The sequence below is a fragment of the Halogranum roseipondis genome (assembly GCF_059695585.1).
In genome coordinates this window covers 2,479,388-2,534,006 of record NZ_CM185235.1, presented here as the reverse complement: position 1 = coordinate 2,534,006, position 54,619 = coordinate 2,479,388, and the positions used below count along the sequence as shown (strand labels likewise).

The 54,619-nt window shown below is 66.2% G+C and carries 56 protein-coding genes, 1 tRNA gene and 1 pseudogene (2 of these 58 cut by a window edge); 31 read left to right on the top strand and 27 right to left on the bottom strand.

Features of this window, described 5'->3' with window-relative positions:
- From EOHIBHHM_RS13250 to EOHIBHHM_RS13235, 4 genes and pseudogenes are all read right to left on the bottom strand, one after another.
- On the bottom strand, positions 1-711 hold the 5' portion of the coding sequence (locus EOHIBHHM_RS13250; RefSeq protein ID WP_497251320.1) for a DUF7096 domain-containing protein. Its footprint begins 642 nt before the window's first position; the window shows 711 of its 1,353 coding nt (coding positions 1-711); the start codon lies at positions 709-711; the stop codon falls past the left edge of the window.
- Between the two features lie 82 nt (positions 712-793).
- The gene (locus EOHIBHHM_RS13245) at positions 794-1,441 is read right to left on the bottom strand and encodes a DUF1405 domain-containing protein (RefSeq protein WP_497251318.1); all 648 of its coding nucleotides are present in this window, start codon (positions 1,439-1,441) and stop codon (positions 794-796) included.
- 75 nt (positions 1,442-1,516) lie between these two features.
- Positions 1,517-4,066 carry a hypothetical protein gene (locus EOHIBHHM_RS13240; protein ID WP_497251316.1) on the bottom strand — a complete coding sequence of 850 codons (2,550 nt, stop codon included), beginning with the start codon at positions 4,064-4,066 and terminating at the stop codon, positions 1,517-1,519.
- A gap of 80 nt (positions 4,067-4,146) precedes the next feature.
- Positions 4,147-5,278, bottom strand: a pseudogene (locus tag EOHIBHHM_RS13235) (IS630 family transposase).
- Positions 5,279-5,394: 116 nt separating this feature from the next.
- On the opposite strand from EOHIBHHM_RS13235, the gene gpmI reads away from it, so the two are divergent.
- Positions 5,395-6,951 carry a 2,3-bisphosphoglycerate-independent phosphoglycerate mutase gene (gene gpmI, locus EOHIBHHM_RS13230; protein WP_497251314.1) on the top strand — a complete coding sequence of 519 codons (1,557 nt, stop codon included), beginning with the start codon at positions 5,395-5,397 and terminating at the stop codon, positions 6,949-6,951.
- Here gpmI and EOHIBHHM_RS13225 read toward each other — a convergent pair whose 3' ends face one another.
- Positions 6,952-7,419, bottom strand: coding sequence for a pyridoxamine 5'-phosphate oxidase family protein (locus EOHIBHHM_RS13225; RefSeq protein ID WP_497251312.1), 468 nt, complete (start codon positions 7,417-7,419; stop codon positions 6,952-6,954). It abuts the gene before it with no gap.
- A gap of 150 nt (positions 7,420-7,569) precedes the next feature.
- Here EOHIBHHM_RS13225 and EOHIBHHM_RS13220 point away from each other — a divergent pair, with 150 nt between their 5' ends.
- From EOHIBHHM_RS13220 to EOHIBHHM_RS13210, 3 genes are all read left to right on the top strand, one after another.
- Positions 7,570-9,054: a replication factor C large subunit gene (locus EOHIBHHM_RS13220; protein ID WP_497251310.1), complete on the top strand. Its 1,485-nt coding sequence runs from the start codon at positions 7,570-7,572 to the stop codon at positions 9,052-9,054.
- 278 nt (positions 9,055-9,332) lie between these two features.
- Positions 9,333-10,289 carry a TIGR03557 family F420-dependent LLM class oxidoreductase gene (locus EOHIBHHM_RS13215; protein WP_497256999.1) on the top strand — a complete coding sequence of 319 codons (957 nt, stop codon included), beginning with the start codon at positions 9,333-9,335 and terminating at the stop codon, positions 10,287-10,289.
- Between the two features lie 59 nt (positions 10,290-10,348).
- Positions 10,349-11,416 (top strand): zinc-dependent alcohol dehydrogenase family protein, encoded by a 1,068-nt coding sequence (locus EOHIBHHM_RS13210; RefSeq protein WP_497251308.1) that lies wholly within the window; start codon positions 10,349-10,351, stop codon positions 11,414-11,416.
- A gap of 174 nt (positions 11,417-11,590) precedes the next feature.
- On the opposite strand, the gene EOHIBHHM_RS13205 is transcribed toward EOHIBHHM_RS13210, so the two are convergent.
- From EOHIBHHM_RS13205 to EOHIBHHM_RS13190, 4 genes are all read right to left on the bottom strand, one after another.
- Positions 11,591-12,319 carry an amino acid ABC transporter ATP-binding protein gene (locus tag EOHIBHHM_RS13205; RefSeq protein ID WP_497251306.1) on the bottom strand — a complete coding sequence of 243 codons (729 nt, stop codon included), beginning with the start codon at positions 12,317-12,319 and terminating at the stop codon, positions 11,591-11,593.
- A complete protein-coding gene (locus tag EOHIBHHM_RS13200; RefSeq protein ID WP_497251304.1) occupies positions 12,316-13,140 on the bottom strand; it encodes an amino acid ABC transporter permease in 825 nt (274 codons plus the stop codon). Before EOHIBHHM_RS13200 ends, EOHIBHHM_RS13205 begins: the two co-directional genes overlap by 4 nt.
- Before the next feature lie 43 nt (positions 13,141-13,183).
- Positions 13,184-14,089, bottom strand: a complete 906-nt coding sequence (locus EOHIBHHM_RS13195; RefSeq protein ID WP_497251302.1) for a basic amino acid ABC transporter substrate-binding protein — start codon at positions 14,087-14,089, stop codon at positions 13,184-13,186.
- A 137-nt stretch (positions 14,090-14,226) separates the two neighbouring features.
- Entirely contained in the window at positions 14,227-15,108 is an 882-nt protein-coding gene (locus EOHIBHHM_RS13190) for a COX15/CtaA family protein (protein WP_497251300.1), read from the bottom strand.
- 145 nt (positions 15,109-15,253) lie between these two features.
- Here EOHIBHHM_RS13190 and EOHIBHHM_RS13185 point away from each other — a divergent pair, with 145 nt between their 5' ends.
- A complete protein-coding gene (locus EOHIBHHM_RS13185; protein ID WP_497251298.1) occupies positions 15,254-16,348 on the top strand; it encodes a M24 family metallopeptidase in 1,095 nt (364 codons plus the stop codon).
- A gap of 41 nt (positions 16,349-16,389) precedes the next feature.
- Here the strand turns inward: EOHIBHHM_RS13185 and EOHIBHHM_RS13180 are convergent, their stop codons facing one another.
- Positions 16,390-17,778: an FAD-binding oxidoreductase gene (locus EOHIBHHM_RS13180; protein WP_497251296.1), complete on the bottom strand. Its 1,389-nt coding sequence runs from the start codon at positions 17,776-17,778 to the stop codon at positions 16,390-16,392.
- Between the two features lie 233 nt (positions 17,779-18,011).
- Here EOHIBHHM_RS13180 and EOHIBHHM_RS13175 point away from each other — a divergent pair, with 233 nt between their 5' ends.
- On the top strand, positions 18,012-19,265 hold the full coding sequence (locus EOHIBHHM_RS13175) for a DUF7544 domain-containing protein (RefSeq protein ID WP_497251294.1): 1,254 nt from the start codon (positions 18,012-18,014) through the stop codon (positions 19,263-19,265).
- 112 nt (positions 19,266-19,377) lie between these two features.
- Positions 19,378-21,642 carry an NADP-dependent malic enzyme gene (locus EOHIBHHM_RS13170; protein ID WP_497251292.1) on the top strand — a complete coding sequence of 755 codons (2,265 nt, stop codon included), beginning with the start codon at positions 19,378-19,380 and terminating at the stop codon, positions 21,640-21,642.
- Between the two features lie 144 nt (positions 21,643-21,786).
- Here EOHIBHHM_RS13170 and EOHIBHHM_RS13165 read toward each other — a convergent pair whose 3' ends face one another.
- From EOHIBHHM_RS13165 to EOHIBHHM_RS13155, 3 genes are all read right to left on the bottom strand, one after another.
- On the bottom strand, positions 21,787-22,257 hold the full coding sequence (locus EOHIBHHM_RS13165) for a hypothetical protein (protein WP_497251290.1): 471 nt from the start codon (positions 22,255-22,257) through the stop codon (positions 21,787-21,789).
- Positions 22,258-22,304: 47 nt separating this feature from the next.
- A complete protein-coding gene (cysE, locus tag EOHIBHHM_RS13160; RefSeq protein ID WP_497251288.1) occupies positions 22,305-22,889 on the bottom strand; it encodes a serine O-acetyltransferase in 585 nt (194 codons plus the stop codon).
- An 87-nt stretch (positions 22,890-22,976) separates the two neighbouring features.
- Positions 22,977-23,606, bottom strand: coding sequence for a ribonuclease H family protein (locus tag EOHIBHHM_RS13155; protein ID WP_497251286.1), 630 nt, complete (start codon positions 23,604-23,606; stop codon positions 22,977-22,979).
- Positions 23,607-23,759: 153 nt separating this feature from the next.
- On the opposite strand from EOHIBHHM_RS13155, the gene EOHIBHHM_RS13150 reads away from it, so the two are divergent.
- The 7 genes from EOHIBHHM_RS13150 to EOHIBHHM_RS13120 all read left to right on the top strand — a co-directional run bounded on the left by EOHIBHHM_RS13150 (position 23,760) and on the right by EOHIBHHM_RS13120 (position 31,723).
- Complete coding sequence (locus EOHIBHHM_RS13150) at positions 23,760-25,379, top strand: ABC transporter substrate-binding protein (RefSeq protein WP_497251284.1); 1,620 nt, start codon at positions 23,760-23,762, stop codon at positions 25,377-25,379.
- 4 nt (positions 25,380-25,383) lie between these two features.
- Positions 25,384-26,382, top strand: a complete 999-nt coding sequence (locus EOHIBHHM_RS13145) for an ABC transporter permease (RefSeq protein ID WP_497251282.1) — start codon at positions 25,384-25,386, stop codon at positions 26,380-26,382.
- A 1-nt stretch (position 26,383) separates the two neighbouring features.
- Complete coding sequence (locus tag EOHIBHHM_RS13140; protein ID WP_497251280.1) at positions 26,384-27,451, top strand: ABC transporter permease; 1,068 nt, start codon at positions 26,384-26,386, stop codon at positions 27,449-27,451.
- Positions 27,451-28,641, top strand: a complete 1,191-nt coding sequence (locus EOHIBHHM_RS13135) for an ABC transporter ATP-binding protein (protein ID WP_497251278.1) — start codon at positions 27,451-27,453, stop codon at positions 28,639-28,641. Before EOHIBHHM_RS13140 ends, EOHIBHHM_RS13135 begins: the two co-directional genes overlap by 1 nt.
- Entirely contained in the window at positions 28,634-29,962 is a 1,329-nt protein-coding gene (locus tag EOHIBHHM_RS13130) for an ABC transporter ATP-binding protein (RefSeq protein WP_497251276.1), read from the top strand. Before EOHIBHHM_RS13135 ends, EOHIBHHM_RS13130 begins: the two co-directional genes overlap by 8 nt.
- Positions 29,963-30,039: 77 nt before the next feature.
- Complete coding sequence (locus EOHIBHHM_RS13125) at positions 30,040-30,534, top strand: CBS domain-containing protein (RefSeq protein ID WP_497251274.1); 495 nt, start codon at positions 30,040-30,042, stop codon at positions 30,532-30,534.
- Positions 30,535-30,793: 259 nt separating this feature from the next.
- The gene (locus tag EOHIBHHM_RS13120) at positions 30,794-31,723 is read left to right on the top strand and encodes a DMT family transporter (RefSeq protein WP_497251272.1); all 930 of its coding nucleotides are present in this window, start codon (positions 30,794-30,796) and stop codon (positions 31,721-31,723) included.
- Between the two features lie 3 nt (positions 31,724-31,726).
- Here the strand turns inward: EOHIBHHM_RS13120 and EOHIBHHM_RS13115 are convergent, their stop codons facing one another.
- Positions 31,727-32,017, bottom strand: a complete 291-nt coding sequence (locus tag EOHIBHHM_RS13115) for a DUF8072 family protein (protein WP_497251270.1) — start codon at positions 32,015-32,017, stop codon at positions 31,727-31,729.
- A gap of 623 nt (positions 32,018-32,640) precedes the next feature.
- On the opposite strand from EOHIBHHM_RS13115, the gene EOHIBHHM_RS13110 reads away from it, so the two are divergent.
- The 5 genes from EOHIBHHM_RS13110 to EOHIBHHM_RS13090 all read left to right on the top strand — a co-directional run bounded on the left by EOHIBHHM_RS13110 (position 32,641) and on the right by EOHIBHHM_RS13090 (position 35,356).
- Positions 32,641-32,889 carry a DUF8028 family protein gene (locus EOHIBHHM_RS13110; RefSeq protein ID WP_497251268.1) on the top strand — a complete coding sequence of 83 codons (249 nt, stop codon included), beginning with the start codon at positions 32,641-32,643 and terminating at the stop codon, positions 32,887-32,889.
- Positions 32,890-32,988: 99 nt separating this feature from the next.
- Complete coding sequence (locus EOHIBHHM_RS13105; protein ID WP_497251266.1) at positions 32,989-33,960, top strand: aldo/keto reductase; 972 nt, start codon at positions 32,989-32,991, stop codon at positions 33,958-33,960.
- Between the two features lie 42 nt (positions 33,961-34,002).
- Positions 34,003-34,572, top strand: coding sequence for a DUF1684 domain-containing protein (locus EOHIBHHM_RS13100; RefSeq protein ID WP_497251264.1), 570 nt, complete (start codon positions 34,003-34,005; stop codon positions 34,570-34,572).
- Positions 34,573-34,701: 129 nt separating this feature from the next.
- Positions 34,702-34,884, top strand: a complete 183-nt coding sequence (locus tag EOHIBHHM_RS13095) for a DUF8178 family membrane protein (protein ID WP_089823144.1) — start codon at positions 34,702-34,704, stop codon at positions 34,882-34,884.
- Between the two features lie 220 nt (positions 34,885-35,104).
- Positions 35,105-35,356 carry a DUF7999 family protein gene (locus EOHIBHHM_RS13090; RefSeq protein ID WP_497251262.1) on the top strand — a complete coding sequence of 84 codons (252 nt, stop codon included), beginning with the start codon at positions 35,105-35,107 and terminating at the stop codon, positions 35,354-35,356.
- A 98-nt stretch (positions 35,357-35,454) separates the two neighbouring features.
- Here the strand turns inward: EOHIBHHM_RS13090 and EOHIBHHM_RS13085 are convergent, their stop codons facing one another.
- Entirely contained in the window at positions 35,455-35,841 is a 387-nt protein-coding gene (locus tag EOHIBHHM_RS13085) for a hypothetical protein (RefSeq protein ID WP_497251260.1), read from the bottom strand.
- Positions 35,842-35,950: 109 nt separating this feature from the next.
- Here EOHIBHHM_RS13085 and EOHIBHHM_RS13080 point away from each other — a divergent pair, with 109 nt between their 5' ends.
- A complete protein-coding gene (locus tag EOHIBHHM_RS13080; protein WP_497251258.1) occupies positions 35,951-37,120 on the top strand; it encodes an AI-2E family transporter in 1,170 nt (389 codons plus the stop codon).
- A 366-nt stretch (positions 37,121-37,486) separates the two neighbouring features.
- Here EOHIBHHM_RS13080 and EOHIBHHM_RS13075 read toward each other — a convergent pair.
- A tRNA-Met gene (locus EOHIBHHM_RS13075) sits at positions 37,487-37,665 on the bottom strand.
- 174 nt (positions 37,666-37,839) lie between these two features.
- On the opposite strand from EOHIBHHM_RS13075, the gene EOHIBHHM_RS13070 reads away from it, so the two are divergent.
- The gene (locus EOHIBHHM_RS13070; protein ID WP_497251256.1) at positions 37,840-38,913 is read left to right on the top strand and encodes a DUF7115 domain-containing protein; all 1,074 of its coding nucleotides are present in this window, start codon (positions 37,840-37,842) and stop codon (positions 38,911-38,913) included.
- 17 nt (positions 38,914-38,930) lie between these two features.
- On the opposite strand, the gene EOHIBHHM_RS13065 is transcribed toward EOHIBHHM_RS13070, so the two are convergent.
- A complete protein-coding gene (locus EOHIBHHM_RS13065; protein WP_497251254.1) occupies positions 38,931-39,311 on the bottom strand; it encodes a DUF5830 family protein in 381 nt (126 codons plus the stop codon).
- Between the two features lie 100 nt (positions 39,312-39,411).
- Between EOHIBHHM_RS13065 and EOHIBHHM_RS13060 the strand changes: the two genes are divergently transcribed.
- The 4 genes from EOHIBHHM_RS13060 (at position 39,412) to EOHIBHHM_RS13045 (ending at position 42,023) form a co-directional block, all read left to right on the top strand.
- Positions 39,412-40,077: a TVP38/TMEM64 family protein gene (locus tag EOHIBHHM_RS13060; RefSeq protein WP_497251252.1), complete on the top strand. Its 666-nt coding sequence runs from the start codon at positions 39,412-39,414 to the stop codon at positions 40,075-40,077.
- 61 nt (positions 40,078-40,138) lie between these two features.
- Entirely contained in the window at positions 40,139-40,768 is a 630-nt protein-coding gene (locus EOHIBHHM_RS13055; protein WP_497251250.1) for a GNAT family N-acetyltransferase, read from the top strand.
- Positions 40,765-41,394 (top strand): GNAT family N-acetyltransferase, encoded by a 630-nt coding sequence (locus EOHIBHHM_RS13050; protein ID WP_497251248.1) that lies wholly within the window; start codon positions 40,765-40,767, stop codon positions 41,392-41,394. Before EOHIBHHM_RS13055 ends, EOHIBHHM_RS13050 begins: the two co-directional genes overlap by 4 nt.
- A complete protein-coding gene (locus EOHIBHHM_RS13045) occupies positions 41,391-42,023 on the top strand; it encodes a GNAT family N-acetyltransferase (protein WP_497251246.1) in 633 nt (210 codons plus the stop codon). Before EOHIBHHM_RS13050 ends, EOHIBHHM_RS13045 begins: the two co-directional genes overlap by 4 nt.
- Before the next feature lie 7 nt (positions 42,024-42,030).
- Here EOHIBHHM_RS13045 and EOHIBHHM_RS13040 read toward each other — a convergent pair whose 3' ends face one another.
- Both EOHIBHHM_RS13040 and EOHIBHHM_RS13035 read right to left on the bottom strand, forming a co-directional pair.
- Positions 42,031-43,218: a metal-dependent hydrolase family protein gene (locus EOHIBHHM_RS13040; protein ID WP_497251244.1), complete on the bottom strand. Its 1,188-nt coding sequence runs from the start codon at positions 43,216-43,218 to the stop codon at positions 42,031-42,033.
- A 49-nt stretch (positions 43,219-43,267) separates the two neighbouring features.
- Entirely contained in the window at positions 43,268-43,756 is a 489-nt protein-coding gene (locus EOHIBHHM_RS13035; protein ID WP_497251242.1) for a GNAT family N-acetyltransferase, read from the bottom strand.
- A gap of 84 nt (positions 43,757-43,840) precedes the next feature.
- On the opposite strand from EOHIBHHM_RS13035, the gene EOHIBHHM_RS13030 reads away from it, so the two are divergent.
- Positions 43,841-44,266: a hypothetical protein gene (locus EOHIBHHM_RS13030; RefSeq protein ID WP_497251240.1), complete on the top strand. Its 426-nt coding sequence runs from the start codon at positions 43,841-43,843 to the stop codon at positions 44,264-44,266.
- Here the strand turns inward: EOHIBHHM_RS13030 and EOHIBHHM_RS13025 are convergent.
- Entirely contained in the window at positions 44,254-44,883 is a 630-nt protein-coding gene (locus EOHIBHHM_RS13025) for a metal-dependent hydrolase (protein ID WP_497251238.1), read from the bottom strand. The genes EOHIBHHM_RS13030 and EOHIBHHM_RS13025 overlap by 13 nt on opposite strands.
- 24 nt (positions 44,884-44,907) lie before the next feature.
- Here EOHIBHHM_RS13025 and EOHIBHHM_RS13020 point away from each other — a divergent pair, with 24 nt between their 5' ends.
- Both EOHIBHHM_RS13020 and EOHIBHHM_RS13015 read left to right on the top strand, forming a co-directional pair.
- Positions 44,908-45,126, top strand: a complete 219-nt coding sequence (locus tag EOHIBHHM_RS13020; protein WP_497251236.1) for a hypothetical protein — start codon at positions 44,908-44,910, stop codon at positions 45,124-45,126.
- The gene (locus EOHIBHHM_RS13015) at positions 45,123-45,830 is read left to right on the top strand and encodes a helix-turn-helix domain-containing protein (protein ID WP_497251234.1); all 708 of its coding nucleotides are present in this window, start codon (positions 45,123-45,125) and stop codon (positions 45,828-45,830) included. Before EOHIBHHM_RS13020 ends, EOHIBHHM_RS13015 begins: the two co-directional genes overlap by 4 nt.
- A gap of 156 nt (positions 45,831-45,986) precedes the next feature.
- On the opposite strand, the gene EOHIBHHM_RS13010 is transcribed toward EOHIBHHM_RS13015, so the two are convergent.
- Complete coding sequence (locus EOHIBHHM_RS13010) at positions 45,987-46,166, bottom strand: hypothetical protein (protein ID WP_497251232.1); 180 nt, start codon at positions 46,164-46,166, stop codon at positions 45,987-45,989.
- Between the two features lie 129 nt (positions 46,167-46,295).
- On the opposite strand from EOHIBHHM_RS13010, the gene EOHIBHHM_RS13005 reads away from it, so the two are divergent.
- Complete coding sequence (locus tag EOHIBHHM_RS13005) at positions 46,296-46,664, top strand: winged helix-turn-helix domain-containing protein (RefSeq protein WP_497251230.1); 369 nt, start codon at positions 46,296-46,298, stop codon at positions 46,662-46,664.
- A gap of 47 nt (positions 46,665-46,711) precedes the next feature.
- Here EOHIBHHM_RS13005 and hmgB read toward each other — a convergent pair whose 3' ends face one another.
- The 4 genes from hmgB to EOHIBHHM_RS12985 form a co-directional block, all read right to left on the bottom strand.
- Positions 46,712-48,049: a hydroxymethylglutaryl-CoA synthase gene (gene hmgB / locus EOHIBHHM_RS13000; RefSeq protein WP_497251228.1), complete on the bottom strand. Its 1,338-nt coding sequence runs from the start codon at positions 48,047-48,049 to the stop codon at positions 46,712-46,714.
- Positions 48,050-48,261: 212 nt separating this feature from the next.
- Entirely contained in the window at positions 48,262-49,947 is a 1,686-nt protein-coding gene (locus tag EOHIBHHM_RS12995) for an Ig-like domain-containing protein (RefSeq protein WP_497251226.1), read from the bottom strand.
- A gap of 66 nt (positions 49,948-50,013) precedes the next feature.
- Positions 50,014-50,595 (bottom strand): DUF2150 family protein, encoded by a 582-nt coding sequence (locus EOHIBHHM_RS12990; protein WP_497251224.1) that lies wholly within the window; start codon positions 50,593-50,595, stop codon positions 50,014-50,016.
- Between the two features lie 59 nt (positions 50,596-50,654).
- A complete protein-coding gene (locus tag EOHIBHHM_RS12985; protein WP_497251222.1) occupies positions 50,655-51,500 on the bottom strand; it encodes a TatD family hydrolase in 846 nt (281 codons plus the stop codon).
- A 217-nt stretch (positions 51,501-51,717) separates the two neighbouring features.
- Between EOHIBHHM_RS12985 and EOHIBHHM_RS12980 the strand changes: the two genes are divergently transcribed.
- Positions 51,718-52,941, top strand: coding sequence for an AI-2E family transporter (locus tag EOHIBHHM_RS12980; RefSeq protein ID WP_497251220.1), 1,224 nt, complete (start codon positions 51,718-51,720; stop codon positions 52,939-52,941).
- A gap of 13 nt (positions 52,942-52,954) precedes the next feature.
- Here EOHIBHHM_RS12980 and EOHIBHHM_RS12975 read toward each other — a convergent pair whose 3' ends face one another.
- Entirely contained in the window at positions 52,955-53,653 is a 699-nt protein-coding gene (locus tag EOHIBHHM_RS12975; RefSeq protein WP_497251218.1) for an SDR family NAD(P)-dependent oxidoreductase, read from the bottom strand.
- 110 nt (positions 53,654-53,763) lie between these two features.
- Here EOHIBHHM_RS12975 and EOHIBHHM_RS12970 point away from each other — a divergent pair, with 110 nt between their 5' ends.
- Entirely contained in the window at positions 53,764-54,414 is a 651-nt protein-coding gene (locus EOHIBHHM_RS12970) for an HAD family hydrolase (RefSeq protein WP_497251216.1), read from the top strand.
- A gap of 11 nt (positions 54,415-54,425) precedes the next feature.
- Here the strand turns inward: EOHIBHHM_RS12970 and EOHIBHHM_RS12965 are convergent, their stop codons facing one another.
- Positions 54,426-54,619 carry the final stretch of a desampylase gene (locus EOHIBHHM_RS12965; RefSeq protein ID WP_497251214.1) on the bottom strand. Its footprint extends 253 nt past the window's final position, so 194 of the gene's 447 nt are visible here — the last part of the coding sequence; its start codon lies off the right edge, out of view; its stop codon occupies positions 54,426-54,428.

Below are 54,619 nucleotides of genomic sequence, written 5' to 3'. Positions count from 1 at the left end.
TCCAGGGTTCTGGTCGTCAGTCTGCGGTCCGTTTCCCTGACCGGGGCTTTGGTCGTCAGTCTGCGGTCCGTTTCCCTGTCCAGGGTTCTGCTGATCGGTCTTGGGGTCGTTTCCCTGACCGGGATTCGCAGTGGGTCGACTCGTCTCCGGCATCGTCTCCCTGGACCGTTCGATCTCCGTCTTGACCTTCGAGAGGCCGGGCGCGTCGGCGTCGAGTCGGGTCGCGGCGCGTTCCGTCGAGCCCGCCGCGGTCGACAGCGCGTCGAGTTGCCCGTTCAGATGTGCGAGCCGCGACTGGTACTGCAACGTCGATACGCTCCCGTTCTCGTGGGCCTCGACGAGTTCCTGCCGTCGCTCGCGGAGGGTCGACACGCGCCGGTCGAGACTGTCGACCCGCCGAGTGACCGACGCCGACTCGCCGGTCCGGTTGACGTTCGCCTCCCACATCTCGTTCTCTACGACGCCGGACGTCTCGGCGCTGGTCGACTGGACGAACGACGACACCTGCAACCCCATCGACGACTCGGAGTCGTTCGACTCGTTGGCCGACTGAACCGCGCTGGTGGTGGCGTCGACGTCGCGCTCCTGGTCAGCAGGCCCCGACGTCGGCGCCGCCAACTGTCCGGAGTGCTCGACCGGCTCGGCCAGCACCGCCGCCGGCGCGAACACGCTGCAGACGAGGAGGACGCAGACGGCCGCTACAACTCGCATATCCGGACCTCTTCATTTGAGCATATAAATCGGGAGCTTCGTTCGTTCGGTTCATCCCCGCAGAACGCACTGCATAAACTGTTTATTCAGTTTTACGCGCGAGTGGGACAAACACCGATCCGGCGCACCCGACTGCCAGAAGCGTGAGACCCACGGTGACTGCCGGGAGGACGACCCCGGGCGTGTACCGCAGCGGCGGATGGTATCCGAACCAGTAGTCGAAGACGTCGTTGACGAGGAGCGCGATCAGTGCGAAGCCGAGCGCCCCGCGGGTCGTCCGGCCGACTCGGGCGATGGCGACCGCCTCGACGACGAAGAGGAGGTGTGTCCCGATAATGAACCAGTAATCGTAGAGCGCCCGCTGGTCGAACCCGAAGTAGAGTTCGGGGTGGAGGTTCAACGCGACGAACGTCCAGAGACCGTACTTCACCAGCCAGACGAACGAGAGCGTGTGGAGGTAGGCTAGCGGCCGATTAATCGGCGAGTCGAGGACCCGTCCACCCAACGCTGGAAGCAGTGTCGCGAGCGACAGCGTCGCGAACGCGAGCGCCGTCGGCGAGTCCCCGTACAGCGGCCAGAGAAACGTCGGCACCGACGGCATCGTCTCGACGTAGAACCGGATACCGACGAGGAAGGCGGTCGCGTTGACGACGAGCAGCCAGACGAGCGTCGGTGCCGACCCGAGATACTCCTCGACGACGCGGTCCGAGAGGAGACGCGACAGATCCATTCGTTCCCGCAGTCGACCGAGACGAGGTAAAACCTGTCGAGGGCGGCCTCCCGTCTTCGGCGACTCGGCCCCCGTTCAGACAGGCGTTTCCAAAGCGCGGTTCGTGCGTTCGCGTGCGACCTGTAACCGTCGCTCGACGAGTCCACGGGTTCGCCCGGTAATGCGGTCGCCCCCGTTCAGGGCATCCTCGACCGCGTCGAGACGGGTCTGAAGGGTTCGAAGCGACTCGTTTGCGGATGCTGCGTCGCCACCCTCGGCCGCGTCACGAGCCGCCTCGGCCGTCGCGACGGCCCGGTCGAGTGCCTCGAGGAGCGATCCGACTGCCCCGCCGACCTGCGCTGTGGACTCCGAGACTGTCTCGTTCGTCTCCGCTCCGGTTCCGTTGGCCACGTCGGTACCGCCGGCGTCGGTGTCGTTCCGACTCTGGTCAGTCGCTGTCTCGACGGTCTCTGTCGTCTCGACGGCCTCTGTCGTCTCACCGGGCGTCGTGTTCGTGGTGGCGTTTCCGTCGACCGGGACAGACGTGTCGTCGCCGGTCGCGTTCGTCGTGTTCGTCGCACTCGACACGTTGGTCGTCTCCGTGGTGGTGGTGGTGTCCGTCGTCCCTGTTGCAGTCGTCGTGTTCGCCGTGTTCGTCGCGTCCATCGTATTCGCGACGCTCGTCGCGTCCGTCGTATTCGTCGCGTTCGTCGCGTTCGTCGTGTCTGTCACGCTCGTCCCGGTCGTCGTATTGGTCCCGTTGGCCGCACTCGCCGACGCGTTGGCGTCCGTACTGCTGTCGGGTCGGTTCTGCTCGGCGTTCCCGGGCGTCGTCTCGCCGGAGACGTCTGCTCGAACGGACGCTCGCGTCTCCTCGAGGAGGTCGACGAGGAACCCGGCGAGCGACGCCTTCCCGGTTCGAACGGTGCCCAGACCGACCGACGTGTCGCCGTCTTTCGGGTTGACACGGTAGGCACCCTTCTGGCCGTCCGAGTCGGTCACCTCGGCAGTGTACGACCCGCCGCGGTGAACGTTGACGGCGAAACTGTCCTCGCCCGGCGGCGTCCCGTCGTACACGCGCCCACCGACGTCGTCGGTGACTCGGACGTTCGTGAGTTCGCCGTCGGCATCGGCGTGTACCCGGACAGCGTCCTCGTTGGCGACGACCGTCACCGCGCCGTCGACGCCGAGCGAGTTCAGTTCGCCGTCTCCTTCGACGGTCAGTTCCTCCGCGTAGGGGGCGAGTCCCGCGCCGTTGACCGTCAATCGGTGGGTCCCTTCGGGGACGTTCCGAAACGCGACGACGCCGTTCCACGTGGGTACGGCGACCGGGTCGCTCTCCAGCAGACAGACGGCTTCGGTCTGTGACTGCTCGGTCGTGATCCCCGCGCCGTCCGGTGCGTCTTCGGCGGGAACGGCCTGCCGAACCGCGCCGACGAGTCGGTCGCCCGTGTCGGGGTGGTCGATCCCGTAGCGGTTCCGCAACGCGTCGCGGTGACTCGGGTCGGTGACGTCGAGCGAGGGGTCGGTGAAACGCGGTTGCTCCCACGGGAGGTCGGGCGCGGTGAGGTGACTGGAGACGGCGTCCTCGACGACCGTCGGGACGGCGAACTCGAAGCTCAACTGCGGCCCGGTGAGCGACTCGATCGCTCGAACCGCGTCGATGGGAACGAGATCGTACTCGTGGTCGGCGTCGGCGGTAGGTCCGTCCGTAAGTTCGATTCCCGCAGGAACGAAGACGTGTCCGGTCTCGCGAAGCGGTAGGTCGGAGGGTGGCCGCGTCAGGTCTGCGAACGACCGCACCGTCACGTCGTCGGGGAGCAGGTCGTCGAGGGTGACGTTGGGGAGTCGCTCGTGTTCAGTCACGGGCTTGCCGTCGAGTTCCGGGACGACGAACGGGAGTCGGAACCCCTCGTCGCGCGGGAGCCCGTAGGCGACTGGGAGCTCGCCGAGGTCGGCCAGGTTCAGCGGTCCGTTGGTGATGTCGGCGACCAGACCGTCGAGTCCGACGCGCTGAAAGCTCTCGCGTCGCTCGTTGACCCCGAGCGCACTGGAGTGCGAGCCGACTTCCGAGATGACGCTCGGACGGGTCGTCTCGGGGTCGAGAAACTCGTTGTTCGGGACCGTCGGTGCGTGTGCGCTGGCGACGTAGAGCATCGGTTCGTCGCGGTCGGTGTCGACGAAGACGTGCAGTACCTCCCAGTCGTGCCAGTGGAAGTTCGTCGTGAACTGGTCGAACACGGAGTAGAACCAGTACTGGACGACCGCGAGCGACGTGTCGGGGTACTCGACGACGCGGTAACACGCCGCCGGTGCCGGTGGTTCGCCGCTCTGTTTGTACCGTTCGGTGTAGGCGTCGAGCGCGTCGAACCCGTCGAGAACCCGTGTTCCGTCGTGGTCGCTCGTGAACTCCCGGGGGTCCGTCGGGAACCACTTCTCGCGCGTCCCGAAGTAGAGCGTCGGTGCGTGTCGTTCGGCGAGTCGTCGGGCCGTCTCGTCGTCTGCGACCGTGGTCTCGATCGGTTCCGGTCCCCCGTCGAGCGGCGACTGCGTGGCGACGACACCACCACCGACGGCGCCTGCCGTGCCGAGCGCTGCCAATAGCTGTCGCCGAGAGATGTCGTCGAAGAGATCTGTAGATGCCATCCGTGCTGTGTCGGGTCGAGGTTGCGTACTGGGGGGTGATAATTACACTCTGACTAAGTGTAGCTTCAACCGTGGTCTCGCTAGTTCTCTTCCAACTCGACTGGGTAGAGTCGGCGTAGCTTGATCCGGGCGTCGTCGGTCGTGAATTGCCAGTCGATGAGTCGGTCAGCTGCGTTGCGATGCTGCTGCCACGCAGCGACCTCCGACCGGAGGGTCGCTGCGTGATAGATGCGACGGTTGAGGCACTGGCGTTTGAGGACGTTTAACTCGATCTCGGCCATGTTCAACCAACTGCCTTTCTTGGGGACGTAGTGGAACTCGAACCGATCAAGGTACGCTTGGGCTTGGTCTGGCGGGAAGAACTGATAGAAGCCGGCAGGGTTGTGCGTGTTGAGCTGATCGACCACAACCCGGATGCAGTCCGCATCCGGGTAGTGGTCGTCTGCGAGTTCGACCATCCGGTCGATCCATTCAACGGTGCGTCTCCGCTCGGTAATCGCGACGGTGACCCAGCCGGTCAACGGTTCTGTGGCGAGGTGAATCCGCTGTTTCCCGTTGCGTTCGTAGCGGTGATCAACACGTGCGACCGCTCCCGGTCGGGCCGGGAGCGGATCGCTCTCATGGCCACGGAGTGCTTTGCTGGACTCGTCGAAGCAGATGACCGGTCGGTTCTCGTTGTACGGTTCGTGATAGAGGTCGAGTACGTCCTCCATGTAATAGACGAAGTCAGCGTCCTGTTCAGGTGGAATCGCCCAGTAGTCGGAGAGATGCGGTTTGAGGGTGTTTTTTTAGGCGCTGTCGAACGGTTTCGTGAGAGATCGACTCAAAGTCGATCTCGTCAAGAGTAACGAGTTCGTCGGCGAGCAAGTGAAGTGTCCAGCGAGAGAGCCCTTCCGGCGGCTCACTACAGGCGAGTTTGATGAGGTGTGCTTCAGCTTTCCCGTCCATCTTGAGGTCGTACTCGCGGTCGGGCTTGCGGCGATGAATCGCCGCGAGCCCTCGTTCACAGTAGTTTTTACGTGCGTTGTAGGGAGTGCCGATTGAACAGCCGAGGTGCTCACAGATCTGGACATCTGTGAGCCCCTCGTCAGCTTTCAGGAGGATGCGCGCTCGGGTGATATCTTCGGCGTTGCGTTCACCAGTCGAAATGAACCACTTGAGCGTTCTGCGTTCTCCGTCAGAGAGTTCGACAACGTGCTTCTTTCTGCTCATTCCGGTAGAGAGGCGCTCAGAAAGCATGAACTAGCGAGTACAAACTTGAAGCTACACTAAGGCGAGCAACTGCCCGAAGCGAAGGGTAGTTACACACGGCCCGGGTTTGTCCGGATATGAGAGCAGCCCTCGTCATCCTCGACGGCTGGGGACTCGGAGACCACGACCGCCGAGACGCAGTGAAAGCCGCCGACACACCCAACTTCGACCGTTTGGTCGAATCGGGTGCGTACGACCAGTTGGACGTCTCGGGACGTCGTGTCGGCCTCCCGAACGGACAGATGGGCAACAGCGAGGTCGGTCACATCAACATCGGCGCCGGCCGCGTCGTCATGCAGGCGTACACTCGGGTCAACGACGCCATCGAGCGCTCTCGCGGCACCATGGGTGCCGACGAGGGAGACGCCTCGGACGGCGCGTTCTTCGAGAACGAGGCGATCAACTCGGCGTTCGACTACGCCGACGGCAACGACGGCCGCGTCCACTTCATGGGACTCGTCTCCGACGGCGGCGTCCACTCCGACCAAGAGCATCTCTACGCGCTCATCGAACACGCCGCAAGCCGCGGCGTCGACGCCGTCACCCACGCGTTCACCGACGGTCGGGACACCGACCCCCACGGCGGCGAGAACTACCTCGCGGAACTGGAAGACGTCGTCGCCGACTACGGGACGGGCGATGTCGCCACGGTCTCGGGACGCTACTACGCGATGGACCGCGACCAGAACTGGGAGCGGACGAAACGTGCCTACGACGCCATCGTCGAGCGCGAGGCCGACTACGAGGCAGCCTCGGCAGTCGAAGCGGTCCGCGAGTCCTACGAACGCGGCGACACCGACGAGTTCGTCGAACCGACCCTCGTCGAGGATGGTCCGGCGCTCGAGGACGGCGACGCAGTCGTCTTCTTCAACTTCCGATCGGACCGCGCTCGTCAGCTCTGTCGACTGCTGACGAACACGCGCCCCGAGTGGGAGTTCGACCTCACGCCGCCGGAGATCCGACTGGTGACGATGACTCAGTACGACAAGACGTTCGACTTCTCCGTCGCCTTCCCACCGACCCAGCCCGAGGACACGCTGGGCGAAGTCGTCGCGGAGAACGGGCTGACACAACTCCGACTCGCCGAGTCCGAGAAGTACGCCCACGTCACCTACTTCCTCAACGGCGGCCGAGAGGTCGAGTTCGACGGCGAGATCAGACGCATCGTCCAGTCGCCCGACGTCCCGACGTACGACGAGACGCCGGCGATGAGTGTGGTCGAACTGACCGACACCGCCATCGACGTCGTCGAGAGCGACGACCCGGACCTCCTCGTACTCAACTACGCGAACCCGGATATGGTGGGTCACACTGGCGACTTCGACGCCGCAGTCGCCGCCGTCGAGGCGGTCGACGAACAACTCGGGCGACTCGCCGAGGCGATTCAGGCTGCTGGCGGACACGTCCTCATCACGGCCGATCACGGGAACGCCGACGACATGGGGACGCCCGAACAGCCCCACACGGCACACACCTACAACCCGGTGCCGCTGATCTATCTGACGCCCGAGGGCGACGCCGATGGACGGAGCCTCCGCTCGGGCGGATCGCTGTGTGATCTCGCGCCGACGCTACTGGAACTAATGGACCTCGAGAAGCCCGCGGCGATGACGGGCGAGTCGCTGCTCGACTGACTACTGCCCGCCGTCTGCTTCGGTTCGCGCCTCTTTCTTGCCGTGCAGTTCGTCGGGAGTCAAGCGGAAGAACCGGAACTCGATCTCCCGCGGGTTGCGGTCGAACACGTCGACGAGCGGGATGTGGACTCGACGCATTGCAGTGACGACCGTCGAGTCGATGGCCGCCTCGGTGACCTCTTGAAGTTGCCCGCTGGCGACGACGCTCCGCCACCCGGTGTCCGTCTCGTCGTAGGTGACGAACGACATCGGTTTTCGATCGCCGACGACGCCCTCCTTCTCGGTCTCCGGGCCGAACGAGAGCCGGAAGTAGAAGTCTCCCTTCTCGCTATCGTAGCCGTACGAGACGGGCACCGTGTACGGTGACTCGCCCTCCTCGCGGGGAAACGAAGCGACGCCCGTCCCGCCGCTTCCGAGGAACTCGTCGCGCTCTTCGTCGTTCATCTCGACTGACCGAACGTCTTCCATAGACGGTGGTACGTCCCCTGTATGCAAAAAGGTGTAGCGCAGACCACACGTGTCGAGGTCGGCGCAGTCACACACGTTATGGTGGTTTATCGAACCGGACGTCCCGTCGCTCCGCAACCACTAAACGCGCTACTGGCCAAGCACACGGTAATGGATTGGACGGAGAAGTACCGGCCGACGACGTTGTCGGAGGTTCGGGGCAACGACAAGGCCCGCGACGAGTTCGCCGAGTGGGGTCAGTCGTGGGACGACCACCGGAAAGCCGTCATCCTCCACGGCAGCCCCGGTATCGGCAAGACCTCTGCTGCCCACGCGTTGGCGAACGACATGGGGTGGGAAACGGTCGAGTTGAACGCCTCCGACAAGCGGACGGGCGACGTCATCGAACGCTTCGCCGGTCGCGCCGCGATGAACGCCACGCTCGCTGGCTCGTCGGCGAAGACCGGCGACGAGTCGGCCGACCGCCGGCGGAACCGCCAACTCGTCATTCTCGACGAGGCCGACAACATCCACGGTAACTACGACCGCGGCGGAGCCTCGGCTATCACGAGACTCGTGAAAGAGTCTGAACAGCCCATCGTGCTCATCGCCAACGAGTTCTACGAGATGAGCCGCGGGCTTCGAAACGCCTGTGAAGACATCGAGTTCCGCGACGTCTCCGCACGCTCGATCGTTCCCGTCCTCCGGGACATCTGCCGACGCGAGGAGCTCGAGTACGACTCGGACGCCCTCCAGCGGATCGCCGAGGCGAACGGCGGCGACCTCCGCGGCGCGGTCAACGACCTGCAGGCCGCCGCCGAGGGGAACGAGAGGGTGACAGTCGAAGACGTCGTCACCGGGTCGCGCGACAAGAGTATGGGTATCTTCGCGTTTCTCGACGCCGTCCTCAAAGAGCAGTCGCCGCAGGAGGCGCTGCAGTCGTCGTACGCCGTCGACGAGACGCCGGACGACCTGACGAAGTGGATCGAGGGCAACGTGACGAAGGTGTACGAGGGCGAGGAGCTGGCCCGAGCCTACGAGTTCCTCGCGAACGCCGATCGGTGGCTGGGCCGCGTCCGCGCGTCGCAGAACTACAGCTACTGGCGCTACGCGGGCGACAACCTCGCGGCCGGCGTCGCCGCCTCGCGCGACGGCACGAAGGGTGGGTGGACGCGCTTCGGCCGTCCACAGTTCTGGCCGAGTTCGGACAAGACGGCCGACTACGTCGCGCGGAAGATCGCCGAACGGAGCGGCGTCAGTATGGACACCGCTCGCCGCGACGTGATCCCCTTCCTGGCGGCGATGACCCACCACTGCAAGCCCCGAGAGCTGACGGTCGCGATGGCCGCCGCCTACGACCTCGAGGAGTCGCACGTCTCGTTCGTCACCGGGAGCGGCGAGACGACCAACAAGGTGGAGTCCATCGTCGAGGACGCCCAGACGCTCCGAGAGGAGCAGATGGAGGAACACTCGGGGAGCGCGTTCGAGGGTGCGGTCCGGTCGGACGAGGCGGACGACGACGGGGAGTCGCCGGCGTCGACGGTGGAAGACGCTGCCGTAGCCGCCAACGGGGGAGAGACCGCCGACGCCGACGACGATGTCGCCGACGACGCCGACGAGGACGACGGACAGTCCGGGCTGGACGACTTCTTCTGACTCCGTCTCGAGACGACGCTGCTTTCTCTCGAATCGGTGCGGCACGTCCAACGGAAACACCGCCGGCTGGATCGACGATCCCACGCTCGCCGAATTCGAGAGGGGTGGAGAGGGCTGTATTTACCAGGTAATTATACGCGTCCGCGTTCGATCGGTTCGGTGGTCACAGGGCCGCAGCTCGACGGTGATGAGCGTTCTGGCTCGGATTTATGGAGTCGACGGGAGAACGGAGCGAACGCCATGCCACCATCGACGACGATCCGACGGAGGGGTCTCGCGTGACGGAGTTCGGCTACACGCTGTCGAGCGAGGAGTTCGGTCCGACCGAGCTGGTCGACAACGCCGTCGAGGCCGAAGAGCGAGGGTACGACTTCGTCTCCGTCTCGGATCACTTCCACCCGTGGCTCGAGTCGCAGGGCGAGTCGCCGTTCGTCTGGAACACGCTCGGCGGCGTCGCACAGGCGACCGACAGCGTCGACGTCGGCGTCGGCGTCAACTGCCCGATCATGCGCATCCACCCCGTCAACGTCGCGCAGGCCGCGGCGACGACGGCGGCGATGCTGGACGACCGGGAGTTCTTCTTCGGCGTCGGGACGGGCGAGCAGTTGAACGAGCACGTCGTCGGCGAACACTGGCCCGAGCACGACGTCCGACTGGAGATGCTCGCGGAGGCGATCGACGTGATGCGGTCGCTGTGGACCGGCGAGCAGGTGAGCCACCACGGCGAGCACTACACTGTGGAGAACGCCCGCCTGTTCACGCTGCCCGAGAGCCCCCCGCCCGTCGTCGTCTCGGCGTTCGGGGAGCAGACCGCGCGGGCCGCCGGCGACCTCGGCGACGGTCTCTGGTCGGTTGGCCCGCAAGACGACGTCGCCGAGGCCTACGATTCCAACGGCGGCGACGGGCCGAAGCTCACCCAGATCACCGTCTGCTGTGCAGAGACGGAGGACGAGGCCGTCTCGACGGCCCACGAGTACTGGCGGCAGTCGGCGCTCTCCGGCGAGTTGAACCAGCTGCTGCCGACGCCGGTCCACTTCGAGCAGGCGACGGAGATGGTCTCCGAGGAGGACGTCCGCGAAGGAAACACCGTCACCGACCAGGATCCTCAGACCCACATCGACCTCGTCGAGCAGTGTCGGGACGCCGGCTACGACCACATCTACTTCCACCAGATCGGTCCGGACCAGGAACGGTTCTTCGATTTCTACGAGGAAGAAGTGCTGCCGTCGTTCTGACTCCGGCTGTCTCCCGTCGCACGCGCGATTTTTTGACACTCGCTCTCGAACAGCGGGCCATGCGCGCCGCAGTCTTACGGGAGTACGGCGAACCGCTCGCACTCGAGGAGGTCGACCGGCCGGAACCGGAACCGCACGGCGTCGTCGTCGACGTGGAAGCCTGCGGTATCTGCCGCAGCGACTGGCACGCCTGGATGGGCCACGGCGAGTGGGCGAACGACCAGGCTCCGCTGGGACAGATTCTGGGTCACGAACCCGCGGGTCGGGTCGTCGCCGTCGGCGAGGACGTCCGAGAAGTCGCCGAAGGCGACCGAATCGCCCTCCCGTTCAACCTCGGCGACGGCACCTGTCCGCACTGCCGCAACGGCCACGGCAACGTCTGTCCGAACGGACGGGCGCTCGGCTTCCAGTCGGCGGCCCCGGGGGCGTTCGCCGAGGAGGTCCACCTGCCGTGGGCCGACTACAACGCGATGCCGCTGCCCGACGGCGTCGGCGCTCGCGACGTCGCCGCCCTCGGCTGTCGGTTCATGACGGCCTTCCACGCGCTGGCACACCGCGCCGACCTCGGCGGCGGCGACTGGCTGGCGGTCCACGGCTGTGGCGGCGTCGGTCTCTCGGCCGTCCACATCGGCAACGCCCTCGGCGCGCGCGTCGTCGCCGTCGACGTCGACGAGTCGAAACTGTCGCGGGCGACGGAGTTGGGTGCGGACGCCGTCGTCGACGCCAGCGAGGTCGACCGCGTCCCGAAGGAGATCAAGGTCGTCACCGACGGCGGCGCACACGTCTCGGTGGACGCGCTCGGCGTCGCCGAGACCTGCCGCAACTCGGTGCTCTGTCTGCGACGACGCGGTGAACACGTCCAGTTGGGCCTGACGACCGACGAGGAGAAGGGCGAGGTGTCGCTGCCGACCGACCGGATGGCACACATGGAACTGTCGTTCCACGGCTCCCGTGGGATGCCGCCGACGCGCTACGGCGAACTGTTCGGACTCATGCAGACCGGCGACGTCGACCCGGGGAAACTGGTGAGCAAAGAGGTGGCGCTCTCGGACGTCTCGGAGCGACTGGCGGCGATGACGAACTACGAGACGGAGGGTGTCGAGGTGGTGACGGACTTCGAGAACTGAACTGTCGCTCGGAGAATGTCCACTCTCCGTGGCACGTGGCTTCGTCGCCTACGTGCAACGAACCACGTACGAGAGATTCTCGTGAGTGGAGCGATGAGTCGAGGTGAAAGCTTCCGCCTACGTCACTTACGGAAGTGCAAAGAGAAAGCCCCGTGCTTTAGCGTGGGGAGGATGTCAAAGCATCTTCGACAGGAACGTCTTCGCGCGCTCGCTGTCGGGGTCGCTGAAGAACTTCTTCGGCGGCGAGTCCTCGACGACGTGGCCGTCGGCCATGAGGATGATGCGGTCGCCCACCTCGCGGGCGAAGTCCATCTCGTGGGTGACGACCATCATCGTCATCCCGCCCTCCGCGAGGTCGCGCATGACGCCGAGCACCTCGCCGACCAGTTCGGGGTCGAGCGCGCTCGTCACTTCGTCGAACAGCATCACCTTCGGGTCCATCGCCAGCGCGCGGGCGATAGCGACGCGCTGCTGTTGGCCGCCCGAGAGCTGGTTCGGGTAGGAGTCGGCCTGCGCTTCGAGGCCGACGTCGGCCAATAGGTCGCGGGCGCGTTGGTTCCCCTCGTCTTTGGGGACTCCGCGGACCTTCCGCGGCGCGAGCGTGATGTTCTCCAGCGCCGTCTTGTGCGGAAAGAGGTTGAAGCTCTGGAACACCATCCCGACCTGCTGGCGCAGGTAGTTGATGTCGGCGTTCGGGGCCGACAGCGACTGCCCGTCGAGGCGTATCTCGCCGCTCTGGATCTCCTCGAGGCGGTTCGCACAGCGGAGCAGCGTCGACTTGCCGGATCCCGAGGGCCCGATGACGACGCAGACCTCCTGCTCTTCGACGTTCAGGTCGATGTCCTTCAGGACGTGCGTCTCGCCGTAGTACTTGTTGACGCCGTCGAACTCGAGGAGGCTCATCGGTCGACACCACCCCAGTCGGCGCGTGCTTCGAGGCGGTTGACGAGATGTCCGAGCGGCAGTGTGACCGCGAGATACGCCACTGCCGTCAGGATGATCGGCGTCCACGGGTCGAACGTCGCACTGTTGACGCTCCGGAAGACGCTCATGATCTCCTCGATCGCGATGACCGTCAGTAGAGAGGTGTCCTTCACGAGGATGACTTGGTCGTTGCCGATAGCGGCGAGCGCGTTGCGCCACGCCTGCGGTAGGACGACTTCGCGCATCCCTTGCGTGTACGACATCCCGAGCGAACGGGCCGCTTCCATCTGTCCGTCCGCTACCGCACCGATGCCGCCGCGAACCGCCTCACCAACGTATGCAGCGTGGTTCAACGTCAACGCGATGATGGCGGTCGGGAACCCCCAGTTCTGGATCGGGAACGTCCCGGGCCACAGCGCCGGAATCCCGAAGTAGACGACGAACAGCTGGAAGAGCAACGGTGTTCCGCGGAAGAACTGGACGTATCCGCTCGCGACAGCGTTCGTCGGGAACGTTTCCGAGACGCGCCCGAACCCGACGAATATCCCGGCGGTGACCGAGAGGACGCTCGACGTGACGACGATCTGCAACACGAGGATGTAGGCGTCGATGAACCGCGGGAAGATGGTCTGCAACAGCTCGAAGTTCACCTTCGTGGCGATGATGTACCCCACGAGTCCGAGAACACCCAGTGTAAAGAGACTGGAGAAGGCGACACCGAGCCACTTCAGCGTTCGGTCGTTGAGGAACGACTCGTCGACGCGCTCGGACGTCGATTCGCCAGAGTATGATTGTGCCATTGGTAATCTATGTCAGGGTATGTGTGTGAAAAGATCGACGAGTCTACCCGCTGAAGTAGTTGCTGTAGATCTCGTCGTACGTTCCGCTCTCGCGGACGGCGGCGAGCGCCTCGTTGACCTGCTCGCGGAACTCGTCGTCGTCCTTCCGGAAGGCGATGCCGTAGTTCTCGACGGTGAGCGTGAGGTAGGGCGGTGCGTTCTCACCCTCCTCTGCGGCCGCGCCCTCGCCTTCGACGAACCGGAACCCGTCTTGGTTGTTGACGAACTCGGCGTTGACCGTGTTGTCGTTGATGACCGCCTGGACCTGTCCGTTCGAGAGTGCGTCGAACGCGCCCGTGATCTGGTCGTACGCCTTCAGTTCGAGGTCGCCGCCGAACTCCTCTTTGAGTCCCTCTGCCGCGTTGAGTCCGGTCGTCCCCTTTTGGACGCCGACAGTCGTCCCCTTGAGCGCCTCTTTCGAGTTGATGTCGCTGTCCTGTCGGACGACGATAGTCTGGTAGGCCGTGAAGTAGGGCTCTGAGAAGTCGACCTGCTGGGCGCGCTTGTCGTTGATCGTCATCGCGCTCATGATGACGCGGAAATTCCCCTGGTTGAGCGACGCGATGATGGTGTCGAAGGAGGTCTTCTTGAACTCCGATTCGATGCCGAGTTGCTCGTCGAACACCGCCCGCGCGATCTCGACGTCGAACCCCTTCAGCTCGCCGGCGGCCGTCTCGTACTCGAACGGCCGGTACGGGATGTCCGACCCGATGACGACCTTGTCGGGCAGCGACGACCCACCGTCGCCGCCGCTCCCGGTACCGTTGCCGGTCGCGCCGTCGGAACCAGTCGTCCCGTTACTTCCACCGTCACCGCCCTCGCTGCCGCCGTCGCCGCCGCTCGTACAGCCTGCGAGTGCCAGTGCGGCCATCGCGGCCGACGTCGACTTCAGATAGCTACGTCTGTCCATGACACTCGTTTGGTAGACCGCACCACATATAACACTTCTTCGATTGCGTAAACGGCTGTCAATCGAGATGGAGTTCTCTCGAGCCACGAGAGGCCGTCGTTTTCGATCCGGAAAAATGTCCTAAAATTAACTGTTCGTCAGTCGCTGCTCGGGACGCCCTGCGTCGTCGTCGACGGCCCCTCCTCGCGTCGGTAGGCGGCCCAGACGACGGCGGCGAGGCCGAGGAACGCGGCCACGAGGACGGCGACGTTCAGCAGGCGGACCGACCCGACGTAGATGAGCAGGTCTCGACCCAAGAGCAGGTGAACGAACACGAGCCCCCCTATCGGGAGTGTCGCGAGTTGCTCCCGCGTCAGTCCGGCGAGGCCGGCCCAGTACACCGCGGCGACGAGCGCGGCGAACACGGGTAGCGAGACGAGGACGAACGTCGCCTGCATCGCCGGCGTGTACGAGAGCAGGCCGGGTGCGCGGCTGACGAGCGCGCTCACGGGGAGGAGCGCGAGCGCCGCCAGCAGTGCGTGCCGGGTCCGGACCAGCGCCGACCGCCGGAGGTATCCCTCGTACGCGAACAGCGTCGTCGCGACGAGCGAGCCGAAGATGGTCAGCGCGACCAGCAGGTGCGCCGACTGCGTCGGCGGCGAGTAACCGTTCGGGAGCCAGCCGTTGAGCGTGACGGTGACGGCGCCGATGCTCACCTGCAGCGGGAGGAGCACGACCGAGAGCGTCGCGGCGAGCTTCGTCCGCCGGGCGGTGTCGGCACGCCACGCCCAGCCGACGGTGCCGAGGATGAAGAAGCCGGTCACCATCGCGACGAGACGGTGGAACCACTCGATGAAACTCGGGATGGTCTGCGGGAGGAGTCCGTTGTCACAGAGCGGCCACTGGGCCGAACAGGCGAGCCCCGACCCGGTCGCCGCGGTGTAGACGCCGAGGGCGATGAGCGTCGCGGTGAGCGCCGTGGTGAACGCAGCGAACCGCCGGAACGTCAGCCAGTCCGGTCGGTAGCGTGTGGAGTCCATGCTAGCTGAGCCTCGGGAGTCAGCGCACTTATGTTTGTCCGAACGGGGCTGACGCCGGCGAATCCGGGTTCGACTCTCGAATCGCCGTCGCGAAACTGGCCGGAATCCGTCCGGTTTCAAGAGTCCCGAGGCGAAGGCACACCCGATGACCGAGTACCTCGACTCGCGCGTCGACCGACTCGACGCCTACCTCGACGAGCACGACCTCGAAGCCGTCTGGTTCGCCCGCCCCAACTCCTTCGCGTGGCTCACCGGCGGCGACAACGTCGTCGACTACGCTGGCGACGTCGGCGTGGCCGCCGCCGGCTACGACGGCGACCTCCGTCTCGTCACTGACAACATCGAAGCCCCGCGCCTCGTCGACGAGGAGGTGCCCGACGAGTTCGCCGTCGAACAGGCCCAGTGGTACGAGTCCTCGCTCGCCGAGGCCGTCGCGACCGCGTCGCCGACGCCCGCGGCCGCGGACTTCGACGTCCCCGGCTTCGAGGCCGTCGACGCCTCGTCGGTCCGTCAGCCGCTGACCGACCACGACGTCGAGGTCTACCGCGAACTCGGCCGCGACGCCGCCGACGCCGTCGAGTCCGTGGCCCGCGAACTCGAACCCGGCGACACCGAACACGAGGTCGCCGCCGCGCTGCGCGTCGCGCTGTCGGCCCGCGACATCAACGCGCCGGTCGTCCTCGTCGGCAGCGAGGAGCGCGCGCCGCAGTACCGCCACTACACCCCGCAAGTCGTCGAACTCGGCGGCTACGCGCTGCTGTCGGTAACCGCCGAACGGAGCGGTCTCTGTGCCAGTCTCACCCGGACGGTCGCCTTCGACCCGCCCGAGTGGCTCGACGAGCGCCACGAGGCGGCGACGACGGTCGACGTCAGCGCGCTCGCGGCGACTCGCGAGGTCGCCCGGCAGGGCGGCACCGCCGGCGACGTCTTCGCGGCGGTGCAGAACGCCTACGACGCCGTCGGCTTCGACGGCGAGTGGGAGCACCACCACCAGGGCGGGGCCGCGGGCTACGCCGGTCGCGAGTGGATCGCCACGCCGACCAGCGACGAGCCAGTCTACGCGCCGATGGCCTACGCGTGGAACCCGACGGTGCAGGGCGCGAAGAGCGAGGACACGGTACTCGTCACCGACGACGGGTTCGAGGTGCTGACGTCGACCGGCGACTGGGAGACGCAGCGGGTCGAGAGCGCCGACGGCGACGTCGCGCTCGACCGTCACGCGATCCTCCGGTTCGACTGACGCTCGGCCGACCCTACCCTCACCGCGACGGTCCGAACTCGCTACGCCGCCGGGTCGACGTTCTGGTTCACGTGGAAGACGTTGTCGGGGTCGTACTCGGCTTTGACTCGCTGGAGTCGCTCGTAGTTGTCGCCGTACGTCGCCCGGATCCGGTCGTCCCCTTCGTCCATCATGAAGTTGACGTACGACCCACCCGCCGAGTGTGGGTGGAGCGCCGCCCAGTAGTCCCGTGCCCACTCCGTGATCGCCTCGGCGTTCGCCGGGTCCGGATCGACGCCCGCGATGACCATCGACCAGTCGACGTCGCGGTAGTTCCACGCCGTCGCGTCGGCGTCGACGTCGTGGACTGCACCGTCGATGGGGTACAGATGCATCGTCGACTTCGGCGTCGGTACGGCGGCGAACTGCCGGTGGACGGCGATGGCCTCGTCGGTCAACTCGCGGACGAAGTCGCCCTTCCAGTACCACTGGTCGCCCGGTGGGTAGAGGTCGTCGAACATGCTCTGCAGCCCCGGATAGGCCATCTCTCCGACGTGCTCGAACAGTGGGTCGGCGACGTCGCGGGCCTGCCGAAGGAACGTCTCGGTCTCCTCTTCCGATCCCAGCGAACACCACATCAGCCCGCAGACCTGCTCGCCGTGGAGTTCCGCCGGGAACGGATCACCCGGCACTTCGGCGACGAGGTAGAACGCGTAGACGTCTCTCGGTGCTCGCGGGAGCCACTCGCGGTACCACCGCATCGTCTCCTCGAGTCGGTCGAGCGGCCAGAACATCGGTCCGGCGACGACCGTCTCGACCGGGTGGAGTCGGAACTCGAAGGAGGTGACGACCCCGAAGTTGCCGCCGCCCCCGCGCAACGCCCAGAAGAGGTCCGGGTTCTCCTCGGCGCTCGCGTGGACCAGTCGACCGTCGGCCAGCACGACGTCCGCACTCAGGAGGTTGTCGATAGTCAGCCCGTACTTCCGGGTCAGATAGCCGTGGCCCCCACCGAGCGTCAGTCCGCCGACGCCGGTGTTCGAGTGGATGCCGCTGACGGTCGCGAGGCCGAACGCGTGCGTTGCGTGGTCGACGTCGCCCCAGCGACAACCTGGCTCGACCCGTACGGTCTTCGCGTCGGGGTCGACGCGGACGCCGTGCATCTCCGAGAGGTCGATGACTAAGCCGTCGTCGACCAATGCGAGGCCGGGACCGCTGTGGCCACCGCCCCGAACCGCGACGTCCAACCCCTGTTCGCGGCCGAAGTTCACCGCCGCCATCACGTCGCCGACGTCGGTACACGTGACGATGGCCCGTGGTCGCTTGTCGATCATCCCGTTGTAGACCGTGCGCACCTCGTCGTACTCCGGGTCGTCCGGCCGAATCACTCGTCCTCGAACCGCCGTCTGTAGTCGGTCTATCGCCGCCCTGTCGTCGCCTGTTCTGGTTGCCATCGTTCTCTCCCTCGTCCCGTCCGTCGACCGCGCTACGCTCCGCTCTGCGTCGACGTCGAGGCTCGGTATAGATACGACGAGAGACGTGATAGCTGTTGTCTCGGATCACGGTACAGTCTCGCGCGATAGGCTGTCTCCCTTCGCGACAGATCGATCGGAGGTGGTCACTCCGTCAGCACCCCGGTCACTTCACCAGACGGAATCTATTTGACACGCGCACGACAGTCTCGACCATGCCCTGGTACGCGTTCGACGCGGTCGACGACGCGCTCGATGCAACCCGCAACTTCCTCCTCCCGTTCAGTTGGGGGCGATGGCTCCGGTTGGCGGTCATCGTCTTCTTCCTCGGAAGCGGCGGAACCGGACTGAACAGCGTCACGAACGTCCCCTCCTCGTTCCCGAGCGACGGGGGGCCGACGCCCGGCCCCGGTCCCGGTCCTGCTCCCGACCCCGCGCCGGGGCCGTCGCCGGACGTCTGGACGTCGCTCTCGGAACTGACCGGGTTATCCCCGGACGCGCTCGTCGCGGTCGGTGCCGCCCTCCTCGTCGGCGTCGTCCTCTACGTCGTCGTCGCCGTCGTCGCCTCGTCGGTGATGCCGTTCGTCCTCGTCGACGCGCTCCGGACGAACGAGGTCCGCGTCCGCGGTCCGTTCAAACGCCGGTTCGGAAAGGGAATGCGGTTCCTGCTCTTTCAGATCGGCGTCGGCCTCCTCTTCGTCGCCCCGTTCGTTCTCGGCGTTCTGCTCTTCGCCCTCGCCGCCCCGAACGTGGCGGCGTTCGACAGCCTCCTCGCCGGGTTCGGTCTCGCCGGGTTCCTCGGCCTGCTCGCCGTCGCCCTCGTCGCCTTCGTCGTCTTCGGTCTCCTGCTCGGGTTCACCGAGCAGTTCGTCGTTCCAGTTATGATCGCCACGGACTCGGGCGTGCTCTCGGGGTGGCGGCAGTTCTGGCCGACGCTCCGAGGCGAGTGGAAACAGTTCCTCGTCTACCTCGTCGTTCGGTTCGTTCTCCAACTCGGCGTCGGCATCGCGACGTTCGTCGTCGGCGGGATTCTCGCCGCCATCGTCGTCGTCGGTGCACTCCTCGTCGGACTCGTCGTCGCCGGCGCGTTCGGCGGACTGAACGCGGCGCTCGGCAGCGTCGCCGGCGTCGTCGCGCTGGTCGTCCTCGGCGTCCTGACGCTGCTGGCACTCTTGGCGGTCTCGCTTCCCATCAAGATCGTCGTCCAGTCGTACTTCACGGCGTACGAACTGTCGGTGCTCGGGGCCGCAGACGAGCGGTTCGCACTGCTCCCGCCGCGTCCCGGGAAGGGTGACGACGAGAGCACCGAACCGACCGGGTGGGACGACGGTGACGACGGCGGTGACGACGAGGACGACCGCCCGTCGACGAGCGGCGGCGACGGCCCCGTCTTCACTGGCGGTGCAGGTGGTGCCGACGGTGCCCACGACGGCGGGTTCGTCTGGGACGACGACTCGACCACGTTCTGACGGTCGGCCGCCGAAGGACTGAGTCGCTTCCGAGTTAATCTTCGACGTCCGTCGAACCGCAAATTCGACGTGCACGGATAGTTTTTTGCCATCCCATGGTGTCGCCCAATTCATGGGACTGGACGACGACGCGCGGGAGTACCACCGGCAAGACCCGCCGGGGAAGGTAGAGATCTCGACGACCAAGCCGACGAACACCCAGCGTGACCTGTCGCTGGCGTACTCGCCGGGCGTGGCCGCGCCGTGTCGCGACATCGCCGACGACCCCGAACAGGCCTACGAGTACACGGCGAAGGGGAACCTCGTCGGCGTCGTCTCCAACGGGTCGGCCGTCCTGGGCCTCGGCGACATCGGCGCACAGGCGTCGAAACCCGTCATGGAGGGGAAAGGAGTCCTCTTCAAACGCTTCGCCGACATCGACGTGTTCGACATCGAACTCGACGAGGCCGACCCCGAGGAGATCATCCAGTCGGTCCGCATGATGGAACCGACGTTCGGGGGGATCAACCTCGAGGACATCAAGGCCCCCGAGTGTTTCGAGATCGAGTCGCGCCTCCGCGAGGAGATGGACATCCCCGTCTTCCACGACGACCAACACGGGACGGCGATCATCTCCGGGGCCGCGCTCGTCAACGCCGCCGACGTCAGCGGCAAGGAACTCGACGAACTGAACATCGTCTTCTCCGGTGCGGGTGCCTCGGCGCTCGCGACCGCTCGATTCTACGTCTCGCTCGGTGCCGAGCGGGAGAACATCACGATGTGTGACTCCACGGGCATCATCACGAAGAAACGGGCCGACGAGGTCAACGAGTTCAAGCGGCAGTTCGCCCGCGACGTCCCCGAGGGAGATCTCGCCGACGCGATGGAGGACGCCGACGTGTTCGTCGGCCTCTCGGTCGGCGGCATCGTCAGCCAGGAGATGGTGCGCTCGATGGCCGACGACCCCATCATCTTCGCGATGGCGAACCCCGACCCCGAGATCGCCTACGAGGACGCCAAGGAGGCACGCGACGACACGGTGATCATGGCGACCGGACGCTCCGACTACCCCAATCAGGTGAACAACGTGCTGGGGTTCCCGTTCATCTTCCGCGGTGCGCTCGACGCGCGCGCCACCGAGATCAACGAGGAGATGAAAGTCGCCGCGGCACAGGCACTCGCCGACCTCGCCCGCCAGGACGTCCCCGACGCCGTCGTCAAGGCCTACGGCGACGACCCCCTGCAGTACGGCTCGGAGTACATCATCCCGAAGCCGCTCGACCCGCGTGTCCTCTTCGAGGTCGCTCCGGCCGTCGCGCAGGCGGCGATGGACAGCGGTGCCGCACGGAAGGAACTCGACATCCCGACGTACACCGAGCGGCTGGAGGCGCGCCTCGGGAAGTCCCGCGAGATGATGCGAGTCGTGCTCAACAAGGCGAAGTCGAACCCGAAACGCGTCGCGCTCGCCGAGGGCTCCGACGAGAAGATGATCCGCGCGGCGTACCAGCTCGAAGAGCAGGGTATCGCCGAGCCCATCCTCATCGGCAACCCCAACCGCATCCTGCGGACGGCCGAGGAGTTGGGGCTGGACTTCGACCCGACGATCGCCAACCCGCGGGACGGCGAGTGGGACCACTACGCCGACCGACTGCACGAACTCCGTCAGCGGAAGGGACTCACTCGGAGTGAGGCAGACGAGCTCATCCGTCGCGACACCAACTACTTCGCCAGCGTGATGGTGGAGATGGACGACGCCGACGCGATGCTCACCGGCCTGACGCACCACTACCCCTCGGCGCTCCGCCCGCCGCTGCAGGTCGTCGGGACGGCCGAGGACGCGAACTACGCCGCCGGCGTCTACATGCTGACGTTCAAGAACCGCGTCGTCTTCTGTGCGGACACCACAGTCAACCTCGACCCCGACGAGGAGGTGCTCGCGGAGATCACGAAACACACGGCCAACCTCGCCCGCAGTTTCAACGTCGAACCGAGCGCGGCGATGCTGTCGTACTCGAACTTCGGCAGCGTCGACAACGAGGGCACCCGCAAGCCGCGGGGCGCGGTGAAGCGGCTGCACGACGACCCCGAGGTCGACTTCCCGGTCGACGGGGAGATGCAGGCCGACACCGCCGTCGTCGAGGACATCCTGGAGGGAACCTACGACTTCGCCGACCTGGACGGTCCGGCGAACGTGCTCGTGTTCCCGAACCTCGAGGCGGGCAACATCGGCTACAAACTGCTGCAGCGACTCGGCGGTGCGGAGGCGATCGGCCCGATGCTCGTCGGCATGGACAAACCCGTCCACGTCCTGCAGCGCGGTGACGAGGTCAAAGACATCGTCAACCTGGCGGGCGTCGCCGTCGTCGACGCACAGGACGACAGCGAAGGCGAACTGTAGCGCTCTCGCCGACCGGATCTTTGGTCCAGCTTTTTCAGGATCTCATAGGGGTTATCGGAGAATCTCATAGTTGTTCTCTAGAAGACTCGAACCCCGTGGCTCGCCGGGCGTCTCTGCGCTTCCGGGTGGCGACGATACCCCCTATCAGTCGGTGTGAACCGCGTTCCCGCCCAGTCTGTCGAGGACCACCTCCGACAGTCGCCACGCGAGGACGAGCGCGACGAGGAGCAGGCCGAGGAGCACCGCGAGGAAGAGCGCGAGCACGCCGAGCAGGAAGTCGACGGCGACCGTGACGACGACGCCGAGGAGGAGTCCGCCACCGAAGCAGGCGGCGGCTGCCCGCAGTCCGGTCCGCTGGTGGCGGCCGAGTCCGAGCAGTTCGTCGCCGCCGAACACCGTCGGCAGGACGACGCCGACGCCGGTCACGCCGAGCGTGAAGACGAGGGCAGTCCCGCCCCACAGATACGCACCGCCGGTGACGAACCCGTCGCTCCCGGGCGGTGCGGGCGGGAGCGTCAGGAGCGTGTAGAGCAGGAGGAGCGAGGCACCGCCACCGACGGCGACGAGGAGGAGTTGGACTCCGGCGAGGAGGGAGCCGCGCAACGTGGAGGGCATCGCTCACAGCGTGTCAGCCGTGTGCCGTAGCTCTTCGGGTCCGAGCGTCACTCAGCGGCGCCTGCCGGCGGTTCGACCGGGCCGTCGTCGTCGGACTCGGCTTGCTCCTCCCGTGGTGTGAACTGCGTCGCCTTCGGCCCGACGACCGTCGTCCCCGCCGGGACGTCGTCGCTGACGATCGCGCCGGCGCCGACGCGTGCGTCTTCACCGACTGTGATCGCCCCGATGAGCGTCGAGTTCGCCCCGAGGACGGCGTCGTCTTCGACGGTCGGATGGCGTTTCTCTCGTCGCATCGAGTTCCCGCCGAGCGTCACGCCGTGGTACATCAGTACGTCGTCGCCGATCTCCGCGGTCTCGCCGACGACGACGCCCATCCCGTGGTCGATGAAGAACCGTCGACCGATGGTGGCCGCCGGATGGAGCTCGACGCCCGTGAGTCCGCGGGCGAGATGCGAGAGCACGCGTGCGGGGAGCTGGAAGCCGCCCTCCCAGAGAACGTGCGCGACGCGGTAGAGCCAGATCGCGTGGAGTCCCGGGTAGGTCAGCAAGACCTCCAGCGGTCCCCGTGCGGCAGGATCTTTTGCCTGCGCGGTGCGGATATCCTCGGCGAGTCGCGAGACGAGCGAAACCATCGGTAGCGGAGATACGGCGAGTGTGCTGAAAACAGTTGTCGACTTTGGTTCGCCGAGCGGACGAGCGTGGACGCGTGTGGACCAGCGTCAGTCGCCCGCGCGACGTTCGTGACGCGACGGTGGGGGCACTTGTGTCGGCTGCGAGGACTCGGCGGGAGGGTCCGGGAGCACACAGCGGGGCGAGCGTGTCCCGAGGTGAGCGTACTCCTCGGGTGCGTTCGCGAGCGCGTGAGCGGGGTTGTCCCGACTCGCGATCCGTGCTGCACGGAGCTCGCCGAACCCCGCGATGCGGGCGCGGATACCTCGCCAGTGGTGTCGACTCCCCGCCGGAACCGAGATCTCCCGCGGGGGTTCCCAGTCGGGGTGGCTGGCGGCGAGGACGGCGTAGTTGACGTTGGTGGCGAGCGCGTCGTGGTCGACGAGGAGGCCGACGCGGGCCGACGGCGGCGCTCTGGCCGCGAGCACGTCCAACCCGAGGTGGAGCGCCCGGTACTCGGCGACGTTGTTGTCGGGAACCTCGTCCGCGAGTGCGATGCGAGCGACTCGTCGACCGTCTCGTGTCTCGATGACCGCGCCCAACCCACCGCGACTCCGCCGGTAAGAGCCGTCGGTCGCGAGATAGAAGTCGCGGTGGTGGGTCCGCGGCGGATGCGCAAAGTGGGGGGTTGGCGAGTCGTCGAACAGGTCTCGAAGGGTGGACCGGCCGGGGACGGCCATACGGGCGATTGTACCGCGATCGTATTTAAAGGCTCGCCCTGGTGTGAAACTGGTCGATCGCCCCTGAGTCGGAGACACCTTCGGGGTCGACGGCCGTCCGGGTGGGTTGTGTGACCATAGCATATTTAAGTATCACCGCAAGAAGTATCCTCCATGACTGATAGTCAGTCCCACATCAACAGACGAACGTATCTGAAGCTCGCGGGCGGTGCGGCGTCGGCAGCGGCCGTCGCCGGGTGTACGGGCAACGGCGACGGTGACACGTCCCCCTCCGACGGCGGCGACGGGACTGGGACGACCTCCTCGGACGGTGGCGACGGCGGCGACGGGGATTTCTCGCTGACCATCACGCAGGGACAGATGCCCTCGGGACTGGACCCGCACGACCACCGCGAGACGCCGACCGACGTCGTCATGCTGCACGTCTACGAGGGCGTCCTCTCTCGCGACGCCGACGGGAACATCGTCGAGTCGCTGGCGACGGACTACGGCCGCGTCGACGGCGAGAACGCGGTCACCTTCTCGCTCAGGGAGAACGTGACGTTTCACAACGGTGACACGCTGACCGCGGAGGACGTCGCCTACAGCATCAACCGCATCGTCCAGGAGGACGTCGGCTTCACCAGCCCCCAGCGCGACCAGCTCGCGGGCGTGTCGGGGGCGGAAGCCACCGACGAGACGACGGTGAAGGTGACGAACGACGGGCTGAACCCCATCGTCTTCTCCGAGTTCGCGACGTACTGCGACGTCATCCAGCGGGCGTGGGCCGAGGAGAACGACAAGTCCTACATCGGACAGAACATGATGGGGACGGGACCGTTCCAACTGTCGTCGTACACCGAAGACGAGGAGGTCGTCCTCGAGCGGTACGACGACTACTGGCGCGAGCCGGCCGCGGTGTCGGAGGTCGTCTTCCGCGCCGCCGAGGAGGCGAGCACGCGCGTCAACCAACTGCTGCAGGGCGAGACGGACATCACGGTCAACGTCCCCCCACAGGAGGTCCAGCGCGTCAACGACAGCGACAACGCGACCATCGCCGCCGCACCGTCGACGCGTATCATCTACAACGGGATGCGCTACGACGTCGAACCGTTCTCGAACGTCCAGTTCCGACAGGCGATGAACTACGCCGTCGACCTCCAGAGCATCGTCGAGAACATCCTCGGCGGCTTCGGCTCCCAGACGGGCCAACCGACGCTCGAAGGGTTCGTCGGTTACAACTCCGACATCGACCCGTACCCCTACGATCCCCAGCAGGCGGAGCAGCTCGTCGAGGAGAGCGGCTTTGCGGGCGCGGAGCTCGAACTCCACACGCCGGTCGGCCGCTATCTGAAGGACCTCGAGATCGCGCAGGCGGTCGCCGGTTACATCGACGAACTCCCGAACGTCTCCGCGTCGGTCAACCAGCGTGACTTCGGCTCGCTCACCGACGAACTGCTCACCGGCAACATCGAGGACAAGCCGGACTGGTTCCTCATCGGGTGGGGTGAGGCGACGTTCGACGGCGGTCTCGTGATGACGGCGCTGTTGAGCACCGACGGCGCGCTCAGCACGTGGAGCAACGAGGAGTTCGACTCGCTGCTGGCGGACGCCGGCGAACAGACTGGTGACACCCGCGACCAGACGCTCCAGGAGGCGAACCAGTTGGCGCACGACGAGGCCCCGTGGATCTTCCTCAACCGGCAGTTCAGCGTCTACGGTGTGAACAACAGCCTCGACTGGCAGGCCCGCTCCGACGAGCGCATCGACGCCTACGACGTCTCACAGAAGTAACTCAATGTCTCTGTCGCGGTTCCTGCTCAAGCGCTCGCTCCACGGCCTCTTCGTCGTCTGGGGGGTCGTCACCGTCGTGTTCGGCCTGCGCGTCGTCGCGCCGGGCGACCCGGCGAACGTGTTGCTCCCCCCGAACGTCGACCCGGAGGTCCGTCGGCAGGTCGTCGAAGAGCTCGGATTGAACGAACCGCTGTACGTCCAGTACGCCGAGTTCGTCGCCGGGATTCCGGTCGGTGACCTCGGGCTGTCGCTGACGACGCGGACGCCGGTCGCCGCCCGCGTGCTGGCGCGACTGCCGGCGACGCTCGAACTCGCGGTCGCCGCGACGGTCGTCGCGGTCGTCATCGCCATCCCGCTCGGCGTCGTCAGCGCCACGCGGCGGCACGAACCCGCCGACTACGGCGCGACGGTGTTCTCGCTGCTCGGCATCAGCACGCCGAACTTCTGGCTCGGCGTGATGCTCATCATCCTCTTCGCCGTGCAGCTAGACCTCTTTCCGACGAGTCGCCGCCCCGTCGGCTTCGACACCGTCCTCGCGCAGGCCGTCGCGCTCCAGTTCGGCCCGGCGTGGGATGCGTTCACGACGTGGCTGTGGCACATCACGCTCCCCGCCGTCACGCTGGGGACGTACTTCACGGCGCTCATCACGCGACTCACCCGCAGCGGGATGCTCGACGAACTCGGCAAGACCTACGTCCGCGCCTCCCGGGCGAAGGGGCTCCCCGAGACGCTGGTCCGGTACAAACACGTGTTGCGGAACACGCTCATCCCGGTCGTCACCGTCGTCGGGCTCCAGTTGGGGACGCTCATCGGCGGCGCGGTCATCACCGAGTTCATCTTCGCGTGGCCCGGTCTCGGGTCGCTCATCATCAACAGCTTCAACGCCCGCGACTGGCCGGTGTTGCAGGGGTCGCTCATCGTCGTCGGCGTGGGGTTCGTCGTGACCAACATCCTCGTCGACGCGTTCTACGCGTATCTGAACCCACAGGTGGCTTACGACTGATATGATCTCTCCACGCACACTCCGGAATCTGAAGACGGAGCTCGATCGAAGTCTCCTCGCGAAGGCGGGCATCGCGATCGTCGTGTTCATGATCGCGATGGCGTTCTTCGCGCCGCTCATCTCGCCGTACAGCCCGGGTCAACAGAACCTCGATCAGGCCCGACAGCCGCCGTTGGGGTTCACCACCCAGGAGACACAGGAAGTGACGAAGACCGAGAACGGGAGCGTCGTCATCGAGGACGGTACCGTCGTCACCGAGACCCGGACGGTGTACAACAACGCGACGCTCGCGCACCCGCTCGGTACCGACGGCAACGGCCGTGACATCCTCTCGCGAGTCATCTACGGCGCGCGCACGTCGATGCTCGTCGGCCTGTTCGGCACCGGGTTGGCGGCGCTCGTCGGCGTCAGCGTCGGCCTCAGCGCGGGCTACTACCGCGGCGCGGTCGACGACGCGCTGATGCGCACCGCCGACATCATGCTCGCGTTCCCCTCGCTCGTCCTCGCGGTCGCGCTGGTGGGCGTCTGGGGACAGGCGGCGTTCCGCATCCCCGACCCGTTGGTCGTCACCGGGTTCGCCGACTGGTGGCGTGACCTCGTCGGCCTCTCGGCGGGGCCGATGCCGAGCGACGTCGTCCTCCCCGGAACCGTCGTCGTCGTCGTCGCGCTCGTCAACTGGGTGTGGTTCGCCCGAGTCGCACGCGGCGAGGCGCTCTCGGTTCGCGAAGAGGAGTACGTCAAGGCCGCCCGTGCGCTCGGCGCGACCGACTCGCGCGTGCTCGGTCGACACGTCCTCCCGAACGCCATCACGCCGATCCTCGTGTTGGCGACGGTGCAGGTGGCCGCGATCATCCTGCTGGAGTCGGCGCTGTCGTTCCTCGGACTCTCGGGGGCCGCAGTCTCCTGGGGGTTCGACATCGCGCTCGGTCGACAGTACCAGTCCACCTCGTGGTGGATCTCGGCGATCCCCGGTATCGCGATCGTGCTGACCGTCATCGGCCTCAACCTGGTCGGCGACTGGCTCCGTGACGCGCTCGATCCCGGCATCGAAGGGGAAGGTGGTGTCTAATGGCAGACGAGATTCTCGAGATCAGAGGACTGAAGACGCGCTTCTTCACCGACGAGGGACAGGTGAACGCCGTCGAGGACGTCTCGTTCGACGTCCGCGACGGGGAGATCTACGGCATCGTCGGCGAGTCGGGGTCGGGAAAGTCCGTCACCGCGCTGTCGGTCGTCGACCTCGTCGACTCGCCCGGACGGGTGACCGCCGGCGAGGTCTGGTACCGGAACGCCGACCTCGCCGAGGAGTTCCGCGAGAAGCGCCCCGACGCCGTCGACGGTGACCGCGTCGACGTTCGACAGTTGCCGGAGGGCGTCCGTCGGTCGTTGCGCGGCCCCTCGTTCAGCATGATCTTCCAGGATCCGATGAGTAGCTTCAACCCCTCGTTGACGGTGGGCGAGCAGATCGCCGAGGCCGTCGAGGTCCAGCGACGCGCTCGGGCGAACCCTCGGCGAACCCGCTCGCGGACGCAGGGGTACGGACTGGGGAGCCTGCTCGTCGACAGTCTGCTCCCGTCGCGAAGTTACGTCGACGAGTCGAGCAGGGCTCGGGCGGTCGAACTGCTCGAACAGGTCGGCATCCCCGACCCGGCCGAACGCGCCGAGGAGTACCCCCACCAGTTCTCCGGCGGGATGCTCCAACGGGCGATGATCGCCCAGGCGCTCGCCGGCGAGCCGGACGTGCTCGTCGCCGACGAACCGACGACGGCGCTCGACGTCACCATCCAGGCGCAGATCCTCAACCTGCTGCGCGACCTCCAGAAGGAGGAGGGGATGAGCGTCGTGCTGATCACTCACGACCTCGGCGTCATCGCCCGGATGTGTGACCGCGTCGGCGTGATGTACGCCGGCGAGATCGTCGAGCGGGGGACGCTCGAAGACGTCTTCGAGAACCCCGTCCACCCGTACACGCAGGGACTGCTCGGGTCGATTCCGGACCTCGCCGACCCCGCGCCACGACTCCGACCCATCGAGGGCAACGTGCCGAGTCTCCTCGACTCGGAGATGGGCGACCGCTGTTACTTCGCCGACCGCTGTCCGAAGGCGATGGAGGACTGTCTCCGGCGGATCCCCGAGTTCGACGCCGACGGGAGCGACGAACACCGCGTCCGGTGTGTCCTCGCCGAGCAGCCGTACGACGAGACGCGGGCGTTGCACGAGGAACAGTTCGAACGAGAGGAGGTGACCACCGATGACTAACGCTGAGACGCCGGTTCTCAGCGTCCGCGACCTGAAGAAGTACTACTTCGAACAGGACAGCCTCCTCGACTCGGTGTTGCGGCGCGAGACGCAGAGCGTGAAAGCCGTCGACGGGATCAGTTTCGACATCCAGAAGGGTGAGACGCTGGGACTCGTCGGCGAGTCGGGGTGCGGGAAGTCGACGACGGGCGAGACGTTGCTCCGACTACGTGAGGCGACGGCGGGGAGCGTCGAGTTCGACGGCGAAGACGTCCTCGGGATGAGCGGCGAGGAGCTGAAGGCGTTCCGTCGCCGCGCGCAGATCGTCTTTCAGGACCCCTTCTCCAGTCTCGACCCGCGAATGACCGTCGGCGACATCCTCGCCGAACCGCTGAAGATCCACGACCTCCCCGCGGAGATTCCCGCCGACCGGTCGAAGCGGGAAGTCCGTCGCGAGAAGGCCCAGGAGTACCTCGAACGCGTGGGACTGTCGGCCGGACAGATCGACCGCTACCCCCACGAGTTCTCCGGCGGACAGCGACAGCGAATCGGCATCGCGCGGGCGTTGATGCTCGATCCGGAGTTCGTCGTGCTGGACGAACCCGTCTCCGCGCTCGACGTCTCGGTGCAGGCACAGGTGCTCAACCTCCTGGAGGACCTCCAAGAGGAGTTCGGACTGACCTACCTCTTCATCGCTCACGACCTCTCGGTCGTCCGCCACATCTGCGACCGCGTCGCCGTGATGTATCTCGGCAACGTCGTCGAACTCGGTCCGACCGACGAGCTGTTCGACGACCCGAAACACCCCTACACGCAGGCACTCTTGGAGAGCGTGCCGCGGGCGGCGGTCGAAGAACAGGGACGACGCGTCGACCCGCTGCCGGGCGACGTCCCCTCGCCCCGGAACCCGCCGTCGGGCTGTCGGTTCCGGACGCGATGTCCGCAGGTCATCCCGCCCGACGACGTCGCGATCGACCAGGAGACGTACCGCGAGGTGATGGACCTCCGAGACCGCATCGAGTCGGGCGACCTGAACCTCGACAACGTGTGGGCCGACGTCGACGAGGACCGAAGCGACAAACCGGCGTTCAAGCGTCGACTCCGCGCCGAGTTCTTCGTCGAGCGGCTCTCGGGGGAGAACGAGGCCGTCGTCGAACGGGCGCTCGACGCGCTGGCGGAGGACGACCGCAAACGGGCGGCAGCGCTCCTCCGCGATCGGTTCGCGAGCGTCTGCGAACGAGTGCGACCCGTCCTTCAGCAGGAGGCACACCCGGTCGCCTGCCACCTGTACGAGCAGCCCGAGACGACGGAGGCGTCCGTAGAGGCGTCTGCCGACGACTGACGACGTCGCGACCCGCCAACCGAGTTCGAGACCCGTTCGAGCGTGGAGTTCTTGTCTCGACGACACCTCTCTCCAGTATGCTCGCCAGAGAGATCATGCGGACCGACGTCGAGACGGTCGGCCCGGACGACGACGTCAGCGACGTGTTGGGTCGACTCGCGAAAGCCGAGTTCAACGGGTTCCCCGTCGTCGACGACGACGACCACGTCGTCGGCATCGTCACCCAGACCGACCTCGTCGGACTGTTCCAGACCAGAGACCGGACGCTGTGGATCCCGGTCGGCTTCCCACCGTTCATGGAGACGCTGACCTACGCCGTCGACGTCTCGTGGAAGGATCTCGATCTCGGCGTCGACCTGCTGAAGAACGCCGGTAAACCCATCAGCGAGGTGATGACGACCGACGTCGTCTCCGTCGCACCCGACGACGACCTCGATCACGTCCTCGATCTGCTGTCGGACGACGACCGCGACATCAACCGAGTGCCGGTCGTCGAGGACGGGCGACTCGTCGGCATCATCGCTCGGCAGGACGTGTTGCGGGCGCTGCGAGACGAGCGACGGGCGAATTAGCCTCGTATACACGGCCACCTGTCTTTTCCGTCGACGAGACGTAGACGACTCCCGTGAGCTATCATACGACAATCGGCTGGTCGCTGACGACGTCCGGAATCGTCACGCTGATTCTTGCCTACCTACCAGGTGACTCACTCTACTGGGGAATCGGATTACTGGTGGTGGGTCTCATCATCATGTCTCGACGAGTCGTTTGAGCGGCGGTCGGCGGTGCCGACAACGAAAGCTTGAGGCCGGTACCGCGACGAACGTCTCCGTGACCCGCGTTCGGAATCTACTGCTGTTCGTCGTTCTCGCCGCCCTCTGGGGGTCGGCGTTCATGGCCATCAAAGCCGGTCTCCTCGCCGGTATCCCACCCGTACTGTTCGCAGCCGTCCGTTACGACGTCGCCGGACTCCTCGTGTTGGCGTACGCCGCCGTCGTCCTCGACGACCCGTTCCCCCGCGGTCGAGGACAGTGGACGCTCGTCGCCATCGGTTCGACGTTGCTCATTGCCGCCTACCACGCGCTGCTCTTCGTCGGCGAGACCGACCCGGCGGTCAACAGCGCCGCGGCGGCGGTCATCGTGAGCCTCTCGCCCGTCCTGACGACCGGGTTCGCCCGCGCGTTCCTCCCGCAGGAACGACTGTCGACGGTGGGCGTGTTCGGACTGCTCCTCGGACTAGTCGGCGTCGCCGTTCTGTCGGATCTCGACCCGAACAACCTGCTCGCCGGCGGATTCGTCGCCAAACTGCTCGTGCTCGCGGCGGCCGCGGCGTTCGCACTCGGGAGCGTCCTGACCGGCCGCGTCGACGCGGAGATGCCCATCGAGTCGATGGAGGCGTGGTCGATGCTCGGCGGCGCGCTGTTGATGCATCTGCTGAGTTTCGCGCTCGGCGAGTCGCCGGCGGGCGTCGCGTGGACGTCGTTCGACGTCGTCTGGTCGCTCGGCTACCTCGCAGTCGGGTCGAGCGCGGTCGGCTTCCTCATCTACTTCGACCTGCTGGAGCGACTCGGCCCCATCGAGATCAACCTCGTCTCGTACGTCGCCCCCGTCTTCGCCGCACTCAGCGGGTGGGTCGTGCTGAACGAGCAACCGTCCGTGGCGACGTTCACGGGGTTTCTGCTCATCTTCGTCGGCTTCCTCCTGCTCAAGCGCCGAGCGATCCGACGGGCGCTCGGCTCGACGTCGGTCGTCTCGTCGTAGCGACTACGCCTCGCCCTCGTCTGCCGGCTCGACGTCGACGACCGTGCCGACCATCGTCCACCCCTCTTCGTCGGGCGCCTTTCGACCGACGATGACGGCGGACTCGTCGGCGGTCGTCGTCAGTCGGTACTCCCCGTCGTCACCCTCGCGCGTCCCCTCTCCCTGGAACTCCGTCTGGAACCACTCCGTGCTGGAGAGACGGTAGACCGCCGTCGACCCATCGTCGAGCGTCAGCCTGATCGGTCGGGGACTGATGTTGTGAATCCGTTTCGCGGTGCGGTTGAGCTCTGCCATACCGACGAGGAGGTCCGTCGCGTATAAAACTGGACGTGTCAGAGAACCGTTTCGGGACCGGTAAGCAGTGCCTGACGCGTGGTAGCCGAGATATAGCTACGTCTTCTCCTCCCGACGGTACTGTCACGCACCCCGAACCCCGGTTGCAGACCGATTCGCCTCTCTCCCGTCTCGGTCGACGTGTTCGGGCAGTGCGTGACCAACGGAGCACTGTGTTGCATCCGGCCTGCTGCGGGTTCGACACCGGCCGCCTCTCCGGGCGGCCGGAGTCTCCCGACTCGGATGCCGACTCCACCACGTTCTCTCGACGGCTCGACGCGAGCACGCGTCTCCCATCTGATCCGACAGAGCCACGGCGAGTTTCGGCCCTCGAACGGACGCCGGGGGTATGCTGTCGTTCTGACACAGCGAATTCCGGTGTCATCTCGAGTGAATGTTTGTACGTAGCGATAGTTCATAGAAAAAGAATTAGAAGACATAATAAACGTTTTAGAGCGATCTCGCTCGCCTGTAAAATGAATATCGTGGGATTACTCCCGCGTGAAACCCCCCGAAAGGGAGCGAAGGCTCACCCCCCTATATGTCCCCAGGGGTAGATGTCTGAACTACGAGGTCCCAAAGCAATGTCGAACCCCTCCACGCAACTCACCGAACGAACGTCGCAGTTCACTGCCCCGTTCCCGATCAAGCGCAGCCGTCAGATGCTCGTCGCTCCGCTCCGGTTCGTCGGGTTCTGGGCGGCGGTCTCCATGCCGTTCCTCTACCTGCCGCTTCTCGCGGGCGGCCTCGACGCCGGCGAGGTGTACGTCTTCGTCGGCCTCCTGCTGCTCAACCTGTTCGCCTTCGTCGTCGGTCACGAGTACAAACAGTAACCCCCGTTTCGGCCCTCCCTTCGCCCCCGCTCTTTCTCACCGATCGCGCTCCGTTCACGGAACCGAGTTGCTTTAGACCGACAGATTCGGAGTGGCGGTATGGCCCTCGATACGGTCCCGCTCGGACAGACCGGAACGAAGGTGAGTCAGATCGCCTTCGGGACGTGGCGGTTCGGACGGGAGAACGACGACGGCGACGTCGAAGTCGGTCGCGAACGGGCGCACGAACTGCTCGACGCCTACGCGGACTACGGCGGCACGTTCATCGACACGGCCGACATGTACGGCGACGGGCGAAGCGAGAGCTACATCGGCGAGTGGCTCGACAGCCGGGACCGCGAGGAGTTCGTCGTCGCCTCCAAGATCTACTGGCCGACGCGCGACGACGCCAACGGCCGGGGTCTCAACCGGAAACATCTCCGTCGGCAGATCGACCGCATCCTCGATCGCCTCGGGACGGACTACGTCGATCTCCTCTACATCCACCGCTGGGACGACGAGACGCCCGTCGAGGAGTTCATGCGCACGCTCGACGAGTTCGTCCGCGACGGGAAGGTCAACTATCTGGGCACGTCGACGCTGGAACCGAACGCCTGGAAGATCGTGAAGGCGAACGAACTCGCCCGTCGACGCGGCTACGAACCGTTCCGGGTCGCCCAACCGCGCTACAACGTCGTCAACCGCGAGATCGAGGGCAACTATCTAGAGATGTGCGCCGACTACGACGTCGGTGTCGTCCCGTGGTCGCCGCTGGCCGGCGGGTTCCTCACCGGCAAGTACAGTCGTGGGGAGACGCCGCCTGTGGGGTCGCGGGCGGCGACCGACCAGCAGTTCGTCGACTCCTATCTCGTCGACGAGAACTTCGACGCGCTCGAAGCCGTCGAGTCGGTCGCGGCCGAACTCGACGCGACTCCCGGACAGGTCAGCCTCGCGTGGCTCCTCCACCACCGACAGGTGACGTCCCCGATCGTCGGTGCCCGGACCGTGAGCCAACTCCGCGAGAACCTCGCGGCCGCCGACCTGTCGTTGACGAGCGACCAGTTCGAGCGACTGCTCGCCGCCAAGCGCTGAGCGTCTCACAACCGTTAGGTGTGCCGACGCACAAACGCGGCTATGACCGACGCCGACCAGTTCGACGCCGACGACTGGGTCGCCCGACTCCGGTCGAACCGCACACAGAAAGACGAGTTCTTCGCCGACCACCCGCAGTCGCCCATCCCGCCGGAGGAGCGCGAGGGGTTCGACGGACTCTCCTACTTCGACCCGGACACGGAGTATCGCGTCGAGGCACACGTCACCGTCCACGACGACCCCGAAGCCGACCCCGTCGAGATGGAGACGTCGGCCGGTCCGAACGTCCGCTATCTCCGGGTGGCGACCTTCGAGTTCGAAGTCGGCGGCACCGAACAGACGCTCACCGCCTACCAGCAGGCGGTCGACGGCGACGAACCCCTGTTCGTCCCGTTCCGCGACAAGACGACGGGGCAGCAGACCTACCCGGACGGTCGCTACATGGAGTTCGAGGCCGACCGGGCGCTCGTCGACGGCGACACGTTCGTCCTCGATTTCAATCTCGCGTACAACCCGTTCTGTGCGTACAGCGAGACGTTCGCCTGCCCGCTCCCGCCCGAGGAGAACTGGCTCGACGTCGTGATCCCCGCCGGCGAACGGTACGAGAACTGACTGATCTCGAGGTCTCTCTCGACGCCGATCACACGATCCGAATTCGTGGGTCTTGGTAACACGAAACACTCAAATTCGGCCGGAAAGCGAAATTCATTACCTCGTCGACGACCAACGGCCAGTAGAGAAATGGACTTCACGAAGAAAGGACTCATCGGGCTCGTTCTGATAGTGGTCGGCACGCTCGCACTCGTTCCCGGCGCAGCCCCGGACGCAGCGACGCTCGCACAGCTGTTGCTCCTCCCGGCAGCCGCCGCGGTGACGTACGGGACCTACCTCGTCGGCACCGAAGGCGACGGCCGCCCGGTCTGAACCGACGGACACGGCTTTTCACCGCCAGTTGACCGCCGAAAGCGACAGTGTCGCCGGTGCCGATGGACGATGTCACGGAATCCGCGCCGAAACGGGACGTTCGACGAGCGATCTGTGGGTCTTTCAGGATTCTTTGCTAGAGTGTAGAGAAATCCCATACTAGGGCGAACTAGGTGTGTAAGGACAGAGTTTAACTTCGTCCTACAGCGGTTTTTCGGATATGTCACAGGCGACCCCAGCAGTCGGGAGACAGCACGCACAGACAGTAACGATCGAACGTGAGATGAACCAGTACGGTGCGCTGACGGTGTACGTCGACGAGGAGAACGCGACCCGTCACGTCGTCGAGTACGCCTCCGAGGAACTCGAGTCGACGCTCCGGGAACTCCCGTCGGGCAGTTCGGTGCCGCTCGTCACCGAGCCGATCGGTACGCGCGGCAACGCGTGGCGCGCGACGTCGCTCACGCGGTAGCGTCCGGATCGCCGAACCCGCTCGACTGCCCTCCGCTCGTCTCATCTCCGCTCTTCTTCGCTGGTCTCCGCTCTTCTTTGCTTCGTCTGTCGCCGCGTTCACCGCTGCCGGTCGGACCCACGAGTCGGACGGTTCAACTCGTCGTACAGTTCACGGACGCGAGGGGCGGTTCGATACGCTCGGTGTTCCGACAGCAGCGTGACGACGAGAAACACCGCGACGAGGAGCGCCGACACCCGAGGCGAGTCGGCCGCGTCGAGTCGATCGAGAGTCCGGTGGAGCCAGAAGACGTCCGCCCACTGGCCGTCGTGGAGGGCGACGAGCGTCCGACTCGTCGGGCGGAGTTTCGCGGCGTCGGGGATCAACGCCCACACACCACCGAGAGCGACGACCGTCCGTGGGTACGGAAGCCGTGGGAGGAGGTAGGTGACGATCAGTGCGGTGACCGTCGCCCCGAGCGCGAAGTGCCCGATAGCGAAGGACATAGCTCTGTAGACGCCCGACGAGAGTAAAGCAGTTCCGCAGGTGGGGGCGGTTCCGGACTCACTCTCCGAGACACGGGTAGTTATCCGTTCACCCGCCCTACAGAACCGAATGGCACTCGCCTTCGAAGAGCGGATTCGACTCGTGTGGATCGCACTCGGGGTCGTCTGCGCGCTCGTCCTCCTCTACGCCGTCTCGACGTTCGTCGGGACGTTCGTCTTCGGCGTGTTCGTCTACTACGCCGTCCGACCTATCCACCACCGTCTGCGGCAACGTGTCTCGCCGCCGTCGCTCGCGGCGTTCCTGTCGATGTTCCTGTTGGTGTTGCCGGCGCTCCTCGTCGTCTTTGCGACGCTCGGCATCGCAGTACAGGAGCTGTCGCGGTTCCTCAGCAACCAGGAGCTGTCGGGGCTGGAGGCGCTGCTCGCTCCGTACATCGACTCCGCGTTGACGGAGACCGACCTCCAAGCGTTGCTGGCCGGAAACGTCGACGCAGCGACGCTCCAACAGTCGCTGTCGGTCGCGACGCAGTCCGTCTCGTTCGTCGGGCTCGGCGTGCTCCACTTCTTCGTCATGCTCGCGCTCGCGTTCTATCTGCTTCGCGACGGAGACCGACTCGCCACACTCTGTTACCGCTGTATCCCCGACGAGACGTTCGCCGCCTACGGCCGTGCAGTCGACCGCGACCTCAAGAACGTCTACTTCGGCAACATCGCCAACGCCGTGTTCACCGGTACCATCGGGGCGATCACCTACACTGGTCTCAACTACCTCGCGCCCGCGGGCGTGTCGATCCCCTATCCCGCACTGCTCGGACTGTTGACGGGCGTCGCCAGCCTCGTCCCCGTCGTCGGGATGAAACTGGTGTACTTCCCGGTTGCCGCGTATCTGGCCGGCAGGGCGCTGTTCCTCGGACAGACCGAAGCGCTCTGGTTCGTCTTCGCGTTCGCGGTGCTCTCACTCGTCGTCGTCGACACCATCCCGGACGTCGTCCTCCGGCCGTTCGTCTCGGGCGGGACGCTCCACAGCGGGACGCTCATGCTCACGTACATCCTCGGCTCGCTGCTCTTCGGGTGGTACGGCATCTTCCTCGCCCCGCTCTTGCTCGTCGTCGTCGTCGAATTCGTCCGTATCGCGTTGCCGACGCTGTACGACTCGTGGGGAGACGGAGTCGACGCCGGACAGACGACCCTCGCCGGCACCGACTGGGCGACCAATCGACCGGAGACGACCGTCGAGAGCACCGACGGCGGTCACGAGTCGGGGTCGTCCGATCCGTGAGCGAACCGACAGTCGTCGCGTTCCGGTGACGGCGAGAGACGCACGTCCACATCCGTGTCGGTGATCGCTCTCGTCGTGGCGTCGCCTCCGGGGAGATTTAAATGAGTTCAGCTATTACACCAAACTGAAATAACGGCCTCTCTCAAATTGCCATACGCAACCTGTCGAGGAATCCTTGCCCGGAGTTCACATCGACAGGTTGTGGCATTCCGGTCGACGACGCCCGTCCCCCCGGGCGCCGTCGGACCGTCGCAGTCGACGGTTTCTTCGGACTCCTCGGACGACAGTTCCGAGAGCCACAGCTGCCGATCGAGAGTGGCGAGGACGAGAGACACCGATCGCTCGAGGAGACGAGTCGTCGAAGAATGCCCGGGGTGGGCTCCGAACCCACGATCTCCGCATGTCCCAGGTCCGAGGCTCGGCAGTCCTCTATGGGACGGAGGCTTCCAAGGCGGTTACCGCACCGAAGCTCGTTTGCCGCGCCGGCGACGCCGACGCGACGAACCCTATGAGTGCGGCGCTATGTCCAGCTAAGCCACCCGGGCTCACTTTCACGTACCGCGATGATACTCTTTAAGCTTCTCATATCGCGCCACTCCGGGACTTGCTCACACGTTCGTCGGTAACGGGGCTGACCCACCTTTTCCTCGCCGAGCCCATCCCTCGGTTTTCCGAGCGGACCCCTCGGTTTTATGTCATAGTACTGGGACTCACCTCGCATGAGCCTACCGGACCTCGTCGACTCACGACTGAACGGGGAGTCCGTCGCCGCCCGCGTCACGCTCGGCGGCGAGGACGAACTGTTCGTCACGCCCACGCGAACGCTCGTCTACCGTGCGGACGGACTGTTGTCGGACGAATCTGTCGAAGCGTACACCCACGACGCCGAACGCATCGCCGTCTCGACTGGCCGGCGCAAGGCGAAGGTGACGCTCGACTACGGTCTCGACGGCGAGACGACGTTCGCCCTCCCCACCAAGCGACTACAGGAGGCGCTTCACCCCGTCCTCGCGGGCGTCCTCAACGCCGCGGGCATCACCGACCCTGGCGAGACGGTGAAACAGACGTTCCAGTTCAGCGAACTCACGCTCGTCGTCACGAGCGCCCGCGTGGTCAAACACATCGGGAGCGCCGTCTGGGACGACGACTACGAGGAGTTCCACTACGAGGACGTCACCGACCTCAGTTTCGAGGACGGCAGCGTCGCGACGTCGGTGGTGATCACGACCGACGGCCGACAGGAGCGGTTCAAGGCACCGAACGAGGAGGCTCGGGCGGTCCGCGAGACGCTCACGACCGCGCTGTTGGCCTACCACGACGTCGAGAGCCTCGAAGAGTTCCGCGTGGTGGCGGCTCCCGAGTCGGAACCCCAACGGGAGCGCGATCCGGTCGACTTCGGCGACGGACCGGACCCGCTGAGCGCGAACCCCGGCGACCTGTCGTCGGAACCGGCCAACGCCACGCGCGACGCCGAGGAACCGCAGTCGGCGGACCGACGAGACGACCCTTCGCCCGCCACCGAGGAGTTCGACTCGCCGTCGGCCGTCGCGGAGTCACTCGAACGGCCGGCCGAGACGTCGTCACCTTCGTCCCAGCCCTCGACGACGGCGACCGAGACGACCGAAGAGGGCGGTTTCGAGGGGTCGGGGTTCGAGGCGGCCGTCGACGACGACGAGCGCGTCGCCGACGAACTGGCCGCGCTCAGAGAGGCGGTCGAGGCGCAGAACGAGGAGCTTCGCAAGCAACGCGAGACGATGTCGACGCTCGTCGACGAACTCCGACAGGGTCGATGACATAGGTAGCCCGCCGGTCAGGACTCGCGGCCAGTCACCTTGCGGATACACGAGGAGCCGAACGGTCCCACCTCTCCGGACTCGAACTGGATGAAGTGACCCGTCGACAGTCCACAGCCACAGCGACGGCAGTCGAACTCGCCCTCCCGCCGGACCACCTGACTCTCGAAGCGGACGAACGTCCCGCCGCGTCGCGTCCGGAGTCGGCCGTCCTCGCGGTCGACGATGCCGCGCTTCTCGGCCTCGTCGAGGATCTCGCGAGTGAGCGTCGGGTTCGTCGTCACCGTCTCGATGCGGTCGACGGCGTCGGCGATGCTCAACTCGTCGACCTCCAGATGTGCGAGCAGGTCGAGTGCGAGTTCGACCTTCCGGGCCGAGTCGTCGGAATCGGCGGTCACGCAGGGTCGTTCCCGCCGGTCCCGCTTAACCGTTCGTACTCCGCGTGCGAGCGGTCGAGAGAAGCACAAAGCGTTTGCCGCCCGGTGACGGAACGTCGGTATGAAGCGACGGACGCGACTGGCGCTGGGCGGGGCCGTACTCGCCGTCGTCGTCCTCGGGGTGCTCTTCACCTCTCCCGACGTCGTCCTCGCTCGGCTCTCGTGGCTGGCGGCGAACCCGTTTCGGTTCGCCGCGGTGCTGCTCGCCGTCGCCGTCGTCCGCCCGTTTCTCGCGTGGCCGACGACCCTGCTGGCGGTTGCGGCGGGGTACGGGTTCGGACTGGTCGTCGGCCTCCCGCTCGCGCTCCTCTCGATGACGCTCACGGCGCTCCCGCCGTTCCTGCTGGCCCGTCGCGCTCGCGGAACGGGGCGGGTGACGGCCGTCTCCGAGCGGTTCGTCGACCGGGCGGGCGACTTCCGCAGCGTCGCCGCGAGTCGGTTCCTCCCGGCCCCGTCGGACGTCGTCTCCGTCGCCGCCGGCGTCGCCAACGTCTCCGTCCTCCCGTTTCTCGCGGGAACCGCCGTCGGCGAACTGCCGTGGGCCGTCGCCGGCGTGCTCCTCGGGTCGTCGCTCGACGTCGTCTCGGCGGACTCGCTCTCGGCCGTCGTCGACGCCCGCTTCGTGGTCGCCGTCACGCTCGTCGGCCTGCTCGGACTCGCGGGACCAGTCTATCGATACGTCACCGGTGGCAACGTCGCCGGCGACGCGTCGGGTGGCCGACGCTGAGGGTGTGAGACGGTCACACGCCCGGAGAAAGCTTTTTCGACGAGGGAGCGTCGACCGAGATATGTTCCCGGACGTCATCGAGACCGACCGTCTCCGACTTCGCCGGTTCGACCGCGAGACTGTCGACGCGCTCGACTTCTACGAGTACGCCGCGAAGACCGACTCCATCGAGGAGGAGACGCGCTACGTCAGGTGGGAGCCCCACGCGACGCCGAAGGAGTCGTGGGACTTCTTGAGAGAGATGGAGGCGGCGTGGGACGACGCCGAGAACGCGACGTACGCCGTGTTCCCGAAGGAGGGTGAAGAGCGGGCCGGCGAGTTCGCCGGCAACACCGGACTCGGCGTCGACTGGGACAAACGCAAGGCGACGCTCGGCGTCTGGCTCCGTAAACCGTTCTGGGGTCGCGGCTACTCGGGGGAGCGCGCCGGGGCGCTGCTCCAACTCGCGTTCGACCGCCTCGACCTCGACCTCGTCGACGTCGGCCACGACCCCGACAACGAACAGTCGCGTCGGGCCATCGAGAAGTACGTCGATCGCTACGGCGGTCGTCGCGACGGCGTCCTCCGCAACTGGCACTGCTCGGTCGACGGCGACCCGATCGACATCGTCCACTACTCGATCTCGCAGGCGGAGTGGCGCGAGGCCGTCGGCGACGAGCGTGAAGCGACGTTCGTCGAGGACAGAGCGTGACGACCGACCTGTTCCCCACTGCCGTCGAGAGCGAGCGACTCCGGTTCGAGCCGCTACACGAGTCGGTCGACACGCTCGACCTCTACGAGTATCACCGCACGGGCGACCTCGACCCCGTGATGCGGCACCTCTCGCAGGACGTCGCCGACACGCCGAAGCAATTGATGGACACAGTAGAGACGGCCGAGGAGCGATGGAACGACGCTACACGCGCCGAGTACGCCGTCGTCCCGAAGTCGGGAGAGGACGGTGCGGGCGAGCTCGCCGGGGTCGCCAGTCTCATGCCCCAGTGGGAGGAGCGCGCCTGCTACTTGGGGCTGTGGCTTCGCGAACCGTACTGGGGACGTAGCTACTCGGGTGAGCGTGCCGGCGCGATGCTCGCCGTCGTCTTTGACCGTCTCGACCTCGATCTCGTCAGCGCGAGCCACACGCCCGACAACGAACAGTCGAAGCGCGCCATCGAGAAGTACGTCGACAGATACAGCGGACAGTACGACGGCGTGCTCCGAAACTGGATCCCCGGTGACGACGGTCCGCGCGACTTGGAAGCGTTCTCGATCCGACAAGAACAGTGGCACGAGGCCGTCACGGCCGACGAGCTGGCGACCATCGAGGTGAGCGAATGAGCCTCTTTCCCACCGTCGTCGAGACCGACCGCCTGCGACTGGAACCCCGAACCACGGAGTACGTCGACGTACTGGACCTCTACGACGTCTGTGCGAACGACGACGGCATCGACGAGGTGACGGCGCATCTCCCGTGGGAACCGCACGCCACGCCGAAGGAGACGCGGGACTTCCTCGAACGCGGTCGGACGTACTGGGACGAAGCGACTGCCGCAGAGTATCTCGTCCGCCCACGGTCGGGGGAGGACGGCGCCGGCGACGTCGCCGGCACGGCCAGCCTCAAACTCGAGTGGGAGCGTCGGACCGCCGAACTCGGCGTCTGGCTTCGCAAGCGGTTCTGGGGCCGCGGTTACTCGGGCGAGCGAGCGACAGCGCTGGTCGAACTCGGGTTCGACGTGCTCGACCTCGACTACGTCACCGTCTGTCACGCGGTCGACAACGAGCAGTCGCGCCGGGCCATCGAGAAGTACGTCGACCGACTCGGCGGCCAGCGCGACGGGATCGTCCGTACCCGCTACGTCTCCGAAGAGACCGGCGAGGGTGTCGACGAGTACCAGTACTCGATCTCTCGGAAGCAGTGGCGCGAGGCGACCGGCGGCGAGCGGACGGCGACGTTCCGGTGGGGCTGACTCCGACCTACTCGTTCGGGATCGCCCCCGAGACCACCTTGCCACCCTTGAGTACGGCGGTCGGATTGTTGAGGAGCGTCAGGTCGTCGCTGACGTCGCCGTCGACGACGAGCAGGTCGGCGTCGGTGCCCGGTTCGAGCGTCCCTGACCCGTCGAGACCGATCACGTCGGCGGCGACTTCGGTCATCGCGCGGATCGCCTCGACAGGATCCATCCCGTACTTCGCCATGAACTCGACCTCCGTCGCGTTCGCGCCGTGGTAGTTGAACGGGGTGCCGGCGTCGGTGCCGCCCGCGATGCGGACGCCCGCCTCGAGTGCCTTCTCGAAGGAGTCGATGTGGCGCTCGTAGACGTGGCGCGTCTTGCGGGCGCTCTCCTCGGTCGCCGTCTCGATGTTGCGGACGATGTGGTACGGTGCCGACAGCGTCGGGACGAGCGTCACGTCGTGGGCGACGAGCAGGTCGACCGCCTCGTCGTCGAGGAAGGTGCCGTGTTCGACGGTGTCGACGCCGGCCTCGACGGCCGCCTTGACGCCCTCGGCCCCGTGGGCGTGCGTCGCGGCGTGGACGCCCTGACGGTGCGCCTCGTCGACGATGGCGTCGAGTTCGGCGTCGGTCATGGCGACCTGGTCGGGGTCGGTGCCGGGCGTCGTCACCCCGCCGGTGGTCATGAACTTGACGAATTCCGCCCCCTGTTTGATCTGCTCGCGGACCGCTCGACGGGCGTCGGCGGGGCCGGTTATCTCCCGACCGAGATGGTGGCCGTGCCCGCCCGTGATGGTGATCGAGCGGCAGTTGGCGACCGTTCGCGGACCGGGGACGTCGCCGGCGTCGATGGCGTCGCGGACCTGCGGATCGACGTCGCGTGCCCCCATCGCCCGGACGCCGGTGACGCCCGACTCGAGCGTCCGCCGGGCGTTCCGCGCTTCGACCAGCGTGAGTTCGGCGTCGCTCATGCCGACGACGTCCTCGACGCTCCGCTCGCCCGACAGCGAGTAGTGGACGTGCGCGTCGACGAGTCCCGGTAGGACGGAGTGACCCGGAAGCGAGACGACCCGTTCGTCGGCGTCGGCGTCGCTGTGGGCGAGAATCTCGTCGCCGCCGACCGCCGTGATCGTTCCCGACTCCTCGTCGAACGCAACCGCGCCCGTGCGTGTCTCGCCGCCGTCGACGAGCGTCACGTCCCGGAGAATCATGGTCGCGTTTCCCACTCCGTGGGCTTGAATCTGTCCGAACGACCCGAGTTCAGAGCTCGCGGGCGACCATCTCCCCCCAGTGTTCGAAGCCGTAGCGGTCGTAGAACGCCTGCGCGCGGTCGTTCTCCCGGTCGACGTCGAGCACGATCCGGTCCAGCGGCAGCTCCATCCCTCGAGCGAGGGTCAGCGCCGCCTCCATCAGGTCGTCGGCGACGCCGGTGCCGCGGTGCTCCGGCGCGACGAACAGCTCGTTGAGCACGGCCGCGTCCCAGACGAACGCCAGCGAGGCGGGGAGGACGAACACGTACCCCGCCACCTCGCCGTCGTCGTCGACGGCGACGGTCACGCAGTGGTCGTTCTCGGCGACGCAGTCGTCGACCCACGCCAGCCACTGCTCGCGGTAGTCGTCGGTCAACTTGGCCTCGTACTTCGGCCCTTTCTCTTCGCCGCCCGTCTCGTCGCCGATACCGAGTTCGAAACCGCGTTTCAGTTCCCAGAGACCATCCGCATCGGCGGCCGTGTAGGGTCGAACGTTCATGGACTCCGTTCGTCGGCGGCCGGTTTGAGTGGTTCCATCGCGTCGACCGGAACTGTCAACGTTCGTCGACGTGACGGTCGTTCCGTGTCCCCTCGAACTACCCGCTGGTACGCCGTCGACCTCCTCCTCGCGTTCGTCGGCTACGTCGTCGTCTGCTTCGGTCCCGTCGGCGTCGTCGCGTCCGTGCTCCTCCCACCGGACTCGGTCACCCAACTATTCACCGTCGGGGTCGTCGTACTCGTCTCGGCCCCGCTCGCAGTGTGGCACGTCCGGACCGGACGGTCGCTCGCGCCGCTCGGCGAACTGTTCTTCACCGTCGTCGCCCTCCAGACGCTGGCGCTGGTCGCCGCGATTCCGTTCGTCTACCTCGCCGACTGGCTGTCGGTCTCGATCACACTGTCGCCGGTCGTCGGCGTCCCGTTCGTGTTGGCGCTCTACCCGCTCGCGTACGTCCTCGTCTACCGCGACGGGTGGGAGCGTGTGAAGGCGCGTCTCGCTCACCAGCGATAGTGTTCCCACAGCCGCGTCCCCATCACGAACCCGCCGGTGGCGACGACCATCAGCTGCCACCCGGACATCACGAGCGGGAAGACGCGCTCGACGTCCGCCGACTCCGCGCCGGGCGAGGGGTCGACGCCGGTCCGGTAGTGGAGCGTCTCCGTCGTCGGCCGCGGGTCGGTGGGCGCGAGGTCGACGAACGTCTGGACGAGGCCCCGCTGGTTCGAGACCAGCAGGTGACCGTTGACGCGGTAGAACGTGTCGTGGAGGGGGTAGAAGGCGTTGACGCCGTTCGTGAAGAGGTCCGGAAAGATCCCGCCGAAGGTGAGGCCGGCGACGGCGACCCACGCGACGCGGACGCCGTGGTCGCCCCACCGCTCGCGGAGCCACGACCGCTCGCCACGGAGACGACTGTCGTACGCGACGAGACCGCCGAGGAGGGGCGGCAGGAGGAGCGTGTGGAACAGCGACCGGTGTGCGCCGGGGACGACGAGCCCGACGACGGCGTCCGTGTCGATGACTGTGGTGGCGAAGAGGACGACTGCGAGTGCACGCGGGGTGAACTCCTCGCCGAGCAGGGCGACCCCGACCAGCCCGGCGAGCGCGACGTGGACGACGGTCGACGGCATAACTCGTCATTGGTGGCCGGCGGTTTGAACCCTTCTCTCGGTCGTGTCGGCGACGAGACCGTCGCCGCACTCGTCCTCGTCGGTCGCTCGTCGCTCTCCATCGCTCGCCTCGGGCGGTCGCTCGTCGCTCTCTCCTACGTCACCTGTCGAACCCCGGTTTCGATGTGTTTTTTGTTCCGGTCGCCGGATGGACGTCACATGCACCAGGTTCAGGCTACCGTCGGTCTCGGGGGGGCGGCGTGACCGCGACGCCGCGCGAGGACCTCGCCCAGCGCATCGCCGGCGAGATCACGCTCAGTGCCGACCCGGGGGCGACGCTCCGGAAGTGGCGCACCGACTTCGACGTCTCGCAGACGGCGCTCGCCGAGCAGCTCGACGTCTCCTCCTCGGTCATCTCCGACTACGAGAGCGGCCGACGCGAGAGTCCCGGAATCGGCGTCGTCAGCCGCATCGTCGGCGCGCTGCTCGACATCGACCAGTCGCGCGGCGGCGGTCGGATCCGTCAGTACGCGCGCGTCCTCTCGGCGGGGTTCGAGAGCGACATCGTCCACGACCTCCGGGAGTATCCGACGAGCGTCCCGATGGATCGGCTCTACGAAGTGATGGAGGCGACGGAACTCGTCGCGGGCGACCACGACTACGTCAGCGGTCACACCGTCATCGACAGCATCGAGGCGATCACCCGCCTCTCGAGCGACGAGTTCTACCGCCTCTACGGACAGAGCACGAACCGCGCACTCGTCTTCACGGGCGTCACACGCGGGGAGTCGCCGCTCGTCGCCATGCGCGTCGTCAACCCGACGCCGAACGCGGTCGTCCTCCACGGCGTCGAGGAATCGGACCTCTGGGAACACGCCCCCGCACTCGCCACCATCGACGGCTTCTCGCTCGCCGTCTCGACGCGGGACTTAGACGAGATGCTCGACGACCTGCGAGAACTCCCCTGAGAAACACGAACGTCGTGGTCGACCCGGCCGCGCCGTCGGCGACGTCGCCTCGGAATTCGGGCTGTGCACCGAAGCGAGCTTCGACCTCACACCGACGGAGTCCGGCGGTCCGGTGAGTGCGATGGGCGACTCCTCTTGCCCGGAGGTGTTGTGCGCTCACACGCGCGGAAGCCGGTTCTCCTCCTCGCGGAGACCGGTCCGTGCGTCGACCCATCGCCGTCCGAGGCTTGTCGCCTGCGCCTGATAAGCGGCCAGCTGGGCTGCAGCGAGTGAAGTCGTCTCCCCCGTCCAGTCGGCTTCGACCCGGCCGGAGCTGTCGAGGCGATTCACCGGCATCTCGGTCCGGTGACCCGTGGGCGGACGTGAGTCACTCCCGTGAATCGGCGTCGCCTCCCGTTTACAGCGAGTGAAGTCGCCCGGGGTTACGAGCGATTTAACCACCCCCACCTCGTGGGTCTCGCTACTATGGAGTGGGAGGCCGGAACGCTGTTCGAACTCCTCGGCGACGAACTCGCTCGGACGATCCTCGCGCTCACGAGCGTGGAATCGCTCTCGGCGGACGCCTTGAGCGACCGCTCCAGTTCGTCGCGGCCGACGGTGTACCGGCGACTCGACGAGCTACAGCAGTACGACCTCGTCGCGGAGCGAACCGAGTACGACGCCGACGGCAACCACTACAAGACCTACGAGTGTCAGCTAGAACAGGTGTGTGTCGACGTCGACGGCGGTTCGTTTGCCGTCGACCTCCGACTCCGACGTGACGTCGTCGACGACGTGGACGGAGACGGCGCCACAGACGGAGACGGCGCCACAGACGGAGACGAGGACGGTTAGAAGACGAGACTGGAGTGCGGCACCGGTCCGAACGTCGCTCGGGTCGGTTACTCGACGTACTCGTAGTTCCGCTCGCCCATCCGTCCCCAACCGGAGAAGACGAACTCGTCGGACGGCGCGGTGAACTCCTCGACGTCGGTCTCCTTCTCGTGGTCGTGAACGTCGTGGACGAGTTCGTACTCCTCGAACGAGAGGTCGTAGCGGTTCTCGAGTTTCTCGTCGACGTTGAGCTGTTCTACCTCCTCCTTCCAACCTTCACAGACGGTCTCGGCGTGAATCTCCGCCTGCGCACCGGAGCCGTAGGAGCCGACGAGGAGGCGTTCGCCGGTGAAGTCACGGCCGGTCTCGGCGGCGTGTTTCAGCGCGCTGGTCCGCGCGACGTGGACCGACCCGGTGTACCAGTTACCCACCTGTCGGGCGAGCGAGAGCGTCGGGTCGATGGTGCGGCCGTACCAGTCGCGGTACTGCTCGGTCCCCTTGAGGTCGTCCATGTACGCGCGGACGGCCTCCTCGTAGTCGTCCCAGTCGTCGAACTCCGCCTCGCGGGGCTGGCGACCGATCTCCGCGGCGAGTTCGTCCTCGACGTCGGTGTCGCGGATCATGTGTCGGTAGCCGAGCAGCCCGGCCTTCCGGACCATCCCCGGGAACGGCGTGTGGAAGGGAATGTACGCGAAGTCGTCGGGGTGCGTGTCGCCAGCGACGCTCTCGAAGTCCTCCAGCGCCTCGCGCATCCGCGCCAGATACACCTGCATCGACCGCTTGCCGTCGACGCTCGGGAACTGCTGATTGGGCTTCAGGAAGTCGGTCTCGTCGGCACTGCCGTACCCCTGCTCCGTCGAGAGTTCGACGACGCTTGGGTCCTCGGAGATGAGCATCGCGACCGCACCGGCACCCTGCGTCGCCTCGCCGGGGTCGCCGCGCTCGTAGAGCGCCGTATCGGTGGCGACGACGAGCGCCGAGCGGCCGCGGTTCCGTCCGGCTTTGATCCAGTTGTACGCGTCGTCGATCGACTGCGTCCCGGCGACGCAGGCGAACTTCCGCTCGCCCTTGTTGGCGTGGTGGAAGTTGTCCTCGAACACCTGCTCGAGACAGCCCGCGATGTACGTCGAGACGGGTTTGGAGTTGTCGAACGACGACTCCGTGGCGACGTCGATCCGGCCGATGTCCTGTGGCGTCAGCCCCTTGCGTTCCATCAGGCGCTTTGCCGCGTTGGCACCCATCGTGACGATGTCCTCGTAGACGTCGGGGAACGACGAGTTCTCCAGACCGAGGCCCTTCGTGTACTTCTCGGGGTCCTCACCCTTCTTCTCGGCGAACGTGTTCGGCAGGTCCAGTTTGAGCTTCCCGGTCCAGATCTCGATTGCGTCGATGCCGACGGCTGTCATGAGTGTTCCGTACAGTCAGACCGCATAAGGGTTTGTCGATAGCAATTACGTCGGACGTCGAACCACCTCCGGTCCAGACGGTGACGACGATGGTCTCGGTGGGCGTCGCCGTCAAGCGCGACGAGGAGGACGACGCCGATCGGCTCCGGCTGAGCGCGGGCGTGGCGCTTCATCGACGGAGGATCGTCGTGAGCCACGACGGGAGCGGGCGGCTACCTGCGACCATTCCCGACTCCGTTACCCTTGCCGCCTCCGTCGTTTCCGTCGCTTTCGGGCGCGACGAAGTACGTCGCTGTGTCCCCGTCGCCATACAGCACCGAGAAGACGAAGAAGTCGCCCTCGTCGACGTAGTGGCGCTGTCCCTGCCGGTCGTCGAACGCGAACGAGAGCGTGCGGTTGCCACCCGCTTCGATGGGAACCGAGACGTCCCGATACGCTCCTCGAACGTCGAGGGTAGCCTCGCCCTCCTCGAACACTGCCCTCGTCGGCGGGTCGGTCCCTGCTCCGCCCTGGCTGTCCTGCGAGTAGAAGTTGAACCGGACCGCCTCGACGACCCGACGGCGGTCGCCGTCGGTGTTCTCCAGGGTCACCGTTACCCGGCCGTCGTCCTCGATGGTCGCACCGCGCTGCACCACGGAGCCCGGGTCGCCGGGGTTGATCTCCGCGCTCCCGCCGGACCCGTCGCCGCTTCCGCCGCCGCTTCCGTCGCTGTCGACGACGGACAGGTCGAACGCGACTCGCTCCTTCGCGCCCGGATTCGCCCCGAACGTCGCGGTGACGGTCGCCGACCGTTCACCGTCGACGTCCTCGGGGGTGTAGGTGAACGCCGCCCGCCCGTCGCTCCCGCTCACCGCCGTCGACGTCACCGTTCCGGGACCCTCCACCGACGCGTTCACCGTCACGCCGCTGACCGGGTTGTCGAACTCGTCTCTGACTTCGGCGACCACCCGGCGTTCGCCGCTCTCCGAGACGGTCTCGCCGTCGCCATCGACGCCGGTCAGGTACGTCGGCGTCGGGTCCGCGACGTCCGTACCGACGCCGACCTTCGCGAGGTTCAGATCGTAGTCGTACCCCGCCTCCAGCGTCAGTTCGACGACGCCGTCGGTCTTCGTCACGTCGACGACGTACCGACCGTCGTCGGGTTCGCCGTTGGCCGCGTCCGGTCCGTTCTCGTCGTACTCGTCGTCGAGCAACTGCTCTCGCCACGTCTCCTCGCTGAGTGTCGAGGCGACGGCGACGGTGAGCGGGCCGCCGTCCGCCTCGACGGTCACCGTCCGCTCGGAGACGCTCGTCGGGCGAACGTCGACCCCGAGCGTCCCCGTCTGCGACCGAGAGAGGTCGCCGTCGACGACGACGAGACCGATCCGGCGTCCGTCGACGAGCGTCTGTCCCGACTGCGGGACGCGGTTCGTCGCCGAGAACTCGTTGTAGAGCACGCCGTTCTCGTAGACCGTCGTCGGCGCGTTCCGATAGACGTGGTAGCTCGGTTCGTAGCGAACGGTGGTCGTCGAGAACGACTTGGTCTCACCCGGCCCCCAGTAGTCGGCCGTCTCGTCGTCGAGCGCTCTCGCGTTCCGGAGTCGACTCTCGCCGAGCGCTTCAGTCCGCAGCGTTCCAGACGGCGACGGCGGGTTGACGAACAGTGCTCGCTCGGGGTACTGCGTCCCCGTCCGGACCGCGACCGACTGTGTCACGCCCGTCCCGACTGTCCGGCTGACGGCGGACCGAACCGACTGTAGATCCCCCTGTACCTGCTGGTTGTGCCGAAACTCGACCTGCTCGTTCTCGGCGGGGACGACCGTCGTCTGGTAGGCCGACATCGAGAGTATCAGTAGACCGAAAAGCAGGATCGCGCCGACCTGCACGGTCACGCCACGGTCGTCTCCCCGAAAGTCCATTGCCTATCTCAACTGTGAGTAGGGTGAAAAGACTTACTCGAAAAGCAGACAGTCTTCCTCTACAGCCTATTCGTCGTCCTCTTCGACGACTTCGGGGTCGCTGAGAGCGCTCTGTAGCGAGTCGAGGCCGTTGACCCACTCGGAGACGAGTCCGTACTCGATGTCCTCGACGAGCGCCATGTCGAGGTCGTCGCCGTCGACGATGCGCGTCCCGGCCTGTACGAGGTAGCCGAGCGCGGCGTCGAGGTCCTCGTCGGCCTCGGCGTCGGCGGCGGCCCGGACGTACTCTTCGACGCTGGCCTCCTCAGCGGGACCGGCGGCGACGTACTCCTCGGCGGCGTAGAAGACGCAGACGAGGCTGGTCTGGACGCCGTCGATGAGCATCAGTTTCTCCTCGTCGTCGAACTCGACTTCGGTCAGGACGATCTCGCGGACGTCGGTGAGCTCTTCGATCGCCTCCTCCTGCGAGAGACGGTCCTCGTCGTACGCCGAGAGGATCTTCGCCACGGCGATGGCGGCGTCGTCCTGCAGGTTGAGGAGCAATCGTGCGGAGTCTTCGTTCTCAGGGTCGAGCTCTTCTTCTTCGACGCGGCTCAACCAGTTCTGCCAGCGTTCTTCCGTGTAGAACGTCTCCTCTGGTTCGCTCATACCACCACCGACAGTACCTGAACTCAAATGCCTTTCCTATCGCCGAGAAACCGGCCAGTTTAACTACTCAAGGTTTCGATTGTATCGATTCCGTACACTTCGCGGGGGGTCTCGACGTGGGCGGTCTCGACGGCGTCTGCGTGTCCCTCGTCGAGTAACCACTGGACGCGACGGGGGACCGTCTTCGGGCCGAGCACCGCACCCGGCCGGTCGGCGTCGTCGACGAAGTCCGTCTCCATCAGGAACGGCTCACCCTCTTCGACGGCGAGTTCGAGGTACTCTTTCTCGCTCATCACGCTCGGCGTCCCGCCGACGAGTCGACCGGTCGCGTAGTGCTTGACGACTCGCTCGCGCGGGACGTCGCGCTCGGCGGCCCACGTCGCGACGTCCGAGAGGTCCTGCGTCGTCTCGGTGTGTAGCTGGAGCGCACAGTCGCAGTCGGCCGCGAGGTCGAGTCCGTGTCGGAGCACGTCGTTCGAAGCCTCCCAGACGGCGTCGGAGACGTCGTAGTGGGGCCGCCCGGATTTGAGCGCGAGCGCCCGTCCGTCGCGGACGAACTCCGCCGCGACCGAGAGACCGTCCTGCATCAGGTCGCGCGCCTCGTGCGGTTCGAAGCCGCGCTCGTCGGTGAGACGGGTGACGAGGCCGGGGTGGACGCCCAAGACGGGCCACGCACGTCCGCGGAGCACTTCGGTGGCCTCCTCGACGAGCGAGACCGTCTCCTCGAACACGGCTCTGAAATCCTCGCCCGTCTCCGCTTCGACGCCGAGATGCCACGACGGTTTGTTGACGACGAGGAGGTGGGTTCCGCCGAGACGGTGGAAGTCCTCGACGGCCTCGATACCCTGATTCTCCCGGTCGAGATGCAGATGGTTGTCCAGTACGGGCGTTCCGAGGTCGTTCATACTCGTGGCTTGGCGAGTCGTGACAAAAACGTCGACGGATTCGTCGACTGCCCGAAGCTACAACGGTGTAGAGCGAGTCAGAGTCGTCCGTGGACAATCTGGTGACGATCGAGAACTCAGATCTCGCTCTCCGTCCGTACGAACCGGTCGCCGCTGTTCGCACAGCTCTCCTCACCAACTGGTTCGAGACGGGCGTCCAGTGGAGGCCGGTACACCCATGACCTCGCCGAGTCGGAATCGTCTCGGTTGGTGGTTGTACATTCTCGCTCTCGCTGGAGCGACGCTGTTTCTGACGTATTCGTTCATCGACATCCTCGTCCTCGGCGTGTTCGGATACTACGCGACCCGACCGGTTTGCGACCGGTTCAGTCGGGTCGTCGACTCCGACCGAATCGCTGCCGCACTGACCATCGCGGTCGTCTTACTCCCAGCGCTCTTGCTCGTCATCTACGCCAGCACACAGGTGTTCCAACAGCTCCAACAGCTGTTCGGCGGGTCCAGCACCTCGATGCTCGTCTCCCGTGTCTTCGGGCTCGACGCCCTCTCGGCTGCCGAGCGAGCGCAACTCCTGTCGACACTCGAGAACCCACTCTCGGGTAGCAGCAGTCTTCAGGGATCTCTCGAGTCGATTCTCCGGAAGGCGCTTCAAGCGGTCCAGATGGTGTTCGGAGCGGTCGTGCTTCTCGCACTATCGGTGACGCTTTCGTACGCGCTTCTCGAACGGGACGAAGCCCTCTCGAAGACGGTCGTCGCGCTCGTCGGCGGCCGAGACACGACCGCGTACGCATACGCGGTCACTGTCGACGACGACCTCGAGTCGGTGTTCTTCGGGAACCTCCTGTTCGTTGCTGTCATGGCCGTCATCGCGACGATGCTGTACGGGGCGACGAACTATCTCGCGCCACAGGGTCTACAGATTCCGATGGTGCTCACCCTGGGGGTTCTGACAGGGCTGACGAGTCTCATCCCTCTCGTCGTCGGCAAAGTCGTCTACCTTCCCGTCGTCGCGCTCCTCGGCTTTCAAGCGACACGGGCAGCTGGGAACCACCTCCTGTTCGTCGGTGGTGTCCTCGCTGTCTACGCGCTCGTCTTGGACATCCTCCCCCAGTCGCTCATCCAGCCGTATCTCTCGGGGCGAAAGTTCGACACGATACTGTTGCTGTTCGCGTACGTGCTCGGACCGGTTCTGTTCGGCTGGTACGGGTTCTTCTTCCTCCCGATCGTGGTCGTCCTCCTGTTCGAGGCGGTTCGAATCGTGCTTCCACAACTGCTCCGCGGCGATCCGCTCGGCCCCGAGCCGATGCTGGCGGAGGAGGTAGGAGCCAACCCACAGGAGAGCCGAGACGGTACGTTCGGCGGGAGCGACTCGGACCGAGACACGAACGAGACAGCGGCCGACGGCTGCGGAGCCGAGTCCGAGTCCGACCCCGACGAACTGTAGGCGAGGCGGTCGCTTACCAGTCGATGACTTCCTCGTCGCGCCAGAACTTCCCGCCCGGACTCCCCGGTTTGAACCGACAGAGCCACGTCGGCGTCTCCGCGCCTTCCTCGACCGACCGGTTGGCCTCCTCGCCGCCCATGTCGGTTCGGACCCACCCCGGACAGGCCGAGTTGGCGATCAGTCCCTCGTCGCCGTACTCGCCGTGGAGGTACGCGGTCAGCCCGTTGATGCCGGTCTTCGAGATTCGGTACGACGGCGACCCGCCGCTCTGTGGTTCGCCGAGGGCACCCATCCCCGAGGAGAGGTTGACGACTCGGCCCCCCTCGTGCTGGAGGAGATACGGGAGGGCGTACTTCGCGGTGAGCATCGGCCCGCGGACGTTCGTCATGAGGGTGCGGTCGATGGCCGACACCGGTTCGTCGACGAGGTCGTCGCCGAATTCGCCGACGCCGGCGTTGTTGACGAGGATGTCGATGCCGTTGGCCTCGTCGCCGACGTTCTCGACGGTGTCCTGCACCTCGCCGTGCTGGGTCACGTCGAGCAGCACCTTCTCCTGTCGCTCGCCGACTTCGTGGTCCATGCTCCGAACTCCGGCGTAGACGATGACGCCGAGTTCGGTGAGATTCTCGGCGATCTGTCTGCCGAGACCGCGGTTCGCACCCGTGACGAGTGCGACCTGCCCGTCGAGTCGGTCGTAGAGCTCCGGCTGCATACCGCTGGCTTCCCCTTCCCACCGGAAAGCCCTTTTCAAGCGCTCTCCCTCGTGTCTGAGGTTCCCACACGACCAGACCGTTTTTCTCGCGTCGTCGCGTCGACTCGCCGATGACAGTCATCTACGTCGACCTCGACGGAACGCTCGTCCAGTACGACCGCTCGTTCGCCGACGTCTTCGCCGACGCCTGTGAGCAGGTCGGCGTCGCTCCGACCGAGGAGTACCAGCAGCACTACGTTCGGCGGTTCTTCGACCGGTTCGCCGCGTTCCACGACGATCCGTTTCTCGCTGCCGCCCGCGACCTCCGCCGCGAGTTCGACCTCGACGTCGATCCGGTCGCGTTCCGTGACGCGAGAGTCGACGCGGAGTTGGCGGCGACGACCGTCGCCGCAGGCGTCCGCGACGCCCTCGACGAACTGGGACGGGAGCACCGACTCGGCGTGCTCTCGAACGGCGTCGGCACCGTCCAGCGCGAGAAGCTCGCCGTACACGACATGCTTGGACTGTTCGACGCCGTCGTCGTCTCACACGACGTCGGTGCGACGAAACCGGACCGACACATCTTCGAGACCGCCGAGATGCGTCTTCCCGACGACGACCACGTCTACGTCGGCGACGACGCCGAGGACGACGTCGGCGGCGCGGTCGACGCGGGGTGGACACCGACGGTCCACGTCGTCGCCGACGCGGGCTGTCCGGGTTGCCGTGCCGACCTCCACGTCGCACCCGACGAGTTCGGCCGTCTCTGGGAGGTGCTCTAACTTCGACTCGACTACAGCTCCTCGACGACGTCGAGCGGATCGAACGTCTCGCCGGTCCAGCGCCACGCCCGAACCGCCTCTTCGGCTGGCGAGACGATACAGTAGACGTAGCCGGTCCACGTCGCCTGCGCCTCGTCGGTCGCGCTCGGTCGGGCAGGCGTCTCAGGGTGGGAGTGATAGAAGCCGACGACGTCCAGTCCCGCGT

Bases quoted from the DNA above. Each gene is read 5' to 3' on its own strand.
- EOHIBHHM_RS13185 (WP_497251298.1), top strand. From the start codon at position 15,254: ATGACCGAGTACCTCGACTCGCGCGTCGACCGACTCGACGCCTACCTC.
- gpmI (WP_497251314.1), top strand. From the start codon at position 5,395: ATGAGAGCAGCCCTCGTCATCCTCGACGGCTGGGGACTCGGAGACCAC.
- EOHIBHHM_RS13205 (WP_497251306.1), bottom strand. From the start codon at position 12,319: ATGAGCCTCCTCGAGTTCGACGGCGTCAACAAGTACTACGGCGAGACG.
- EOHIBHHM_RS13195 (WP_497251302.1), bottom strand. From the start codon at position 14,089: ATGGACAGACGTAGCTATCTGAAGTCGACGTCGGCCGCGATGGCCGCA.
- EOHIBHHM_RS13110 (WP_497251268.1), top strand. From the start codon at position 32,641: ATGTCGAACCCCTCCACGCAACTCACCGAACGAACGTCGCAGTTCACT.
- EOHIBHHM_RS12975 (WP_497251218.1), bottom strand. From the start codon at position 53,653: ATGCAGCCGGAGCTCTACGACCGACTCGACGGGCAGGTCGCACTCGTC.
- EOHIBHHM_RS13175 (WP_497251294.1), top strand. From the start codon at position 18,012: ATGCCCTGGTACGCGTTCGACGCGGTCGACGACGCGCTCGATGCAACC.
- EOHIBHHM_RS13135 (WP_497251278.1), top strand. From the start codon at position 27,451: ATGGCAGACGAGATTCTCGAGATCAGAGGACTGAAGACGCGCTTCTTC.
- EOHIBHHM_RS13095 (WP_089823144.1), top strand. From the start codon at position 34,702: ATGGACTTCACGAAGAAAGGACTCATCGGGCTCGTTCTGATAGTGGTC.
- EOHIBHHM_RS12970 (WP_497251216.1), top strand. From the start codon at position 53,764: ATGACAGTCATCTACGTCGACCTCGACGGAACGCTCGTCCAGTACGAC.
- EOHIBHHM_RS13225 (WP_497251312.1), bottom strand. From the start codon at position 7,419: ATGGAAGACGTTCGGTCAGTCGAGATGAACGACGAAGAGCGCGACGAG.
- EOHIBHHM_RS13005 (WP_497251230.1), top strand. From the start codon at position 46,296: ATGGAGTGGGAGGCCGGAACGCTGTTCGAACTCCTCGGCGACGAACTC.
- EOHIBHHM_RS13130 (WP_497251276.1), top strand. From the start codon at position 28,634: ATGACTAACGCTGAGACGCCGGTTCTCAGCGTCCGCGACCTGAAGAAG.
- hmgB (WP_497251228.1), bottom strand. From the start codon at position 48,049: ATGACAGCCGTCGGCATCGACGCAATCGAGATCTGGACCGGGAAGCTC.
- EOHIBHHM_RS13040 (WP_497251244.1), bottom strand. From the start codon at position 43,218: ATGATTCTCCGGGACGTGACGCTCGTCGACGGCGGCGAGACACGCACG.
- EOHIBHHM_RS13105 (WP_497251266.1), top strand. From the start codon at position 32,989: ATGGCCCTCGATACGGTCCCGCTCGGACAGACCGGAACGAAGGTGAGT.
- EOHIBHHM_RS13155 (WP_497251286.1), bottom strand. From the start codon at position 23,606: ATGGCCGTCCCCGGCCGGTCCACCCTTCGAGACCTGTTCGACGACTCG.
- EOHIBHHM_RS13070 (WP_497251256.1), top strand. From the start codon at position 37,840: ATGAGCCTACCGGACCTCGTCGACTCACGACTGAACGGGGAGTCCGTC.
- EOHIBHHM_RS12990 (WP_497251224.1), bottom strand. From the start codon at position 50,595: ATGAGCGAACCAGAGGAGACGTTCTACACGGAAGAACGCTGGCAGAAC.
- EOHIBHHM_RS13165 (WP_497251290.1), bottom strand. From the start codon at position 22,257: ATGCCCTCCACGTTGCGCGGCTCCCTCCTCGCCGGAGTCCAACTCCTC.
- EOHIBHHM_RS13200 (WP_497251304.1), bottom strand. From the start codon at position 13,140: ATGGCACAATCATACTCTGGCGAATCGACGTCCGAGCGCGTCGACGAG.
- EOHIBHHM_RS12985 (WP_497251222.1), bottom strand. From the start codon at position 51,500: ATGAACGACCTCGGAACGCCCGTACTGGACAACCATCTGCATCTCGAC.
- EOHIBHHM_RS13080 (WP_497251258.1), top strand. From the start codon at position 35,951: ATGGCACTCGCCTTCGAAGAGCGGATTCGACTCGTGTGGATCGCACTC.
- EOHIBHHM_RS13180 (WP_497251296.1), bottom strand. From the start codon at position 17,778: ATGGCAACCAGAACAGGCGACGACAGGGCGGCGATAGACCGACTACAG.
- EOHIBHHM_RS13085 (WP_497251260.1), bottom strand. From the start codon at position 35,841: ATGTCCTTCGCTATCGGGCACTTCGCGCTCGGGGCGACGGTCACCGCA.
- EOHIBHHM_RS13090 (WP_497251262.1), top strand. From the start codon at position 35,105: ATGTCACAGGCGACCCCAGCAGTCGGGAGACAGCACGCACAGACAGTA.
- EOHIBHHM_RS13140 (WP_497251280.1), top strand. From the start codon at position 26,384: ATGATCTCTCCACGCACACTCCGGAATCTGAAGACGGAGCTCGATCGA.
- EOHIBHHM_RS13125 (WP_497251274.1), top strand. From the start codon at position 30,040: ATGCTCGCCAGAGAGATCATGCGGACCGACGTCGAGACGGTCGGCCCG.
- EOHIBHHM_RS13055 (WP_497251250.1), top strand. From the start codon at position 40,139: ATGTTCCCGGACGTCATCGAGACCGACCGTCTCCGACTTCGCCGGTTC.
- EOHIBHHM_RS13045 (WP_497251246.1), top strand. From the start codon at position 41,391: ATGAGCCTCTTTCCCACCGTCGTCGAGACCGACCGCCTGCGACTGGAA.
- EOHIBHHM_RS13220 (WP_497251310.1), top strand. From the start codon at position 7,570: ATGGATTGGACGGAGAAGTACCGGCCGACGACGTTGTCGGAGGTTCGG.
- EOHIBHHM_RS13035 (WP_497251242.1), bottom strand. From the start codon at position 43,756: ATGAACGTTCGACCCTACACGGCCGCCGATGCGGATGGTCTCTGGGAA.
- EOHIBHHM_RS13170 (WP_497251292.1), top strand. From the start codon at position 19,378: ATGGGACTGGACGACGACGCGCGGGAGTACCACCGGCAAGACCCGCCG.
- EOHIBHHM_RS12980 (WP_497251220.1), top strand. From the start codon at position 51,718: ATGACCTCGCCGAGTCGGAATCGTCTCGGTTGGTGGTTGTACATTCTC.
- EOHIBHHM_RS13010 (WP_497251232.1), bottom strand. From the start codon at position 46,166: ATGCCGGTGAATCGCCTCGACAGCTCCGGCCGGGTCGAAGCCGACTGG.
- EOHIBHHM_RS13240 (WP_497251316.1), bottom strand. From the start codon at position 4,066: ATGGCATCTACAGATCTCTTCGACGACATCTCTCGGCGACAGCTATTG.
- EOHIBHHM_RS12995 (WP_497251226.1), bottom strand. From the start codon at position 49,947: ATGGACTTTCGGGGAGACGACCGTGGCGTGACCGTGCAGGTCGGCGCG.
- EOHIBHHM_RS13150 (WP_497251284.1), top strand. From the start codon at position 23,760: ATGACTGATAGTCAGTCCCACATCAACAGACGAACGTATCTGAAGCTC.
- EOHIBHHM_RS13145 (WP_497251282.1), top strand. From the start codon at position 25,384: ATGTCTCTGTCGCGGTTCCTGCTCAAGCGCTCGCTCCACGGCCTCTTC.
- EOHIBHHM_RS13190 (WP_497251300.1), bottom strand. From the start codon at position 15,108: ATGGACTCCACACGCTACCGACCGGACTGGCTGACGTTCCGGCGGTTC.
- EOHIBHHM_RS13115 (WP_497251270.1), bottom strand. From the start codon at position 32,017: ATGGCAGAGCTCAACCGCACCGCGAAACGGATTCACAACATCAGTCCC.
- cysE (WP_497251288.1), bottom strand. From the start codon at position 22,889: ATGGTTTCGCTCGTCTCGCGACTCGCCGAGGATATCCGCACCGCGCAG.
- EOHIBHHM_RS13060 (WP_497251252.1), top strand. From the start codon at position 39,412: ATGAAGCGACGGACGCGACTGGCGCTGGGCGGGGCCGTACTCGCCGTC.
- EOHIBHHM_RS13245 (WP_497251318.1), bottom strand. From the start codon at position 1,441: ATGGATCTGTCGCGTCTCCTCTCGGACCGCGTCGTCGAGGAGTATCTC.
- EOHIBHHM_RS13025 (WP_497251238.1), bottom strand. From the start codon at position 44,883: ATGCCGTCGACCGTCGTCCACGTCGCGCTCGCCGGGCTGGTCGGGGTC.
- EOHIBHHM_RS13100 (WP_497251264.1), top strand. From the start codon at position 34,003: ATGACCGACGCCGACCAGTTCGACGCCGACGACTGGGTCGCCCGACTC.
- EOHIBHHM_RS13210 (WP_497251308.1), top strand. From the start codon at position 10,349: ATGCGCGCCGCAGTCTTACGGGAGTACGGCGAACCGCTCGCACTCGAG.